The following is a 57,249-nucleotide window of genomic DNA, read 5'->3' as shown; positions in this document are numbered from 1 at the left end:
AGGGCACCCCGGAGGAGCAACGCCTGCTGCGGCATTTTTCGCTCAGCGACCGCATCCGCTATGTCTGGCCAGACCCAAGGGCCAACGCGGCTGTGACCACCCTGCTTGAAATGCTCGGTGCGGACGCAATCCCGGAGCCGCTGATCAGCCAATATCTGGGCCAGATTGCCGCCAGAGTGCGTGCAGGCCACCTTGCCGCCGACGCAAACACCCTGTTGCTGGCGAGCATTGAAACCGCCCTCGCCCCCTATATCGCCGCAACGCAGGAGCTGCAGGGCAGATGAAACGCCTTTTCATCGCCTCACACGCTCCACTCTCGTCACCTTGACCTTATTTGGCGCACATGCAGATGGCGGCAAATATGGGACACACCTTTGAAGGCCAACACGCCATATGCGGCTGGAGAAACACCGCGCAAACGGTCACTTCCATCCCCCCTCCTCGCGCACCTCACGCATGATTTCGACGATCAGGCCCCCAATCGTGCGCACCGCGCCTTTGCGCCGCTGTTCACGGCTTGTCGCGACACATTAGGGCCATGTCACCTCTGGGTCGGTGACCGGGCGCGCATCGAGTGTCCCCTGATGTTTTTCGACGATCAAAAAGCGGAATGCCCAGATCCCGTTCAAGGCCGGCGATCTGGCGGCTGAGCGGGGGGTTGGGCAATACGCAACCGGCCCGCAGCCTTGGAAAAGCTTTGTTCCTCGGTCACACAGACGAAATGGCACAAAGCGCGCTTCGTCAGAGGCCAGGAACAACGCGGCATTGGCGGTGTCGCACCCGTCGCCCATCCAGCCCATCGGGTTGCGTTTGAGGCGGCTTTCCAAAAGCTTATCGACATCCCCTGGAGGAGCCGCCGACATTGTTGACGAGGATGCCAACGGTGCCAAAACGAACGGTCCACACAGGCGGTCACCATGGCCTCAACCGCTTTTCTGTCGGTGACATCACACAGGTAAGGTTCGACCTCGCCCGCCACGGCTTTGACCCGCTCAAGGGTTTCGACCATCGTGTCGGATTTGAGATCAACGGCAAAGATTTTTGCGCCTTCCTCTGCAAACGGCACGCAAGCCGCACGACCGTTGCCCCAGCCCTGACCAACACAGCCCGCGCCGGTGATGAGTGCGATTTTTCCTACGAGACGACCAGCCATCAAATATTCTCCTTGAAACCGTAAAGTTGAGCAGGGTTGTCGACCATCAGCGTGTTCAAAAACGTATCGGTCGGCGCGATGTCCGCGAGCAGATCAAACAGATCACCATCATCTGGCGGATCTGCGAGAAAGTTCGGGTGCGGCCAATCGGTGCCCCAACCGGTGCGGTCCGGAAACCATTCAACGATGGTGCGCGCGAAGGGGATTGCATCCGCATGGGGCGGATCTTGGCGTGAGATGCGTTCAGAGCCGGAGACTTTCGATCAGATATGATCATGGTCCAACAGCCGGCAATCCCCATCTGGTCATGCAGGCGGAACAAATCTTCGGCCACCGCCTCAGCGGGTTTGAATTTGCCGGCCCGGAGTGGTCAGGACTTGACCTTCCTAAAAATTTGATCATATTTTTGCACAAGTTCTCGTCCACGCTCGGAGTTGCGCACAAACTGCCGTGCTGGCTCCTTTTATGTGTGGCGATACTGTGGCCGCATGCCACCACCGCATTCCGACCCGGCCTGAGTGTTCGGGCGTGATCATCAAAGGACATTGATCGCATGAGTGACAATCATTTGCCCACCGCAGAGCTTCAGGCGCTCGACGCCGCCCATCATATGCACCCGTTCACCGACAGCGCGGAACTGGCCAGGAAAGGGGCGCGGATCATCACCTCCGCCAAGGGCGTGTGGCTGACCGACAGCGACGGCGAAGTGATCCTTGATGCGATGGCTGGTCTTTGGTGCGTCAATATTGGATACGGGCGTCAGGAATTGGTCGACGTCGCCGCCCGCCAAATGTTGCAATTGCCGTTCTACAACACCTTTTTCCAAACCTCGACCGTGCCCGCGATCATGTTGGCCAAACGTCTGGCCGAGCTTGCGCCGGGGGATTTGAACCATGTGTTTTTCAACGGCTCTGGCTCGGATTCCAACGACACAAACCTGCGCATGGTGCGCCATTATTGGGCCGCCAAGGGCCAGCCGGAGCGGTCCATCGTCATCTCGCGTTGGAATGGCTATCATGGCTCGACCATGGGGGCGGCCTCTTTGGGCGGGATGAAGGGCATGCATGCCCAAGGCGGTTTGCCGATCCCCGGCATCGTGCATATTGACCAGCCTGATTGGTGGTCCGAAGGCGGCGATATGACACCCGAAGATTTCGGGCTGGAACGAGCCCGTCAACTGGAGACGAAAATCCTTGAGCTTGGCGCGGATAAGGTCGCAGCCTTTATCGCGGAACCGGTGCAGGGCGCAGGCGGCGTGATCGTGCCCCCCGTCACCTACTGGCCTGAAATTCAAAGGATTTGTAAGCAATATGGCATCCTGTTGATCGCCGACGAAGTGATCACCGGCTTTGGCCGCACCGGCAACTGGTTCGGCTGTCAAACCATGGGCTTCACCCCCGACATCATGACCTGCGCCAAGGGCATCACCTCGGGCTATATCCCCTTGGGCGCGTCCATTGTCTCGGACGAGATTTTCAACACACTCGATGCCGCCGACGAATTCGCCCATGGCTATACCTATGCAGGACATCCGGTCGCCTGCGCCGTGGCGCTCGAAAACCTGCGCCTGTTGGATGAGGACGGCATTGTTGAACGCGCGGGGTCTGAGATCGCGCCCTATCTGAAAGAAAAATGGGAAAGCCTGACCGATCACCCGCTGGTTGGAGAGGCCAAAATCGTCGGTCTCATGGGCTCCATCGCCCTGACGCCAAACAAAGCCACCCGCGCCAAATTCGCAAGCCCCACAGGCACTGTCGGCTATTACTGTCGCGAGCGCTGTTTTGCCAATAATCTGGTGATGCGCCATGTTGGCGACCGGATGATCATCTCGCCGCCATTGATCATCACCAAGGCGGAAATCGACATCCTGATCGACCGCGCGCGGCTCTCACTGGACGAAACTCTGGCCTATCTCAACGCGGAGGGGCTGAACGTTTCAGCATAACTTTATGGACATTCTCACCATCAACGACACGCCCGGCCAACACCCCCGCTCCTTTTACGCCGCCACAGCCGAAGCGCCCGGTCCCTATCCGATGGCCGAGGGCGCGATCAAGGCCGATGTCTGCGTCGTTGGCGGCGGCTACGGCGGGCTGTCTGCGGCGCTGCATTTGGCACGTCAGGGCTTGGATGTGGTGCTTTTGGAGGCCTCGCGGGTCGGCTCCGGCGCCTCTGGTCGCAATGGTGGTCAGGTCTCCACCGGGCAGCGGTTGGAACAGGGCGATCTTGAGACACTCGTCGGTCTCGATACGGCGCGGGTGCTTTGGGACATGGGATCTGAGGCGGTCGATCTGGTCAAGGCGCTGATCCGTGAAGAGGGCGATGGCTGTGGCTGGACCGATGGCGTCATTCACGCCAATCACCGTGCCCGCTATGGCGCCCATTCCAAGGCCCATGTCGAGCATCTCAATACCACCTATGGCTATGACAAAATCCGCTTTCTCTCGCGCGACGAGATCCGCCACGAGGTCGGCAGTCCGGGCTATCATTCCGGGTCGCTGGATATGGGATCGGGGCATTTACACCCGCTGCGCTACGCTTTTGCCTTGGCGCGTTTGGCCGAGGCGGCAGGCGTGCGAATCTATGAAACCTCACGCGTCACCAAGGTGGACACGGCGGCAAAACCACGGGTTCACACCGGGTCTGCCCTGATCGAGGCCGATCATCTGATCGTGGCGCTCAACGGCTATCACAACAACCTGTTGCCCACGGTCAGCCGTCGGGTGATGCCGATCAATAATTTTATCGCGGTGACGGAACCCCTGCCCCAGGATCTCGCCAACAGCTTGATCCCGAACCGCTATGCCGTGGCCGACTCGCGCTTTGTGATCAATTACTTCCGCCTCTCCGAGGACAATCGGATGATTTTCGGCGGTGGCGAAAGCTATGGTTATAGGTTCCCGGCCGATCTGCGTGCCAAGGTGCGCGGGCCAATGTTGGAGGTATTTCCTCAACTCAAATCGGCCAAAATCGACTATGCTTGGGGCGGCACTTTGGGCATCACCATGTCGCGCCTGCCGCATTTTGACCGGCTTGGCCCCTCTGCCCTCTCCATTGCCGGATTTTCCGGTCAGGGCGTGGCGCTTGCAACTCTCGCAGGCAAAATCGCCGCCGAGGCCATCGCCGGTCAGGCCGCGCGGTTCGATGTCATCAACCACCTGCCGACGCCGCGGTTTCCGGGCGGTCCAAAGCTGCGCACACCGCTTTTGGTTGCGGCGATGACGTGGTATGCTCTGCGTGACAAGTTTTAAGAAATTCAAACAGATATGAGGCTCACATGACGGAATTGAAAACGGATCGCTTCTATATCGGTGGGCAATGGGTTGCCCCCAAAGGCCATGAGACGCTCGATGTGATCAACCCGGCGACGGAGGAAATCTTTGCATCTGTCGCCATGGGCACCACCGCTGATGTGGACGCCGCCGTGGCCGCGGCCAAAGCCGCCTTCCCAGCCTTTTCACGCACCACGAAAGCGGAGCGTCTGGAGCTTTTGGCCGCGATCCGCAGCGCCTACCAAGCGCGGTATGACGAAATGGCCCAAGCGATTTCCGAAGAAATGGGCGCGCCGATTTCGCTCTCGGACCGGGCGCAGGCTGCGGTTGGCATTGGCCATTTGGACGGTGTGGTCAAGGCGCTTGAATCCTTTGAGTTTGACCACAAAAACGCCGTGGGCGATATGATCCTGCATGAGCCGATTGGTGTTTGTGGGTTCATCACGCCATGGAACTGGCCGATCAACCAAATCGCGCTCAAGGTTATTCCAGCCCTTGCGGCGGGTTGCACGATGGTGCTCAAACCCTCCGAGTTGACGCCGATGAGCGCGCTTTTATACGCGGAGATTTTGGCAGACGCCGGTGTGCCCGCAGGCGTGTTCAACCTTGTGAACGGTGACGGCCCGACTGTCGGGGCGGCGATTTCCAGCCACCCGGATGTGGCGATGATCTCCTTTACCGGCTCGACCCGGGCTGGCGTGGAAATTTCCAAAGCCGCCGCCGCCACGGTCAAACGTGTTACGTTGGAATTGGGCGGCAAATCCCCCAACATCCTGTTGGACGATTGTGATCTGGACGCGGCGGTCAAACGCGGCGTGCGCCATTGTTTCCAAAACACTGGCCAAAGCTGCAACGCGCCCACGCGGATGTTGGTGCCCGCAAGCCAATATGAGACCGCGATGGAGATTGCCAAAGAGGCCGCAGAGGCCACCACTGTGGGGCTGCCGTCCCTGCCCGGCTCCCACATCGGTCCGCTGGTGTCACAGATGCAATATGACCGGGTGCAAAGCCTGATTCAGGTCGGGATTGAGGACGGTGCGCGCGTGGTTGCGGGCGGCCTTGGCCGTCCCGAGGGATTTAATCGTGGCTATTTCTGCCGTCCCACCGTGTTTGGCGATGTGACCAATGACATGCGCATCGCCCAAGAAGAGGTGTTTGGTCCGGTTTTGGTGATGATCGCCTATCAGGACGACGCGGACGCCGTGCGCATCGCCAATGACACGCCTTACGGGTTGGCCGCCTATATCCAGACCGGCGACGAGTCCCGCGGGTTGGCCATGGCGCGCGACATTCGTGCGGGTATGGTGCATCTCAATGGCTCGGACATTTCTTATGGCTCGCCTTTTGGGGGCTATAAACTGTCAGGAAATGGGCGTGAAGGCGGCGTCTACGGAATCGAAGATTTCTGTGAAATCAAGGCAATATCCGTCTAAGCTCAGGTTTCGCCCAAACTGCACCTACACCAATGACGCGCCGTCCGAAAGGATGGCGCGGACGTTTTCCATCCCCTGCAACACATCAGCCCGGATTGCCTCCGCCGCTGCATCCGCGTCGCGCATCCGCAGCGCGGCAATGGCGGCCATATGCATATCCGGCAGGTTTTGTGTGCCAAACCGCGTACACATCACCCGCAGCGCCGGGGCCGAACGCAGCCACAACGCATCGACAATGGGTCCAATCACTTCGGCCTGTGCCGGGGCGTACAGGGCCATGTGAAACCGGTGATTGTGGATCATGTATCCACGGGTGTCACCCGCGCGCATCGACTCGTCAATCGCCTCATCTATCTCTTCCAAGGCTGTTATGTCCTCCGCGGAAATGCACATCGCCGCACGCCGCGCCAATTCGGGTTCCAGGCCACAACGGGCGAGGATCAACTCGTCCACTTGCGCCAGCGTCAGTACGGGCACCGTCACCCGGCGGTTGCCATGGAAAATCAAAGCGCCCTCAGAAGTCAGCCGACGAATGGCCTCACGCACGGGCGTCATGCCGGAGCCGAGTTGGTCAATCAGCCCCTGGATGGTGACAGGTTGGCCGGGCACCAGATCGCCAGAAAGGATCAGATCACGAATCCCGCGATAGGTGCGCAGGTGGGCAGGTTCCTTTACTTGGATGGCCGTCATCATCGTCTTGATCCTTCGCGGTGCATCTGTCTCTCATTTGATCCCATAAAGGGTTTCGTGAAAAACGTGAATCAAAACTTTGCCGTCACCGGCGAAGAACGGCGGGGTGTTGCCAGTCTTTGCGTCAAGTGATGCCATGCGCGGCACGTCGCCAGAGCACACGCCCCTCAAGACAAAAACACCGCCCCTTTGCTGAAGGGCGGTGTGTGTTCATTTTGCAAGAACGGGGGGCTTAGCCGAGCGCGTACCCTGCCCCACGCACGGTGCGCACCGGGTCGATGCCGCCATATTGGCACAACGCCTTGCGCAAACGGCCGATATGGACATCGACGGTGCGGGTGTCGACGTAGATGTCGCGGCCCCAGACCCGATCCAATAGCTGTTCGCGCGACCAGACACGGCCCGGTTTTTCCATGAAAGTGGACAACAGGCGGAATTCGGTCGGCCCAAGTTTCAAAGAGCTTTCGCCACGCGTCACCCGATGGGTTTCGGAATCAAGGCGGATGTCTTCGAATTCCAACACCTGCCCCGCCGCCGCCGGACGCACGCGCCGCAATTGCGTGCGCACACGTGCCATCAGTTCGATCACCGAATAGGGTTTGACGACATAGTCGTCCGCGCCGGTCTCTAACCCCCGCACCCGGTCCACTTCTTCAGAACGGGCCGACAGCATGATGACCGGAATGTCGCGGGTGTCCGCACGGGTTTTCAAACGGCGGCAAATCTCGATGCCGGACACGCCAGGGAGCATCCAATCAAGCACGATGATGTCGGGCTGATCTTCGTCGACAAACAACAGGGCATCATCGCCATTCTCGGCTTTCGAGACGACAAATCCTTCGGCTTCGAGGTTATAGGCCAAAACCTCTCTCTGGGCAGGTTCGTCTTCGACCACCAGAACGCGGGGTTGATCAGCGGCCATTATTCGCCCTCCACATCCATCATTTTCTGTGAGGTGATGTCGCCTTTCGGACGCGCATCCTCGGGCAATTCGCCGGTGGTGAGGTAGATCACCTGTTCCGCGATCGAGGTGGCATGATCGCCCATGCGTTCGATGTTTTTGGCGATGAAATGCAGGTGCATACAGGCGGTGATGTTGCGCGGATCTTCCATCATATAGGTGAGGAATTCGCGGAACAGCGCATTGTACATCTGATCGACATCGAGGTCGCGGTGACGGACTTCGTTGGCCATGCCGACATCGCGTTGGATATAGGCATCAAGCGCCAGCTTGAGCATTTCCTCGACCTCACGCGCCATGCGGCGGATCGAGGTGGCGGCCCCCGTGATCGGGTTCATATTGACCAAAACCCCGGTGCGTTTGGCGAGGTTTTTGGCGTAATCGCCACAGCGTTCAAGGTTGGTGGAGATTTTCATCACCGTCAACACCGTGCGCAAATCGCTTGCCGTCGGAGAGCGCAAGGCGATGAGGCGCGCGGCCTCCTCGTTCACTTCCTCTTCCAGCTTGTCGATGGCCTTGTCGGATTTGTGAACCTTTTCGGCCAGCTCAACATCGCGCTCTTCAAGCGCTTGAGCTGCGTCTTTGATGCTGGCTTCAACCAGTCCGCCCATTTTCATGATCAGGGCCTGAATGGCCTCCAGATCACGATCAAAAGCAGAGGCAATATGTTTGTTATCGTTATGCATTTCTATCTCCCTTAGCCGATCCGGCCGGTGATGTAGCTTTCAGTGCGCTCATCTTTCGGGTTGGTGAAAATTTGTTGGGTATCGCCGTATTCAACAAGGTTGCCGAGGTGGAAAAACGCGGTCTTTTGGCTGACGCGCGCGGCTTGTTGCATCGAGTGGGTCACAATCACCACAGAGAAGTTTTCGCGCAGCTCGTCAATCAATTCCTCGACTTGCAGCGTGGCAATCGGGTCAAGGGCGGAACAGGGTTCGTCCATCAACAGCACTTCGGGTTCGGTCGCCACGGCGCGGGCAATGCACAGACGCTGTTGTTGCCCACCCGAAAGGCCGGTGCCGGGGGCCTGAAGACGATCTTTGACCTCGTCCCAAATCGCCGCACGACGCAGGGATTTTTCAACGATCACGTCCAAATCCGCCTTTGATCCGGCCAGCCCGTGAATGCGCGGGCCATAGGCGACGTTGTCATAGATGGATTTCGGGAACGGGTTGGGCTTTTGGAACACCATGCCCACTTTCGCGCGCAATTGCACCGGATCGACGCGTTTGTCGTAAATGTCCTCTTGGTCGAGCAAAATCTTGCCCTCCACCCGACAGACATCAATCGTGTCGTTCATCCGGTTCAAACAGCGCAGGAAGGTGGACTTGCCACAGCCCGACGGACCGATAAAGGCGGTGACGGTTTTATCTTTGATCTCGACGTCCACGTCTTTGATCGCGTGGGTGTCGCCGTAAAAAACCTGTACGCCTTTGGCCGAGATTTTGGTGTCGTTCATGTCCACGTCTCTTTTCACAATTCGCATATCGTTCATGGCTCAGACCTCATTACCAGCGACGCTCAAAGCGGCGGCGCAGAATGACGGCGATGATGTTCATCGTCATCAGGAACAAAAGAAGGATGATGATGCCGCCCCATGCCCGTTCATAATAGGCGGGATCGGCACGTTTGGCCCATTCGTAAATCTGGGCCGGCATCGCGGAGTTCGGATCAAGAAAGCCGGAGGCGATCCCGTCGGGCATGTTGGAGGCGATAAAGCCCACCATCCCGATCAACAGCAAAGGTGCGGTTTCGCCCAAAGCCTGAGCCAGACCGATGATGGTCCCGGTCAAGATTCCCGGCATCGCCAAGGGCAGCACATGGTGGAACACCGATTGCATTTTCGAGGCCCCAACCCCCAAAGCGGCATCGCGGATCGAGGGCGGCACAGCTTTCAATGAGGCGCGGGTCGAAATGATGATCGTTGGCAGGGTCATCAGCGTCAACACCAAACCACCGACCAAAGGCGCGGATTGCGGCAGGTGTACGAACTGGATGAACACGGCCAGACCAAGGATACCGAAGACGATCGAAGGCACCGCCGCGAGGTTCGAGATATTGACCTCAATGAGATCGGTAAAGCGGTTTTGCGGCGCGAATTCTTCGAGGTAGATCGAGGTGGCCACACCGATGGGCAGCGACAGCAAAAGCACCACGATCATCATAAACAGAGAGCCCATCATCGAGACCCCGATCCCGGCCTGTTCCGGGCGGCTTTCGGAGGCATCGGAGCCAAAGATGAAATCAGCGTTAAAGGTGGTTGCCATCAACCCGGCCTTTGCCATCGCATCAGCGATGTCGAGATGTTCGGCATCGAGGTTTTTGTCGCGGATCAAAGCATCGCGGGTCACGCGGCCTTTGAAATAGCCATCAACCCGCGAGGAGGCCAAAAGGCGGAACTCGACCGATGTGCCGACGAGCGAGGGATCGGCCAAAACCGTATCGCGCACCTGGGCAGCCACAGAGGAGGACAGGAGTTTTTCAACATCCTTTTCCTTTTTGAACGGGATGGCGATCCCCGCGTCTTTCAATGCCGTGACCAAAGCGTTGGTCACCACCGGCTTGTAGCCAAAGGTGGAGACTTTCGACATTTCAGCGACATCGCGGTTGCCGGTTTTGTCCAAAGCAGACTCGGTCAACTCCACCGGAATGGTGATGAAGGTCTGTTTGAACGCCGGAATACCGTTGGAGAAAATCGCGACAAGCAAAGCGATAAGGAAGAACAAGCCAACCGCAATCGCGGCCACGCCATAGGCTTTGAACCGGACCTCGGATTGGTTGCGCCGTTTGGTGCGTTTGGTTTCGTCATAGAGCGAGGAGGTGCTCTTTTGCGGGGTCGGTTGCGTATTTGCGGTCATATCGGACATTAGTCATACTGCTCCCGGTATTTGCGCACGATATAGAGCGCGAAGATGTTAAGCGCGAGGGTGATCACAAACAACGTCATCCCCAAGGCAAAGGCCACGAGGGCTTCGGGCGAGGAGAAATCGGCGTCCCCCGTGAGCTGCGACACGATTTTGGCGGTCACGGTGGTCATCGCCTCAAACGGGTTGGCGGACAGGCGCGCGGCGGCCCCTGCCCCAAGCACCACGATCATGGTTTCCCCGATGGCGCGCGAGGCGGCCAAAAGGATCGCACCGACGATACCCGGCAAAGCGGCCGGCAGGATCACCTGTTTCACCGTTTCGGATTTGGTCGCACCAAGGCCTAAGGAGCCATCGCGCATCGCCTGAGGCACGGCGTTGATGATGTCATCAGACAGCGAGGAGACGAAGGGGATCAACATCACCCCCATCACCAGACCTGCGGTCATCACGGCGGTGCCGCCCTTCATCCAATCAACGCCAAGCGCGCCACCGTCACCGAACAGATTGACCAAAAGCGGCCCGACCGTCAGCAAAGCGAAGAGACCGTAAACGATGGTCGGGATGCCTGCGAGCACTTCGAGCAAAGGTTTGGCGATCGCACGCACTTTCGGACCGGCGTATTCCGACAGGTACACCGCGGCGAAAAGCCCGATCGGAACCGCCACCGCCAGCGCGATGAAGGAAATGTAGAACGTGCCCCAGAACAGCGGCAGGATACCAAGCTCGGAACCGCCGCCAAAGGAGGGCGACCATGTCAGCCCGAAAAAGAAATCCTTGGCCGGATAGAGTTTGAAAAACTCGATGGTATTGGAAAACAGCGACAGCACGATGCCAAGCGTGGTGAGGATGGCGATGGAGGCTGCGCCGATCAACAACGCCAGAACCACTCTTTCGACCGAATTGCGCGAGCGTTGCTCTTTGTTGGTGCGCAGATAGGACAGCACAAAACCCAGCACAGCCGCGCCCAAGACCAGCGCAGTCATCAACCAGAGACCGCCATTGGACAGGGTGCGATATTTCTGTGCGGCTTGCAAAACATAGGGTTCCACATTCGACCCAAGCGCCACACCGACCGCGCCCAGACGCGCACGCACATCGGTGAACTCGGAGCGAATATCGCGGGCTTGCTCATGGGTCATCGCCCCTTCGGCGACCGCCACATCAAGCCCCTCCGCCACCCGGCGCACATCCGACATCACAAGATTCAAAGAGCCAGCGTCCGTATAGGCGCGCTCAGGGATCAAAGAGGTCACCTGGCTTTGAATGACCATCGGTTGCGCGATCAACCAGATCACCATGACGGCAAAGCCGGGGATCAAAGTCGCGAACAAAACGTTGGCACCATAATAATTGGGCAAAGAATGCAACTGACGGATATCGCCATGTGCATCTTTGAGCGCACGCATGCGCCCCAGTACAAATCCGATAAGGCCAAGGGCCAGAACCAGAACGAAAAGCCACAGAATGGGCATAAGGCGCTTCCTTGCAGATTTTGCAGAACAGGTCAGAGCGGGCAAACGGACGGAGTGTAACGCCCGTTCGGATGAAAAGCGGCGCGAGGAGTCCCGCGCCGCTCCAATGTCAGATCAAAGCCACAAGGCTTAGTTCATGGTTGCTTCGTCGGATACAGCCGCTTGAACCGCAGCCAATTCCGGGTCAGACACGAGACCGTATTCGGCGAGCGGGCCGGACGGGCCAGCCATGTCGTCGGAGACGAAGAACTCAGCATATTCTTTTACGCCAGGGATCACGCCGATGTGGGCTTTCTTCACGTAGAAGTACAGCGGGCGGGACACAGGGTATTCACCGGTCGCGATGGATTCGGTGGACGGAACCACACCGGACATGGTCGCAACTTTGAGTTTGTCGGTGTTGTTTTCGTAGAATGCGAGACCGAACACGCCGATGCCATTGGTGTTGGCGTCGATGCGAGCGAGCGTTTCGGTGTAGTCACCGTCGATGTCGGTGGACACGCCATCGGTGCGCACTTTGAGGCACTCATCGCCTGCGTCCATGCCAGCAGCTTCGAGCAAAGCCGCAGCGCCAGTGGCTTCACAACCCTCGGCAAGAACTTTCTCTTCGAACACTTCACGGGTGCCGTGTTTGGTGCCCGGAATGAAGGTTGCAATTTCAACAGCCGGGAGATCGGCGTTGAATTCATTCCACATTTTGTAGGGGTTGTCGACCAGCGCGCCGTCTACGACCACTTTCGGAGCCAAAGCGTTGAACCAATCGGACGGGGTAAAGGCGGTGAAGGCCGGGCCGTTCAGCTGGGAGGCGAACACGATGCCGTCATAACCGATGCGGACTTCCATGATGTCGGTCACGCCAGCTTCAGCACAAGCAGCAATTTCTTTTTCGCGGATTTTGCGCGATGCGTTGGCAATGTCGATGGTGTTTTCGCCAACGCCTTCACAGAAGCGTTTGAGGCCAGCGGAAGAGCCGCCGGATTCAATGACCGGTGTCGGGAAATCAAAGTTTTCGCCAAAGGCTTCGGCTACGATCGAGGCGTAGGGAAGAACGGTGGAGGAACCGGCGACTTGCACCTGGTCACGAGCGGCGGCGGCAGTGGCCGAAACGGCTGCGATCGCGATCGCAGAGGCGGTCAGTTTCACAAAGGACATCATTTGCTCCTGAATTTGCTTTATGTCCGAGAGCGACATTGCTCCCTCAACGGCGGGTTTAGGGGGGTCTCGCAATGGTTTTGTGAAACTAATGTAACAGTTTGATGACAGATGCCGGGAAATTCCTAGACATCTTGGCAATTAGCCTAGGTAAAGCCGCAAAAAACCCCGCCAATGTGACAGTGCGTTAGGAATTGTGACAGCCTGTTCACCCCTGATTTGCGGGGAAAATCCATAGATTTGGCTTACTGATAGGGCAAAATGACCGAAAAACAGCTGCCCCGCCCGGTGTGGCTTTCGATCCTGAGCCGCCCGCGGTGGCGGTTTAGAATATGTTTTACAATCGCCAAACCCAGCCCGGTTCCGCCCATTTCACGCGAGCGATGCGAATCTACCCGGTAGAACCGTTCGGTCAGGCGGGGGATATGTTGCGAGGCGATGCCATCGCCTTGGTCCGACACATCCACCCGCACCGCTTGCGAACGCATCGTCGGTTCGACCGCATGTGAGGTCAAACAGATGTGCACCTCTTTGCCCGCACCGCCATATTTGATCGCGTTCTCGATCAGATTGGTGAACACTTGCGTCAATTGGTCAAAATCTCCGGGCACCTCTTCGACCCCCTCCACACCCTCAAGCGTCAAGGTCACATTGCGTGCCCGCGCCACAGGGTGCAAGGTCAGGACCACAGAGCGCAACAGTGCCGAAATATCCACCCGATCCGTCGGACGCACACGGCGTTCGGCCTCAACCCGGCTCAGCGACAACAGATCGCCGACAATCCGGTTCATCCGCTTGGCCTCGCGGTCCATGATCTCCAAAAACCGGGTGCGCGCGGCAGTGTCATCGGCGGCCGGACCCAGCAGGGTTTCGATAAACCCGAGCACCGCTGTCAATGGCGTGCGCAGTTCGTGGCTGACATTGGCCACAAAATCGCGGCGCATGTGGCCAGCCTCCTGAACCTCGGTCTTGTCCTCAAAGGCGACCGTCACACAGGCAAAATCGCCGACAATCACCGGGCGCACAAACACGTCATAGACCAAATCGCGCTGACTTTCCGTCACGCGATACACCGCCTCGGCGGGTTCTGAGAGGCGCAAGACGTTTTCAATCGCGTCCAACAACATGGGTTGACGCAACACCGTGATGTAATGCCGCCCGACCATGGCGTCGGAAAACAGGGTGGCAGCGAGGGCATTGGCGGCCAAAACCCGTTCGTCGCGTCCAATCACCACCACAGGCAGGGGCATCGCGCGCGCCATTTCGGTCACCACATCTTCCCCAAAGGCCATTTCTTTTATCACGCTGCGCATGGGATCACTTTCTTTGTCTGCGTGGGCCTACCCACATCATGTAACCTGTCTGTGACAACGGGGGCTGTCAAACTGGTGCTTGCTCAAATTCCGTCTCTCAAATTCCCATTTTGCGAATTATTTCGGTTTTGATAAAAAGATTGTTGCAATTTCGATACTTTACCCGTTTGCTCGAAGAGGACATGAGAGCGTAAACATACAGGACCCCTGCCATATGGGTACCGTTCGACAGAACATTTTTGGCGACATTATCGCTCTGAACCGGGACACGCACCTGAACTCTTCAGGCATGGTCTTGATGGTGGGCGAGCCACTGCTGATGCAAACCCTCAAAAAGCATTTCCCTGAACGGTCCGGCGTCTTCTTTATCGAATTTGCTGATCTGTCTCGTGAAATCTTAACTGCAATCAACCCGGATAGCGTCGTGGCCCCGGCCATTTCGGCGCATTTTGATTGTCTGGAATTGGCGGCGTTCCTCAGTTCCGTCGATTACAAAGGCCTGTTGCGCGTCATTGCCAAAGACCTGCCGAGGCCGGAGATTGTGCGCAACGAAGTGCGGCAGCATTACCCGCATTTGGACTTTGACATCATCATCCCGGTGCGCCCCGTGCCGCGCAATGCCAAGGTGATGCACTAACAGGGTGATGCGTCAAAAGACCCTATGAAAGGGCGGAAAAGCCAAACCACCCAGACGAATCTGGATCACGGGCTCAGCCAATCGCGACCAATCCGTCCCGAAACCGGCGGGCATTTTGTTGATAATGCAGCGCAGAGGCGCGCAGACCGGCGATCTGTGCCTCTGTCAGCATCCGCACAACCTTGCCCGGCGCGCCCATGACCAGCGATCCATCCGGGATCTCTTTGCCCTCGGTGATCAAGGCCCCTGCCCCGATCAAACAGTTTTTGCCAATCCGAGCCCCGTTCAACACGGTGGCCCCCATCCCGATCAGGGAATTTTCGCCGATCACACAGCCATGCAACATCGCCTTATGGCCAATGGTACAGCCCGCGCCGATCACAAGCGGATAGCCCATGTCGGTGTGCAACACGCAGTTCTCCTGGATGTTGCTGCCCGCGCCGACCTCAATCGCCTCATTGTCGCCGCGCAAAGTGGCGCCGAACCAAATATTGGCACCCTCTGCCAAAATCACCTTACCGATGACATTGGCGTCGGGCGCGACCCAGTAGTCGCCATTTTCCGGCAACACCGGCGCGTGATCCTCAAGTGTATAGAGTGTCATCCTTCGACCTCCTGAAATTCGGACTGAAGATGGCGAACGAAATTCATCAGCCCCGGTTGTTGTGCTCGACGCAGCCGTTCGGCGGTGATGATGGTTTTCAGACGCTCAAACGTGGTCGTCAGATCGTCATTGACCAACACATAATCATAGCCATCCCAATGGCTGATCTCATCCCAGCTTTTTTCCATCCGTTTGGCAATCACCTCGTCGCTGTCCTGGCCACGGGTTTCGAGGCGGCGACGCAATTCGCGGATGGAGGGCGGCAGCACGAAGATCGACAGCACATGATCGCGTAAAACGGAATTGGCGATCTGTTGCGCGCCTTGCCAATCGACATCGAACAACACATCGCGGCCGGTCTCGATCGCGGCGCGGACGGGGGCCGACGGGGAACCGTAGAAATTGCCGAACACATGGGCGTGTTCCAACATCTCGCCGTCGTTGACCATGTCTTTGAACGTGGCCTCATCGACGAAATGGTAATCGACCCCGTCCACCTCTCCTGGTCGCGGCGCGCGCGTTGTGGCGGAGATGGAAAATCGCAACGAGTTGTCCCACTCCATCAAGGCCCGCGCGAGCGTGGATTTTCCCGCCCCTGAGGGAGAGGATAAGATGATGAGAAGACCGCGCCGCTCCGCTTCCATGAAATGCTCCTTTTGTCGTCGCTCTTCCTATATCGGGCGGAGCGCGGCTTGGCTACTGCTTGGCGATTGTGACGCAATCATGTCGGAATGCGCCAAACTGAGTCTCAAATGCTGCAACTGCACGCCATAATCTTGCCCATATTCCCGATCTTGCGCCCCGCGATCTGTCAGCTTTAGCAATAAATTGTGGCAGGGCCGTTGTGCTAAACTGGCGATACATACAATTTTACAGAAGTGATTGGCGCGCGGATCGAACTCTGGACGCCCCAAAGTTATACTTTTCAACAGTATGTTTTTGAACGATTTTTCATAATTTTATCCATAGAATCCACATGCAGACGTTAAACTTTTGGTCACCATGCCCGCGTTCTCTTCTGCGGATGTTAACCATTGGTTAGCTTTTTACACCAAATCGGGCAAACTCGTGGCATATTCAGGTCAAGCCAGCGGTGAAACACTGCAGGCAATGAAATCAGGCGGGACGGTGCCAGAAGAGACCGAACGGCAAGGCACGGCCCGCAGTGGAACGTACAATCGGTGGCGCGATCTGAGCGCTCGCGAGAATAGGTGATGAGATGAAAATCGAATATGTCAGCGGCTCCAATGTTGTATCTCTTATGCCGCGTCGTAACGACATGCATTTCCCGGCCCTCAAAACGGTCGAAGCCTATTGGGACGGCCTGCGCAATGGCCGCCCCGTCCCCGCCCGTTCCGAAATTGATCCGCGCGGCATGCAATCGGCGCTCGAATACGCCTTTATCCTGGAGCGGATCGCTCTGGGCGTGGCGCGGTTCCGCTTGGCCGGGATGCATCTGACCGATCTGATGGGCATGGAAGTGCGCGGGATGCCGTTGACGGCAATGTTTGTCCCCGAAAGCCGGGCCAAGATTTCCGAAGCTTTGGAAGCGGTGTTTGAAACCCCGCAAATCACCGTTATCACGCTGAAAGCCGAACGTGGCATTGGTCGCGGCGCGATGGATGCACAGCTTTTGCTCTGCCCGCTCAAATCCGATCTTGGCGATGTGAACCGCGTTTTGGGCTGTATCCAGTCCAAAGGCGAGATTGGCCGCCAACCGCGCCGCTTTGAAGTGGTCGATGTGCAAAGCCGTCCCCTGCTCTCGGACAACCCGACCGAGCAAAGCTTTGCCACCACCCCGGCAGGCACCCCGGTGCCCGCAGGTTTTGCCGAGGCGAAAAAGGCCTATGACGATCATACCGCGAAAGGCACGGATAAAAAAACCGACCATCCCCAAGCGTCGATCCCGCAGCGCCCGAAAGGCAAACCGGTTTTGCGCCTGATCAAGGCCGAAGAGTAAAAAAATCCAGTCATCGTGGGGGTGATCGGCGCGGCACATCGGTGTCGCGCCTTTTTATTTGCGTGGCGCTGTGTTTGGGTGGGGCATCTGCCTTGGAGTGCCGCATGACCCACATCACCTATGCCATCGAGCCCGACCTGTCCTCAGAGGATTTTCTCGCCGTGCTGTACGGCTCAACCTTGGCCGAGCGGCGTCCAGTCGATGACCCGGCGCGGATTGCCGGGATGTTGGCCGGGGCGGATCTGATTGTCACCGCGCGCGACGAGTCTGGGCGCTTGGTCGGTGTGGCGCGTTCGATCACCGATTGGCACTTTTGCCTCTATTGTTCCGATCTGGCCGTGCTCACCGACATGCAGGGCCATGGCATTGGCAAGGCGCTTTTGGCGGAAACGGTCAAAGCCGCGCCCAAGGTCAAAACCCACCTGTTGCTTTCGGCGCCGAAAGCGATGAGCTTTTATCAAGCGGCGGGCTATGAGGCGATTGAAAACGGCTTTGTGTTTCATCGCGGCTGAGGCATTTTAGGCGGTTCAAAAAGCAAACAAAAGCAAAAAGCCGGACATGAAGCCCGGCTTTCAACATCTTGATCTTAAAAGAGTTACGCGGAAACCGCGATCTCTTCCGGCGCTTGACCTTTTTGCAGCTCTTCGGCCACAAGGAACGCCAATTCCAGCGCTTGCGAGGCGTTCAGACGCGGGTCACAGGCGGTGTGGTAACGATCGGCGAGATTCTCGTCGGTCACAGCGCGCAAACCGCCGGTGCATTCGGTCACGTCCTTGCCGGTCATCTCGAAATGCACACCACCGGGAATGGTGCCATGATCACGGTGCACGGCAAAGAACTCCTGCACCTCGGCCAGAACCATGTCAAACGGGCGGGTTTTATATCCGCTGTCCGATTTGATCGTGTTGCCATGCATCGGGTCACAGGACCACACCACCTTGGCACCTTCGGCTTTGACCGTCTCGATGAGACGCGGCAGATGGTCCGCGACTTTTCCCGCACCAAACCGCGCGATCAGGGTCAAACGGCCCGCCTCGTTTTCCGGGTTCAGTTTAGACATCAAGACCTTAAGGTCTTCGGCGGTGGTCGTGGGGCCGCATTTCAACCCGATCGGGTTTTGCACACCGCGGCAGAATTCCACATGCGCACCGTCCGGCTGACGGGTCCGATCACCGATCCAGATCATGTGACCCGAGCCCGCAATCGTTGCCCCCGTGGTGCTGTCCACACGGGTCAGCGCCTCTTCATATTCCAACAAAAGCGCCTCATGCGAGGTGTAGAAATCCACCGTATGCAGGTCGTGATTGTTCTCGGATGTGATCCCCGCCGCCTTCATGAAATCCAGGGAATCTTGGATGCGATTGGCCATATCGCGGTATTTCTCGGCTTCGTCGGCCTCCGTGAAGCCCAGAGTCCAAGCATGCACCCGGTGAATATCGGCAAACCCGCCTTTGGAAAAGGCGCGCAGCAGGTTCAGCGAAGCGGCGGCTTGGGTGTAGGCCTGCAACATCCGGTTCGGATCGGGGATGCGCGCTTCGGGTGTGAAGTCAAAACCGTTGATAATGTCACCGCGGTAGCTCGGCAATTCGACGCCATTGGACGTTTCTGTCGCGGCCGAGCGCGGCTTGGCAAATTGCCCCGCCATGCGACCGACCTTGATCACCGGCACTTTCGCGCCAAAGGTCAGCACCATCGCCATTTGCAACATGACTTTGAACGTGTCGCGAATCTGATCGCCGCCAAATTCGGCAAAGCTTTCGGCGCAATCGCCGCCCTGCAACAAAAACGCCTCGCCGCGAGAGGCTTTCGCCAGATCGCGTTTGAGTGTGCGCGCCTCCCCCGCAAAAACGAGCGGCGGATATTTGGCAAGCTGAGCCTCAACAGCATTCAGCGCGGCCTCGTCCGTATAGTCGGGCATTTGCACACGCGGTTTGTTGCGCCATGCGGTTTTCACCCAATCCGTCATCGTTTTTACTCCAGGTGGTGCCTGCGCGACTTTGCGCAGGGGCAATTTCATCCTCCAACGCGCGCGGGCCCTGTTAGCGCCCACAGCGTTTGAGCTTTATAAACTTTCTGGCCTGTGGATGGAAACCAAAAACGACAGGATTTTATGCGTCATTCTGCGGCTGTTGGTCAAAAAACAGGCAACGTACCCCAGCAGGGCTACGGCATTTGGGGTGACAACAGCGCAATGAGTCGCCTTATCTCCCGCCTTTCCCCTAAATCCTTGCCAAAAGCGGACGATTTTTTCGCGACATCACGTCTTTTTGGGCATTGGCTTGATTTCTGATCCTCAAACCCAACGGCATATCTTTCCAATTGGTAAAAGCCGTTCTAGTCTTCGCCCCAGACTACGAAAAAACAGGGAGTATACCATATGAAGAAGCTGCTTTTGGCGTCCACCGCCGCAACCCTTTTCTCCGCTGCGGCCTTCGCAGAAGAGGTCAAGGTCGGCGTGATCCTTGGCTACACGGGCCCGATTGAATCGCTGACCCCCGACATGGCCGCAAGTGCGGAATTGGCCTTTAAAGAAATCAGCGACAGCGGGATGTTTCTGGACGGTTCGACCATCACCCCCGTGCGCGCCGACAGCACCTGTGTGGACGCCGCCGCGGCTTCTGCGGCTGCCGAGCGTTTGATCACCTCTGACGGTATCGTGGCCATCATGGGTGCGGATTGTTCCGGCGTGACCGGCGCGGTCTTGTCCAACGTGGCTGTGCCGAATGGCGTGGTGATGATCTCTCCCTCTGCCACCTCGCCGGGTCTGACCACGGTCGAAGACAATGACCTGTTCTTCCGCACCTCGCCGTCTGACGCGCGCCAAGGCGCTGTTTTGGCAGATGTTTTGGAAGAAAAAGGCATCACATCGGTGGCGGTGACCTACACCAACTCCGATTACGGCAAAGGCCTCTCCGATGCGTTCGCGGCCTCTTATGATGGCGAAATCACCATCAACACCTCGCATGAAGACGGCAAAGCCGACTATTCCGCCGAAATCGCCGCACTGGCCTCTGCTGGTGGCGAAATGCTTGTCGTGTTGGGCTATGTCGACCAAGGCGGCAAAGGCATCATCCAAGCCTCCGCTGACACCGGCGCGTTTGACATGTTCCTTTTGGGCGACGGCATGTACGGCGACAGCCTGATCGCGGATCTGGGTGACGTGGTCGAAGGCTCCATCGGGATCGTGCCATGGGCCGAAGGTGCGGGCACCGACGCATTCAACGCTTTGGGTGAAGCGGCGGGCATCAACGTCTCCTCCGCTTACACCCGCGAATCCTATGACGCGGGCGCTTTGATCGCTTTGGCCATGGCCAAAGGCGGTGCGGCAACCAAAGAAGCCGTGGCGGCCAACGTCTTGGACGTGGCCAACGCACCGGGCGAGCCGATCTTGCCGGGCGAATTGGACAAGGCGCTCAAAATCCTCTCCGAGGGTGGCGACATCAACTATGTCGGCGCAACCAATGTGGAATTGATCGGACCGGGCGAGGCCGCTGGCTCCTACCGCTATTACACGATCAAAGACGGCGGGTTTGAAACCGTTTCGATCCGCTAAACGCAACATCTGATATGGCCCGGAGATCTGTCACTTGACGCTCCGGGCCATATTTCTTATCCGGTCCCATTCGCTTAACAGCCGGATCAAAAACGGGGATACACCATATGATCGAAGTGCGTGATCTGCACATGCATTTCGGCGGTTTTCGTGCAGTGGACGGGGCTTCGCTTACGCTTGAGCAAGGCACGATCACCGGGCTCATCGGGCCCAATGGCGCGGGAAAAACGTCGCTTTTCAATTGCATCGCCGGGGTTTTGACCCCCACCTCTGGACAGGTTTTGTTTGACGGTGAGGACATCACCGGGCTCAAACCGCACCACCTTTTTGCCAAGGGCATTTTGCGCACGTTCCAGATCGCGCATGAGTTCTCAAGCATGACGGTGCGCGAGAACCTGATGATGGTGCCTGCGGGGCAAACCGGCGAGACGCTGGTCAATGCGTGGTTTAAGCGCAAACAGATCGCCGCCGAGGAACGCGCCCTGCGCGAAAAGGCCGATGAAGTCCTTGAGTTTCTGACCATTTCCCATATCGCGGATTTGAAAGCGGGCGAGATTTCCGGCGGTCAGAAAAAGCTTTTGGAGCTGGGCCGCACGATGATGGTTGATGCCAAAATGGTGTTTCTCGATGAGGTCGGCGCGGGCGTCAACCGTACGCTGTTGTACACCATTGGCGATGCGATCAAACGGCTCAACGTGGAGCGCGGTTATACATTTTGCATGATTGAGCACGACATGGAGTTCATCAAACAGCTTTGCGATCCTGTCATTGTGATGGCCGAGGGTAAAGTGATGGCGACGGGCACGGCAAGCGAGATCATGAGCGATGAGGCGGTGATCGAGGCCTATTTGGGCACCGGCGTGAAAAACAAGAAACCGGAGGGCGCGCAATGACATTCCTCCACGCAAGCGAGATGCGCGGCGGCTATGGCTCCGGCGCGGATATTCTGCACGGCTGTACCCTGACCGTGCAAAAAGGCGAGATTGCCGTCATCGTTGGCCCTAATGGCGCGGGCAAATCCACCGCAATGAAGGCGGTGTTTGGCATGTTGAACCTGCGCGAGGGCCATGTGCATCTGGGCGGCGAAGACATCACCCAATTGTCCCCCCAAGAGCGCGTCTACAAAGGCATGGGCTTTGTGCCACAGACCCACAATATTTTCCCGACCATGACGGTACGCGAGAATTTGGAAATGGGCGCGTTCATTCGCAATGATGACATCGAAGAGACGATTGAACAGGTCTATGAGCTGTTTCCGGCGGTGAAAGACAAGCGCAACCAGAACGCAGGCGAACTCTCTGGTGGTCAACGCCAACAGGTCGCTGTCGGTCGTGCGCTGATGACCCAACCGAAATTGTTGATGCTCGATGAACCGACCGCAGGCGTGTCCCCCATCGTGATGGACGAGCTGTTTGATCGGATCATCGAGGTCGCCCGCACCGGGATTTCCATCCTCATGGTCGAACAAAACGCCCGCCAAGCGCTTGAAATCGCGGATAAAGGCTATGTCCTTGTCCAAGGCGCCAATGCTTATACCGACACGGGGGCCGCCCTTTTGGCCAACCCCGAAGTCCGCCGCACATTCTTGGGGGGCTAACAGATGGATATCCTCAACGCCCTCGTGGCCTTCGCCAATTTTGTCCTTATCCCTGCCACAGCTTACGGCGCGCAGCTTGCGCTGGGGGCTTTGGGCGTGACGCTGATCTACGGCGTGCTGCGGTTCTCAAACTTTGCCCATGGCGAAACCATGTCCTTTGGCGCGATGGTGGTTGTGCTGGTCACGGCGCTGTTCCAAAGCTGGGGCATTTCTCTTGGGCCGCTGCCAACCGCCCTTCTCGCCCTGCCCTTTGGCATAGCGGTCACGGCGCTGTTGCTTTTGACCACCGACCGCGTGGTCTACAAGTTCTACCGTAAAGTCAAAGCCGCCCCGGTCATGTTGGTGATCGTCTCCACCGGGGTGATGTTTGTCATGAACGGCGTCGTGCGCATGGTCGTGGGCACAGAAGACCGCCGCTTTGCCGATGGCGCACGCTTCTTGGTAAATGCCCGCGATTTCAAGGCCTGGTCGGGCTTGGACGAAGGTCTTGCGATCAAAACCACCCAAGTGATCACCGTCGTCGTCGCCCTGATCACTGTGGCCGCGTTGTTTTGGTTTTTGAACAAAACCCGCACCGGGAAATCCATGCGCGCCTTCTCGGATAACGAAGATTTGGCGCTTTTGTCGGGCATCAACCCGGAGCGCGTGGTGACGATCACATGGCTCTTGGTCGCAGCTCTCGCCACCATCGCGGGTGCGCTTTACGGTTTGGACAAATCGTTCAAACCCTTTATTTATCAACAGCTTCTCTTGCCGGTCTTCGCCGCCGCCATCGTCGGTGGCATCGGCAATCCACTGGGCGCGATTGCGGGCGGGTTTGTCATTGCCTTTTCCGAGGTGACCCTGACCTACGCCTTCAAAAAGGTGATCACCTATCTCAGCCCGGACAGTTGGAGCCCAGACGGTTTGGTGCAGCTTCTGTCGACAGATTACAAATTCGCCGTCTCCTTCGCCATCCTGATCATCGTGCTGTTGTTCAAACCCACGGGTCTCTTTAAGGGGCAATCGATATGACAAAACCCGACATGAAAAAATCGAGAGCACCCCAGTATTTCTTGGCGATGGCGCTGCTGATCTCGGCGGTTGGCCTGTTGCAATCGTGGAACTCCGCGCTGTCCATCCTCAACATGGGGCTGATCTCGGCGATCATGGCCTTGGGGGTGAACCTGCAATGGGGCTATGCGGGGCTGTTTAACGTCGGCGTCATGGGCTTTGTCGCCTTGGGTGGCTTGGCCGTTGTGCTGACCTCGATGCCCCCGGTCCCGGCCGCGTGGTCTGCGGGCGGCGGACGCATCGTCGCCGCGCTTGTGGTCGGTGTCGCGATCATCGCGGGTGCTGCCGTGTTGTGGAAAAAGATGCCAAAGGGCCGGACGCGCGGTTTGGTTTTGACCGCCTTTTTGGTGGCTGGTTTCTTCCTGTTCCGCTTCCTGTTGGACCCGGCGGTTGCCGCGATTGAAGCGGTTGATCCGGCGGTCTCCGGCTATCTTGGCGGGCTGGGCTTGCCTGTCATGCTGGCCTGGCCTGTGGGCGGGATCTTGGCGGCGGGCGCGGCTTGGCTTGTGGCCAAAACCGCACTGGGACTGCGCTCTGATTATCTGGCCATCGCCACATTGGGCATCGCCGAGATTATCCTTGCGGTGATGAAAAACGAAGATTGGCTGTCGCGCGGCGTCAAAAACGTCAACGGGTTGCCCCGTCCTGTCCCGAATGAAATCGACCTGCAAAACGCGCAATGGTTTTTGGACATGATGACCCGGTTCGGCATGGACCCAACCACAGGCTCGTCGATTTTCGTCAAACTTCTCTATGCCTTGCTGTTTCTGGCCGTGATCATTCTGATCGTCACGGCAATGGAATTGGCGCTCAAAAGCCCCTGGGGGCGGATGATGCGCGCGATCCGTGACAACGAGGTCGCCGCCGAAGCCATGGGCAAAAACGTCACCGGGAGGCACTTGCAAATCTTCGTGCTGGGGGCCGCGATCATCGGCGTTGCGGGCGCGATGATGACCACGCTCGACGGTCAGCTCACCCCCACCACCTACCAACCGCTGCGCTACACCTTCCTCGTTTGGGTCATGGTGATTGTCGGCGGATCGGGCAACAATTGGGGCGCGGTTTTGGGCGGCATGTTGATTTGGTTCCTGTGGATCGAGGTCGAGCCAATTGGTGCATGGATCGTTAATGTGATCACCTCGGGTATGGACGATGGCTCGGCGTTTAAGGCTGGATTGATCGAACGCGTGGCCTATATGCGCTATTTGACCATGGGCGTGATCCTTTTGGTCGTGCTGCGGTTTTCACCGCGCGGGTTGTTGCCAGAAAAATAGGTCGGCCAAAATAGGGGCTCAAAATGCGCTTGCTTGCGGGACTTTGTGCGGCTGGGAATTCATCTCGGATGGGGTTTGACAAGCTGTCGACCCCGCCGTCCCTACATGCCCCCGACACGCTTTTGCGCCGGGCCATCACGGCGGCGAAGGGTCATGATATTTTGGTCGCTTTGCCGCCCGACTCCCATCCGTATTTTAACGCGCGCCGGGCGATCTTGCGCCCGAGCGATGATTTTATCTGTGTGGAACAGGCCAATGAGGGCCTGTCCGCCACGCTCAAATCTCTGGCCCAAGCGGCGATTTCGGGTGGCTATAACGGGTTGATAGTGATGCTGGCCGATCTGCCCTTTATCACCGCTGCGCATTTGGAAACCTTGGTTGTGCTCTTTGAAACCTTTGAGGGTACGCAGATTGTGCGCGCGATGAGCCAAAGCGGGCGCGATGGTCATCCGGTGATCTTTCCGACGTCCCTTTTGCCCAAATTTGAGGCCCTCACGGGCGATCATGGCGCGCAGGATTTGATTGCAAAATACGGTGCCAAACGGGTGGAAATGCCGTCCGAGGCGGCGACTTGGGACATGAATACGCTGGAAGATTGGCGTCAGATGTGAGGTCTGGCGCAGTTTTTTTAAATCAATTTGGCCCCCCAATGACCTTTCGCCCGCTCCATCGCTTTATCCTCGCCAGTGGCCTGACCAATTTGGCCGATGGCATTGCGACGGTGGCTTGGGCTTGGCTCGCGTCACTGTTGACCCGTGATCCGGTCTGGATCGCCTTGGTGCCCGTGGCCCTGCGCTTGCCTTGGGCGCTCTGTGCCATTCCGGCGGGGATCATCACCGATCGCGCCGATCGGCGGGTGTTGATTTTACAGATGGACGCACTGCGCGCGCTGGCATTTTTGGCGGTGGGCGTGGCGATTGTCTTCGCCCTCCCCCTTGCGCCCGCACCCGTCAACGGCATCTCCAACCTTTGGCTGTTCTGTGCGCTTCTGTGCGGGGCCAGCGTGGTCGGTGTCGCCGAAGTGTTTCGCGACAATGCGGCCCAAACCATGTTGCCGACGCTCGTGCCACATGCCGAACTTGAAACCGCAAACGGCCGACTTTGGAGTGTGGAACTGATTGGCAATGCGTTGATTGGGCCAGCTTTGGGCGCGATGTTGATTGGCTTTGCCCTGCCCGCGCCGTTTCTTTTGAATGCGATCAGCTATTTTGCCGCCATTTTTCTTATGTTGAGGATCAAGGGAGCGTTTCGCGCGGCGGGCACGCGCGCCCGCGATTGGCGCGCGGAGTTCAAAGAAGGCGTGGCCTTTTTGCGCGCCGCCCCGCTGTTGCGCACGCTTGCGTGGATCACCGGGTTTTGGAATTTGCTGTTTCATATGATGATGATTGCGCTGGTGCTGCATGTTCAGGACAACCTGGGCTTAAACGCACAGGTTTACGGGCTGATTTTGGCCTCGGGGGCCGTGGGCGGCATCTTGGGCGGGTGGCTTGGAGGTCCGATCATCCGCCTGTTTGGGCCAAGCCGGTCGGCACAATTGGCGTTGTTGGCCTCTGCCCCGATCTTTCTCGCCATCGCATACGTGCCCGGTCCGGTGAGTTTGGGTCTGACATTGGCACTCTTTGAATTTTTCGGACTGATTTGGAACACGGTCTCCGTGTCCTATCGACAGCGCGCCATCCCCGACGTGCTTTTGGGTCGGGTCAACAGCCTTTATCGGCTTTTTGCTTGGGGCATGATGCCGATTGGCCTTGTATTGTCGGGACTGATTGCGCGTGGCGCGCAGAGCGTTGTCGCCCGTGACACGGCTGTCATGATGCCGATTTTGGTCGCCGCTCTGGGCGCGTTTGTTCTTGCTTTTATCGGATGGAAAGCGCTCGGGCGCGGTTTTGGTGCGGAGTGAGGCCGTGAAACCGGCAAGGCGTTGATGTGATTAGAAAAAACGCAGATCGGCCAAGGCTACAGATAATCCTCTGGTGGCCCAGCCCCCTGTGGCCACCGAGGTTCCCGGCGCAGGTGAACGTGTCACCAACGCCGGGAGAGCGTTTTTTTAAGCGTTGCGCCTTTCCCCTACCTCAGGTTAAAGGCGTGACGCTTTAAATTTGGTTCAGGAGACCAAAAGTTCGGCTTCGTGTTTGCGAAGAATGCGACGGGCGGCGGTAAATCCACCGCGGGCCGACACGTCTTGCAATTCCGGGAAGAGTGCAAAGATTTCCTGACGGGCCTCTTCGCCAATTCCGGCAAGGGTGTAATCGCCCGGCTGGAAGCTTTCCGACCATGTCCCGTCCGAGAGGACCACTTCGTGGCGCTCGAACATGACGTGGATATAGGTCACCTCAGCCGCGTCGATCACCTCGACACCGTCCAAGCGGGTCAGGTGTTTGGCCGCCACGAGAACTTCGTGCTCGTCAAACAAAAGCGCGGCTTTTTCATTGGAAACCAACATGCGGTGGTTTGGAGACACCATCATGTCGCGCTCCGGCAGACCGGCACCAAGTGCGCCCTGACGGATCATCACTGGCATCAACGCGCGACGGGCCGCCAGATCGGCAGAGGACAGGGATTTCTTGCCAATCCACTGAATCGCCTGAAGACCGTTGTCGCGGGTGATGACTTTGTCGCCCACTTTGAGGGTTTCCACCGCGACTTCGCCTTTGGGTGTCGCAAGCAGCGTCCCCGGCGTGAAGCAAGGGATGATTTCCTCGATGTTGGTGTAGTTGATGTTGGCGTAGGAGTCCGTACCGGCATTGTAGAGTTGGATCTGGCCGTCAAAGCCGTTGCCATCGGAGTCCGGGTTTTGCACGTCGTGGGTGACCACCCATCCATCGGACAACAAGGCAGACAGATCAAGCGTATCCCAATCGACACCGCCATCGCCACCATGCACCGTGGTGTTGTAAACGCCAGATGTGACATCATCAAAGGTGACATAGATCGTATCTTCGTCATCGCCGCCGGAGAGGACGTCATTGTCGCCACCGCCGTAGATCGTATCCTGATCTGCGCCACCATCGACAATGTCATGGCCCGCGCCAGCATGAATGGTGTCGTCGTCAATGCCGCCATAGATGGTGTCGTCACCTGCATCGCCATAGATCAGATCATCGTCGTCTTGACCGTAGATCGTGTCGTTGCCCGCACCGCCATGGATCACGTCCTGACCGTTGTCGGTGACAAGATCGCCCGCGTCATCGGGGATGTTCAGGCTGTCCGGGAAGCCCGGTGCAAGACCACCATAGATGATGTCATTGCCCTCGCCGCCGTCGATCGTATCGGAGCCTTCGCCACCGACGATAAAGTCGTCACCGGAGCCACCCAAAATGGTGTCATCGTCAAAGCCGCCGTCGATGGTGTCATTGTCGGCACCGCCGTCAATGTAATCATTGTCATCGCCACCCGAAATCGTGTCATTGCCCGCGCCGCCCAGCAGCGTGTCCATGTCATTGGTGGTGTCAGAATCGCCCGGGAAAACGCCCGGGTAGCCGCGATCCGGGCTGCCGATGTCGCCGCCGACGATGATGTCGTCGCCGTCGCCGCCTTCGATATGATCAACGCCGTCGCCCCCATCGAGGTAGTCGTCGCCGCCACCGCCGGAGATGGTATCATCGCCACCCATGCCCCAGAATTCATTGGTATATGTGTCGGACGGATCGGTGCCCTGATGATCAAAGCCGGTCAGGGTGTCGTCATAGTCAGAGCCGATCACGCCGTCGATACCGCTGGAAACGGTGTCGTTTTCAGCGTCACCACCAGAGAGCGTCGAGGTCGACAGGTCGACATTCACCGCCGCGTCTGAACCGGAATAATCAATGTTGTCCTGACCTGCACCGCCGGTGAACGTGTCCGCACCGGCGCCACCGATAAAGGTGTCGTCGCCTGCGCCGCCGTCCAGCGTGTTGGTGCCTTCGTCGCCTTGCAACGTGTCATTGCCACCTTGGCCAAAGATCACGTCATCGCCTGCGCCGCCAATCAAGGTGTCGTCGCCTGCCCCTTCGGTCAGCTCGGTGCCGGAAACGGCATCAAAGGTCACGTCAGAAATATGAATGCCCGACACGCCCGTGCCCGGATTGGTGTGGATGATCTGAAGCGAGGCCACCGGGCCCGCGATGCTCACCGTAACGGTGTTGCTGTCGGCGGAAGGTGACACGTTGTCGGTGTCCTCGGCGGTGACCGTATTGCCCGAGAGGATCAGGTCAGAGCCGATGTCAAACGTGACCGGGATTTCATTGCCGTCCGCGTCATAGGCGATCACGGTCACCTGACCGAGATTGGCGTCGATGTCGGAGATGTTGAAGGTGACGTTTTGCACATCGTCAGAGAAGGACATGTCATAGGTGCCGACTTCTCCCGCCGCCGCGTTGGACGCGAGGGAGGAGTGAGCGTCTGCGCCATCGACCCCATCGACGTTGACCGTGTTGGTGGAGAAATTCGAATCCACGCCAATGTTGCTGGCGTGCCATGTGTCATAGGTGTCCGGGGTGGTGACCGTCACTGTGACATTGCCGGTGTTTTGGGTCAGCGTCAGACCTTCGAGGTCATCGCCATTGTCGACGGTGCCAAGGCCACACCAATCCTGATCTTTGATGTCAGCCCAAGAGAATGTTTCGGTGGATGTGGTGGTTGTTACGCCTGTGTCACCATAGATGGTGTCATTGCCTTCGCCACCCAGCACGGTGTCATCACCGCCGCCCGCATAGACAATATCATTCAGGCCATCTGCCCCATCAATAACATCGCCTTCAGGATCTCCAGTGTAAGCGACGTCGATATAATCGTCACCTGCGGTCCCATCAACAGTCCCTGCAATCGGGGCCGGCGTTGTCGGAGTTGGATCTTTTGGATCGCAATCATCATGCGTATATGTCATCTTCTCATTCCTTCACCACCGCTCGACAAGAACGGAAAAATAACGCGACCGGTTGCCCGGATGAGTCCCATAAACACAAGACCAAAGCGTCTGCATTAATGCTGTAAAGGTCGAGAAGACATAGCCATCACTTCGATGGCAAAACTCGCAATCGTCACACGCAGCAGCAGATCAAATAAACGATCCATGTACCACATCGGACACGCAAGCCGACGTCCTTCCCGGACTTCGAAACTTAACGCAGCCGCCCCCGTGGCCTTATGTTGCCCCCCAGTTGGGCCTCTTATGGATATGTCAAAAAGGTGGCTGTGCAAACGGGGAAAATGGGCGAAAAATTGTCCTGTCTTGGAAAAGTGCCGCAAATCACGCGGTGAAATTGGCCTATTCTCACGCGAATTGGGCATGGATTTAGCTGCGGTTTTTGCGCGAAATTGATTTTTTTATTATTTATATTCAATGTTCTAAATTCGTTATTGCCCTACAAGATATAGCCCGTCTGACGCTGATTAACCTTAAGTCAACGTCCCCAACGGACACCGCCTTTATCCTGCCTCAATTTTAACCCATTCCTAGATCGCCAGTCTCGAAATGGAACCAATGGTCGCGATTGCTTTGAAATAGGGCAAAAGTGAAAACAATAACATTGGACCTCTTCGAATCACTGTGACGAAAGCTTGGCGGCAACAGCGGCTTAACATCTTGGTAAATGCTACAAATCTCCGACTCGCCTGGAGCAGAAGGCATTTAGATCACGATTTCGGACGGTTCGATGATGGCCTCCATCGCCACATGGGTTGAGGTCGAATTGACAAAGGGCAGCGCCGAAATTTTATCTCCCATCACTTGACGATAATGGTTTATATCATGGGCACGCACTTTGACGAGATAATCAAACCCGCCCGCGATCATGTAGCATTCCTCGATTTCGGGCACGAGTTTGACCGCCTCATTGAATTTCTTGAGCGCAGATTCACGGGTGTCGGACATGCGCACCTCGACAAAGGTGACATGGCTCAACCCGAGTTTGAGTGGCGAGACAACGGCGCGGTAGGCCGAGATCAGCCCCGCCTCTTCCATATTCTTGATCCGCGCGGCCACGGGTGTTTTCGAAAGCCCAACCCGTTTGGCCAATTCTGTCACTGGAATCCGGGCGTTGTGTTGCAATTCGCGCAGGATTTTGCGGTCAGCGTCGTCAATAATCATTATTCGTCCTTTTTGTGGGGTGTTTTTGTCCGATTTACCTGCATCAATACCCTCTTTTGGACGCAACGACCAGAGGAACGCAGATATTCAGGGTGAAACAAATTCCGGAGTGGACCATGTTCGATCATAAATTCGACACGTTTTCAGGGCACGCCAAAATTGCTCCTGAACAGGATGTTTTGAAAGACCTCATGCAACAGGGTGCCCTGACGGAGCCGGAACGCGTGGCGATTTCGAACCGGGCGGCAGGTTACATTCGCCGCATTCGGACCGAGGCCAACCCCGGCTTGATGGAAAAATTCCTCGCGGAATATGGCCTCTCAACCCAGGAGGGCGTGGCGTTGATGTGTCTGGCCGAAGCGATGTTGCGCGTGCCGGATGCCATAACCATCGACGCGCTGATCGAGGATAAAATTGCCCCCTCCGATTGGTCGAAACACATTGGCGAGGCCTCCTCTCCGCTGGTCAATGCCTCGACATGGGCTTTGATGCTCACCGGCCGGGTGTTGGACGAACGCGATCCGGGCGTGGCGCGTGTGTTGCGCGCGGCGATCAAACGTGTGGGCGAGCCGGTGATCCGCGTGGCCGTGGGTCAGGCGATGAAACAGATGGGCCGCCAGTTCGTTTTGGGTCAGACCATCGACAAGGCGCTGGAGCGCGCCCGCGAGCGTGAAAAACAGGGCTACACCTATAGCTACGACATGTTGGGCGAGGCCGCGATGACGAAAGCCGACGCCACGCGCTATGCCAAATCCTACAGCGATGCGATCAAAAGCATTGCCAAGGCCGCCACCCACGGCTCGGTCGAAACCAATCCCGGCATCTCGATCAAACTCTCCGCCTTGCACCCGCGCTATCAGGTCGCCCAAGAGCCGCGCGTGATGGCCGAGCTGGTGCCGATCGTGCATGATCTCTCGGTGCAGGCGAAACAGGCCGGGATCGGCCTGAACATCGACGCCGAAGAACAGGACCGTTTGGTCCTCTCGCTCAAAGTGATCGAAGCGGTGCTGATGAGCGACGATCTCGCGGGCTGGAATGGGTTTGGCGTGGTGGTGCAGGCCTATGGCAAACGCGCCGGTCAGACGATTGACTGGCTCAACGCGCTGGCCACGCATCTGGATCGCAAAATCATGGTCCGTCTGGTCAAAGGCGCCTATTGGGACACCGAAATGAAACGGGCGCAGGTCGAAGGTCTCGACGATTTCCCGCTGTTCACCAACAAGACCGCGACCGATGTCAGCTACATCGCCAATGCACGCAAATTGTTTGGCTATTCGGATCGCATCTATCCGCAATTCGCCACCCATAACGCCCATTCCGTCGCGGCGATTTTGGACATGGCCGAGGGACGTCCGTTTGAGTTTCAGCGGCTGCATGGTATGGGCGAGCAGCTACATGATGTTGTCATCAAGGACGAAAAAACCCGCTGCCGGATCTACGCCCCGGTTGGCGCGCATCGCGATTTGTTGGCCTATCTGGTCCGCCGCCTGCTTGAAAACGGCGCGAACTCGTCCTTTGTGAACCAATTGGTGGACGAAGACGTCAGCCCGGAAGAGATCGCCGCCGATCCGTTCACCGCGCTGGCCACCGCCACCGCCCCGTCCGGTCTGCGCGCTCCGAGGGACTTGTTTGCGACCGAAGGCCGAACCAATTCCAAGGGGTTTGATCTCTCGGATGAGGCCACTCTGGCGGAGATTGACGCCGCCCGTAATGTGCCCCTGCCCGAGGCCGGGCCGATCACCCTGCGCCCGGCCACAGGCACGACTTGCGATGTTGTGAATCCGGCCACGGGTGAGGTTGTGAGTACGGTTTTGGAGGCCGACGAGGCCACCGCCCTGTGCGCCATCGAGGATGCGACGACCTGGGACGCGCCCGTATCTGAGCGTGCGCAGGTGCTGCGCCGCGCCGCCGATCTCTATGAGGCCAATGCCGGTTTGATCTTTGCCACTTTGGCGCGTGAGGCGGGCAAAACCTTGGCCGATTGCGTTGGCGAACTGCGCGAAGCGGTTGATTTCCTGCGCTATTACGCCGGTCAGGCCGAAATGCGCGGCGACAGGATGGATGCACGCGGGATTTTCACCGCGATCAGCCCGTGGAACTTCCCTCTGGCGATTTTCTCCGGTCAAATTGGTGCGGCTTTGGCGGTTGGCAATGGCGTCATCGCCAAACCCGCCGAAGCCACACCCGTGATTGCCAGCATCGCCGTGTCATTGCTGCATGAGGCGGGCGTGCCGAAAGCCGCTCTGCAACTGATCACCGGGCTGGGCTCCACCGTGGGGCGCACGCTGACCTCGGATGCGCGCGTGGGCGGGGTGGTGTTCACCGGCTCGACCGCCACCGCCCAATCCATCCGCCGCGCCATGGCGACCCATATGGACCCGGGCGCACCGTTGATCGCGGAAACCGGCGGGTTGAATGCCATGCTGGTCGACTCGACCGCCCTGCCGGAACAAGCCGTGCGCGACATCGTGGCCTCGGCGTTCCAATCGGCGGGCCAACGCTGTTCGGCGTTGCGCTGTCTCTATGTCCAAGAGGACATCGCCCCGCATTTCATCGACATGCTCAAAGGCGCGATGGACGAGCTTTGCATCGGCAATCCCTGGGCATTGACCACCGATGTTGGCCCCGTCATCAACCAAGCTGCCTATGACAGCATCAATGCCTATATTGCCGCAAACGAGGCCAAGGGCGCACTGCTCCATCGCGTCGATGCGCCGACCTCTGGGCTGTTCGTTGCCCCGACCCTGTTGAAGGTCAGCGGCATTGCCGATCTGGAGCGGGAGATTTTTGGGCCCGTGCTGCATGTCGCCACCTTTAAGGCGCATGAGTTGAACAAGGTGATTGCGGATGTAAACGCGCGCGGTTTTGGTCTGACCTTTGGTCTGCACACGCGGATCGACACGCGGGTGCAAGAGATTGCGGATGGCATTCATGTCGGCAATCTTTATGTGAACCGCAACCAAATCGGTGCCATCGTTGGCAGCCAACCCTTTGGCGGCGAAGGGCTTTCGGGCACCGGACCGAAAGCGGGCGGGCCGAGCTACCTGACCCGATTTATCAAACCACAGGCCGCGCCCGAGGCGGGTGTTTGGGAAACGCCCTGTGATCTGGAGGCGCTTAAAGCGGCGCTGGCCAAGACTTCACTTGCCAAAACTCATGGCGGCGCGCTCTTGTCGGCCACCGAGATGCCGGGGCCGACCGGCGAGGCCAACACCCTGCGCACCTATGCGCGCGCACCGATCCTGTGCATGGGACCGGGACAGGCGGCCGTTGACGCACAAATCGCCGCCGTTGAGGCCTTGGGCGGGGTTGCCGTTGCGGTCAAGGGCACGATAGACCCCGCCGCTTTGACCACAGTTTCGGGCTTTGACGGCGCGATCTATTGGGGCGACGATCCCCGCGCCTATGCCGAGGCGCTGTCTCTGCGCGACGGGGCAATTTTGCCGCTGATCACCGCCCTGCCCGACGCGGCCCATGTCGTCCATGAACGGCACATGTGCGTCGACACCACGGCGGCGGGCGGCAACGCCGCCCTTTTGGCCGGATAAGAACCGCAGCACTCCGCCGCAGCACCAAACACGTTTCCCCCGCGCCCGAACCACGGTGCGGGGTTATATTTAGTTACATCTCACGCACGAAAAAACCGCCGCTCCTGTGTAAGGAACGGCGGTTTTTTGGCTGTGCGATCTGAGGCGATTAGCCGATGGTCGAGAGGAACCGTTGCAGATCGGGGTCTTGGGGATTGTTCATCACATCTTCCGGCGCACCGATTTCGGCCAAAACGCCTTTCTTGAAAAAAGCAACGCGATCAGAAACATCTCGGGCAAAGCTCATCTCATGGGTCACAACAATCATCGTCATCCCCTCAGAGGCCAGCATCCGCATGATGTCGAGCACCTCGCCCACCAACTCCGGGTCAAGCGCCGAGGTGGCCTCGTCAAACAACATGTAGGTCGGTTCCATCGCCAGCGCACGGGCAATCGCCAAACGCTGTTGCTGACCGCCCGAAAGCTGCGACGGGTAGTGGTTGAGCTTGTCGCCGAGACCAACATGGGTGAGTTGCTTGGCGGCGATCTCCTGCGCGTCTTTACGGCTGAATTTCGACACCACACGCGGCGCGAGGGCGACGTTTTCAAGTGCGGTCAGATGCGGGAACGAGTTCCATTGCTGAAACACCGTGCCCAATTTCTGGCGCAGCTTGTTGATGTCGGTGCCTTTGGCATGCACATCCACCCCATCGACGGTGACCTTGCCGCCATCAATGGTTTCAAGCGCGTTGATGCAATAAAGCAGCGTGGACTTGCCCGATCCAGACGCGCCGATCAGTGAAACGACCTCGCCCTTGTCCACGGTCAGGTTGATGCCTTTGAGAACTTCCAGAGGGCCAAAGGATTTGTGCAGGTTTTCCAGTACGATCATGATTTTTGCCTCTGTTCGTAACGTGCGCCCAATCGCGACAGCGGGTAGGAGATGATAAAGTAGATCAGGCCGACCAGCAGCATGATTTTGACCGACTCTTGGGTGCGGGTGTTGAGGATTTGCGAGGCGCGCAGCAATTCGACATAGCCGATGGCCGAGACCAGAGCGGAGTCTTTGATGGTCGCCAGTGCCACTCCAAGCCAGGACGGAAACGCCGTGCGCAGGCCCACGGGCGTGGTCACATGGCGCATTTCCTGCCAATAACTCATCCCCAAACACCGCGCGGCGGCGCGCAGACCCGGAGGCACGGCGTCGATGCCCGAGTGTACAACCACAGCCACAAGCGAGGCGGTGTAGATGATCAACACGATCGTACCCGACCAAAATGCCGGCAACGGAAAGCCCGCGATCGCCACGAAACTGTCAAACAGGATCAATTGGATCAGCAAAGGCACCGAGCGGAACACGTCCAGCACGGCCATGACCGCGAAGGTGATCAACTTGTTGTTCAGCGACATCAGCCAGCCGAAGACCATACCCAACAGGGTGCCCAAAAGGATGGAGACGACAGAAATTTGGATGGTTTTCCAAGCCCCTTCCAGCAGGAAGATCAGATCGCTCCATTGCAGCGTGGTAAAGACATCGGTCATGACTTTGCCCTTTCCGCTTTGAACAAGGGCCGTCCAAGAAGGGCCATCAACAGAAGCGCCATTTTGGCGATCAGATAGTAGATCACGGCGGTGGCGGCGAAGAATTCAAAGGTGCGGAAGGTGCGTGAGTTGAAATATTGCGTCTCGCCCGACAATTCGCGCAGACCCGCCAGCATCCCCAAAGAGGAGGCCAGAATGACCCAAGTGAACTGGTTGGTCATCGGCCCGTAAATCGCACGCAACACCTGCGGCAACACCACATAGCGCATGGATTGAAACCGGGTCATCCCCAACGTGCGCGCGGCTTTGTCTTGACCGGGGTTCACGGCATTAAAGCCGCCGCGATAGGTCTCGGCCATATAGCCCGCACAGTTGAAGGTCAGCGCGGCAACCACCGCCGTATAGGAGCTGAGAAAAATACCGAATTCGCCAAGGCCCCAATAAAACACGAAAATCTGGAACAGAGAGGGCGTGTTGCGCGCAATTTCGACCCAGGTGGAGCCAAACCCGCGCAGAACGCGCAGTTGGCTGGCCCGAAAGAAATAGAGCACAAGGCCGATCATCAGGCCAAGTGCCATCGCGATAAGAGAGACCTGAAGTGTGACCAGAGAGGCTTTCAGAAGATCGGGAAGAGCCTGAATAACTGGTCGCCAGTGGAATTGATAATCCATCCAAATGACCCATAAGTTGGACGGCGACAGGGGGTGCCTGCCGCCGCCAAGGTTAAACGTACTTCAGGGTTTAATAATAAACGCCAACGGTCGTCAGGTCAGGCATTTCGCCGCCGATATGTGTCTCATAGAGATCACCGAGCGTGCCGTCGCGGTACGCATGGTTGATGTAGAGGTTCAGGTAGTTGATCCAGCCAAATTCGTTACGCTCGGTCATAAAGCCAACGATATCCGCGCCAAAGGGGGCCACGGGACCGGCTTTGAGGTTGGAAAAGCTGTCCGATTGCAGAATGTTGGCGATGGCGGTGTCTGTGGCAATGCCCGCTTCGACGCGGCCTTGGGACACGGCGAGATAGGTGTCGTTTTCGGCTTGGAAGGTGGTGATCTTGCCTTTGCCATCCGGCCAGTTGGCGGCGCTGTAATCGGTCAGTTCGGATTCATAGGTTGTGCCAACCGCGACACCGACATTGGCGTCTTTCAACTGGTCCCATTCGGTGATCTCGGAATCTGCGGGCAGCAGGGATTGGAACTGGAACACCATGTAGGGGATGGTGAAACCCACGGTCTGGGCGCGCTCAAGCGAGTCCGAAGAGGAGGCAATCGCCACATCGGTGCGGCCAGAGATCAGCGACGGAATACGTTCGGCCCAGGTGACGCCCACGACTTCGGCATCAACGCCCATGCGGCTTGCGAGATCTTTACAGATGTCCACATCCATGCCGGCCGGTTCGTTGTTGGCGTCACGGTAGCCCATGGGCGGGAAGTCGAGCACAACGGCGCAGCGCAGCTTGCCCGAGCCCAAAACGTCATCGAGTTTATCGGCGGCGGCTGGCGTGGCCAAAGTGGCGCCCAAAAGGGCCAAAGCGCCAAATGCGCCGAGAACTGTGGTGTTTTTCATGAGAGATCCCTGAAGTTTTGTTTGGTTATAAAGCCAGAATACAGGAGTGATTGCAGTCATATTGCCCTAAAGGCGCGACCTTGTGGTCAATATGGCTGAATTGAAGGTCAAATCTGGGCAATAGTATCATCCCAACCCCCAAAGTCTCGATTCGCAGCTCACTGAACTCAGCCTAACGCCCGTGGCTCGGTTTGGGAACCTTTGGCCTGTTTTGGGCACTGTTTGCGGGTTTGGCAGGAATCAGAATCGGCACCGGGGCGCGTTTCCAGTGATGAAAGGGCACCGCCCGCCTCCAATCCGGACGCAAACAGAATGCGGTTTGTCCTGCTACACGCAAAGGCGTGTCATCCCGGAGCGATACACAAAATGACATTTGTGGCTTGGGAGCGGGGAGAGGGATTAAACTGGTTTGATCACTGTCTGCTAAAAGAGGACTTGGTAGTCACCTCTTTTAATAATGGTACCCGTGGGCGGACTCGAACCGCCAAGCCTGTTACAGCGGGGGATTTTGAATCCCCTGTGTCTACCAATTCCACCACACGGGCAAAAGTTCCGCGCACATCGTCGCGGTAAAGGGCATTTATCGAAGCGCGCGGGCGACGACAAGAGGGATTTGTCAGATTTATAACCGATCGGCAGAAAAAGTGTCACAAGAGGCCAAATCCCCGGTTTTATAACCGGTCGCAAACCAGTTTTGGCGCTGCTCGGAGGTGCCATGGGTGAAAGTATGCGGCTGTGGCACCCGGCCGGCATTCTTTTGCAACGTGTCGTCACCGATTTGTTTGGCCGCATTCAACGCCTCGCGAATGTCGCCATGCTCAATCGACCCAAAGGCCTCATCGGCCTTCTTCGCCCAAATCCCTGAATAACAATCGGCCTGAAGTTCGATCATCACCGAGACGGCGTTGCTTTTGTCCTCCGAGACTTGCGCACGGTAGGCATTGGCCTGTCCCAAAATGCCCAATTCGTTCTGGACATGATGCGCCACTTCATGCGCGACCACGTAAGCGGCGGCAAAATCGCCCTTCGCGCCCAGTGTGCGGCTCATCGTGGTGAAGAAATCTGTGTCGAGGTAGACTTTTTGATCCGAGGGGCAATAAAACGGCCCGGTCGCCCCAGAGGCAGAGCCACAGGGGCTTTGGGTCACGCCTTTATAGAGCACCAGAATCGGCGGCTCATAGCGCGCGTTCAATTGATCGGCAAAGACTCCGGTCCAAATCTCTTCGGTGTCGGCCAAGGTGACGGAGACGAATTGCGCCGCCTCTTCATCGGCGGCGGTGATTTGGGTGCTCTGGGTTTGGGGACTGATGCCCCCTGCCCCTTCGAGCAGCGGCGTGACGTCGATGCCGAGGAAATAGCCGATCACCACAACCGCGATCAGGCCCAAGCCGCCGATCCCGCCCACGGCCTTGCCGCCACTCATGGACCGCCGATCCTCAATGTTGCGCGACCCGCGCCGTCCTTGCCATTTCATCACTCACCCTCGGCCAAAATCAAAACTGTGCTCACAATAACGTCACCCGTCCGTCCGACAAGCCGAAAGCACCCGGCATATGCTTGACCCTTGGGGCAGAATGAGGCCTATAGACCGAGAACAAGCGGGGATTTTCGGCGCATGCTAAAGCGGTTGTACAATTGGACGATGTCTTTGGCGGAAAGCCCGCATGCGCTTTGGGCTTTGGCCGTCGTTGCCTTTGTCGAGAGCTCGGTCTTTCCAATCCCACCAGATATTTTGATGATTCCGCTGATCGTGGCGCGCCCAAAAGATGCGTTCAAAATCGCCGGGATCGCCACTTTGGCCTCGGTTTTGGGTGGGATGTTGGGCTATTGGATCGGCTTTGGCGCCTTTGAAACCATTGGTCGCCCGGTGTTGGAATTCTATGGCAAAGACGCCTATTTCGACGAATTCGCCGTCAAATACAATGAATGGGGCGCATGGGCCGTGTTGATCGCGGGCGTCACCCCCTTCCCCTATAAGGTGATCACCATCTTGTCGGGCACCACCCAACTGTCCTTGCCGGTGTTTATCGTCGCCTCGATTGTCGCACGTTCATTCCGGTTTTTCGTCGTCGCCGCCCTGTTGTGGAAATTTGGCGATCCGATCCGCGACTTTATCGAGCGGCGATTGGGAGCGGTGTTCACCGTGCTCATCCTCCTGCTTGTGGGCGGTTTTTACGCGGTGAAATTCCTATGATAGCTTTGATTTCCCGCCTCACCCGCCTGCATTTGGCCCTTTTGGCCGCGCTGGGATCGCTGTCGATCCTTTTGGGGGCGTTTGTGTTTCAGGCCATGGGCTATGCGCCCTGCGCGATGTGCCTGTGGCAACGCTGGCCCCATGCCATTGTCATTGTCATCGGCGCGCTGTTTCTGGCGACCCGCCTGCGGCTTTTGCTGGTTTTGGGCGCGCTGGTGATGGTGGTCTCCTCAGGCCTTGGCCTGTTTCACGCCGGTGTCGAACAGGGCTGGTGGCCCGGTCCAAGCTCCTGCACCTCGTCTGGCCCAGGCCTGTCTGGCCTCTCCGGTATGGATCTTTTGCCCTCTGCGGGGGCGGCGAAACTTGTGCTTTGTGACGAGATCGTTTGGGACACATGGGGGCTTGGCATCACCATGGCGGGCTGGAATTTCTTGTTCTCGCTGGTGTTTATGGCGCTTTGGATCATGGCGTGGACAAAGCCGCGCTGAGTGGTGGTCTGGCGCGGCGGCAGGTTAAACCCGGCTTTCACACGGATGCAGTTTTAACCGTCCCGCCATTTTTTGCCGAAACAGCGCTCACAAATGCGTTTTCAGGATTGAAATCGCCGCGCTTTGTGCAAATCTTGGGATCATGAAACAGACAAAGCCCCTTCGTCCCTCTGTGGTCCCCTTTCCCACCGCGCGCCGCAGTCGCAAGCGGGTGGGTGGGCCTTTGGCCGATCTGCGCGCCGAGGCGCTGCGGGATCGGTTTCGTCAGGTGTCGGAGGCCTCCTACACAGGCGATGCGACCACACCGCTTAAAAAGCTGTTGAAACGGTTTTGAGCCACGGCGGATCGTGCCCCGCCGCGCGCGTTTCTTTCATGGTCTTCAATGAATGGTAAATTCGCCGACGCAATTGCGCCATTCGCCCGGTGAGATCAATTTGCGATGGGTGAAACGCACATGGTGCAACGGGCCCTCGATGGTCTCATGCCAAAACGCGATGAATTTGAACAATTTCGGGTAATCCGGCGCAAGATCGTAGAGCTGCCACGAAAACGTATTCAGCACGCTTTGGTGATCCGGCATTCGGTAAGTGAATTCCGCCAAAGTCAGGCCATATCCCGTGAGCATCATCTCGGTGTCACTCATCTGGTTTTGCTGCGCTGTTGCCATCAAGGTCTCTCCTGTTGCTTGGGTGTTTCCTGTCAATTTGCCTCCCTGAGACTCAGCTTGTCACAAATTGGTTAATTGTCTATAAAAACAATATGTTGTCACTCCTTTCATCTGGCTGCCAAGGACGCGGCCTCAGATGGGCCTCTACGGGCGAAATCCTCGCCGGTTCCCCCATTGCACCCCACATCCCGTATGATGTAAGATAGGTAACAACATTATATAGATCGCACCAAACAACAGGCGGACACCGTGAGCGACACTCCAGAAACCCCTGAAAACGAAGAAGAAACCCCACGCGTGCCGATGGCATGGGACGGGCCGAAGATTTCCATCACCCAGGAGATGAAAAGCTCCTACCTCGATTACGCGATGAGCGTGATCGTCAGTCGCGCGATCCCGGATTTGCGCGACGGGTTGAAGCCCGTTCACCGCCGCATCCTGTTTGCGATGCATGAGGCGGGCAACACCCACGACAAATCTTATCGTAAATCGGCGCGGTCTGTCGGCGATACGATGGGGAAATATCACCCGCATGGTGATAGCGCGATCTATGACGCCCTTGTGCGGATGGCACAGCCGTTTTCGATGTCCCTGCCCTTGCTCGATGGTCAGGGGAACTTTGGCTCGATGGATGGCGATGCCGCCGCGGCGATGCGCTACACCGAAGTGCGGATGGACAAACCGGCCGCCTATCTTTTGGCCGATATTGACAAAGACACCGTCGATTTCACCCTGAACTATGACGGCAAAGACCGCGAACCGACCGTGCTTCCAGCGCGGTTCCCGAACATGCTGGTCAATGGTGCGGGCGGGATCGCCGTCGGCATGGCCACCAACATCCCGCCGCACAACCTGGGCGAAGTGATCGACGCCACCTTGGCCTTGATCGAAAACCCTGACGTGTCCTCCGAGCGGTTGATGGAAATCGTGCCTGCGCCCGATTTCCCGACGGGCGCGATGATTTTGGGCCGCTCTGGCGCGCGCAAAGCCTATCTTGAGGGCCGTGGCTCCGTAGTGATCCGCGCCAAGACCCGCGTCGAAGAGATCCGCAAAGACCGCTACGCCATCATCGTCGATGAGATCCCCTATCAGGTCAACAAGGCGACGATGATCGAAAAAATCGCCGAGCTGGTGCGGGACAAGCGCGTCGAAGGCATCGCCCATGTCCAAGACGAATCCGACCGTGTCGGTGTGCGGGTTGTGGTCGAGCTGAAACGCGATGCGACGCCGGAGGTGGTGCTGAACCAATTGTTCCGCTTTACCCCGCTGCAAACCTCGTTTGGCTGTAACATGCTGGCGCTCAATGGTGGCCGCCCGGAACAAATGACCCTGCGCCAGTTCTTGGAGCATTTCATCACCTTCCGCGAAGAAGTGGTGGCGCGCCGCACCGCGTTTGAACTGCGCAAAGCCCGCGACCGCGCCCATATCCTCTGTGGTTTGGCCGTGGCTGTGACCAATGTCGACGAAGTCGTCGCCACCATCCGATCCTCTGCAGATGCGGCTGAGGCGCGGGCGAAATTGATGGAACGTCGCTGGCCCGCGATGGACATCGCTGATTACATCCGCTTGATCGACGATCCGAGCCATAAGATGAACGACGATGGCACCTATAACCTGTCCGAGACCCAGGCCCGCGCGATCCTCGATCTGCGGCTGCAACGCCTGACCCAGATCGGTGTCAAAGAGGTCACCGACGAGTTGCAAGAGCTCGCCGGCAAGATCAAAGATTTCCTCGCCATCCTCGCCTCGCGTGAGCGGATCATGGAGATCATTTCCAACGAGTTGATTGAGGTGAAAACCCTATTCGCCGTGCCGCGCCGCACCGAGATTGTCGATTGGTCGGGCGATATGGAAGACGAAGACCTGATCGAAAAAGAGGATATGGTGGTCACCATCACCGCCTCCGGTTGGGCCAAACGCACGCCTCTGGCCGATTACCGCGCGCAAAAACGCGGTGGCAAGGGCCTGTCTGGCATGGCGACCAAGGACGAAGACGTGATCACCACGCTGTTTGTCGCCAACACCCACACCCAGTTGCTGTTCTTCACCGATGACGGCATGGCCTATAAGTTGAAAACTTGGCGCTTGCCGCTGGGTGGCCGGACGGCCAAGGGCAAACCGATCGTCAACATCCTGCCGATCCCGACGGGTGTGGGCATTGCGGCAATCATGCCGGTGGACCGCGACGAGTTGGATTGGGATGGGCTTCAGATCGTCTTTGCCACCTCGAAAGGATCAGTGCGTCGCAACCGCCTGTCGGACTTCACCAATGTGAAATCCAACGGCAAGATCGCGATGAAATTCGAAGGCGAAGACGAGGGCACCCGCCTGATCAACGCCCGGATTTGCGATGAAAATGATGACGTGATGCTGGTGACCTCCTCCGGCCGTGCGATCCGGTTCCCGGTCACGGATGTGCGGGTGTTCAACTCGCGCGCCTCGACCGGTGTGCGCGGGATCAAGCTGGGCACGGACGATGAGGTCGTCTCGATGTCGGTGATCAAACACTTTGATGCCGAGGCCTCTGAACGGGCCGCTTACCTCAAAATGCGTCGCCAAATGGCCGGTGCCGATGAGGTAGAGGCGACCGACGATGAGGAAGAGGCTGAAGAAGGCTCGATCTCCATGGAACGGTTCGAGGAAATGAAGGCGGCCGAGGAGCTGCTTGTGACCATCACGCAAAATGGCACGGGCAAACTCAGCTCTTCGCATGGGTATCCGGTTCGCGGACGCGGCGGCATGGGGGTGACAGCGATGGACAAAGCCATGCGCGGCGGGGCACTTGTGGCCTCCTTCCCGGTCGGCATCGAAGACCAAATCATGCTCGCCACCTCGAAAGGCCAATCCATCCGCTGCCCGGTCGAAGGTATCTCCTTCCGCTCGCGCTCGGCGGGTGGTGTGAAAGTGTTCAACACCGGCAAAGGCGAAGAGGTCGTGTCGGTGGCCTGGATCGCCGAAAGTGATGACGAAGAGGACGGTGCTGCGGAGGAATAAAGCGCAAGAGCCCCTCACATAAATGTGAGGACATCTCCCTATCCCACTCATAAAATAGGCAAAAAGCCGCTTGAACTGACGGTTCTTGCGGCTTTTTCTATGCGATTTTTGTCGAGTAACATGTGCGATTTTGTGGTATATGTAGCCAAATACACACATATTTTCACACAGATTATAAAAGTGAACGCCCCCTCTAAAATTCACCTGATGAGAGGGCTAAATGCAGCTCATAATTTTCCATGAGGTTGAAAATGAGCAACGTACAAAAACTTTCACTCGCCTTGGCATTGGTTTCGACAGCAGGCGCAGCCGCCGCTGACGGCCTGACCTACAGCAATGTAGAGGCGGTCTACGGCAATATCGAAGAGCTGGACGTCACCCGCCTGAACGGCGAAGCTGACTACATCATGGGTCAGTACTCCTTCACCGGCTCTGCGGGCCTTGTGTCTGCTGAAGGTGATGACGCCTCCATCCTGCGCGGCACTGCGGGCTACGCGATCATCCCCGGCCTGAACGTCTACGGCCTTCTCAGCTATAGCCAGGCCGAAGGCGGCAACGACGAAACCTCCTATGGTTTGGGCGCAGAATTCCAAAACAACGACTATGGCGTTGCACTGGAATACGAAAAATTTGACGACGCTGATGTCGACAGCGTAACCCTTGCTGGTTTCTATGGCTTTGGCGCATCCACCGTCTACGGCATTGCCAATGAGACGGACAATTTCGGCTCCTATGGTCTCGGCTATAAATATGACGCCGCAGCTTTCGAAGCCAACATCGCCAGCCTTTGGGATGAAGACGGGTTTGACGCAGGGGCAACCGCATTCAGCGGTGCATATGACGTCAATGCGAAATTCACCGTTTTGGCCTCTGTCCTCACCACCAATGACAATTTCCTCGACAACGGCATCTACACCGTTGGCGGCAGCTACAACCTGACGGATACAACATCCGTGGAAGCCAACTATGGTCAGTCCTTCGGCAGCGATATCGTTGACGGCGACGGCTTCACCCTCGCCCTCTCTTTCGAAACCGGCGCTCGTCGTGTTCGCGTGACCGATCAGGTGACCAACTACGTCACAGATACAACGCCGCTCTACGATCTTCTCGACTTCTAAATCCTACTCAGGATCAAGATGATCAAACCTGCCCCACACGTCAGTCTGATGTGTGGGGTTTTTCATGGGCGAGCCGCTTTAAAGCTCTGACATAGGCGCGCGCCCTCTCTTTTCTTTCTCCCAGCTTTGAACTACATCCCGAGCCATGACAGATAAAACACTCCACATCGTCGGCGGCGGCATGGCCGGGTCCGAAGCGGCATGGCAGGCGGCTCATATGGGCCTCAAAGTTGTGCTTCATGAAATGCGTCCCGAAGTGGGCACATTCGCCCATCACACCGGGAATTTTGGCGAGATGGTCTGTTCCAACTCGTTCCGCTCGGATGATGACGAACAAAACGCCGTCGGCCTGTTGCATTGGGAAATGCGCGCGGCCAATGGCTTGATCATGGCGATGGCGCACAAGCATCGCCTGCCCGCAGGCGGCGCCTTGGCCGTGGACCGCGATCCCTTTTCTGAGAGCGTCACAGCCGCGCTCAAAGCCCTGCCCAACGTCTCGGTCGAATATGGTGAAATCACCGAATTGCCCACCGAGGGTACATGGATTTTTGCCACAGGCCCGCTGACCTCACCCGCGCTTGGCGAGGCGATTGCGCGCGAGACCGGCACGGATCGTTTGGCGTTTTTCGACGCCATCGCCCCCATCGTCTATGCCGAGAGCATCAATATGGATGTGGCCTGGATGCAGTCGCGCTATGACAAGGGCGAGACCGAGGAAGAGCAAAAAGCCTATCTCAATTGCCCGATGACCAAGGACCAATACGAGGCCTTTATCGACGCGCTTTTGGCGGCGGAAAAGACCGAGTTTCATGAAAATGAAACGGCCGGGTATTTCGACGGCTGTCTGCCGATCGAGGTCATGGCCGAACGCGGTCGCGAGACGCTTCGGTTTGGGCCGATGAAGCCGATTGGCCTGACCAATGCGCATCAGCCGGATGTGAAACCCTACGCGGTGGTGCAGCTGCGCCGCGACAACAAACTCGGCACGCTTTTGAATATCGTCGGCTTTCAAACCAAGATGAAATACGGCGCGCAAACCGCTGTTTTAAAAATGATTCCCGGCTTGGAAGATGCCAGATTTGCCCGTTTGGGTGGTATTCACCGCAACACGTTTTTGAACTCTCCGACGCTATTGGATGATCAAATGCGGCTCAAATCCCGGCCCAATATCCGCTTTGCCGGACAGGTCACGGGCGTGGAGGGCTATGTGGAATCCGCTGCCATGGGATTGCTCGCTGGCCGTTTGGCCGCAGCCGAACTTTTGGGCCATGAGATGGGTCCGCCGCCCGGCACCACCGCCATGGGTGCGCTCATTCATCACATCACCGGCGGGGCTGAAGCCAAGAGCTTTCAGCCGATGAATGTGAACTTTGGCCTGTTCCCGCCACTTGACGGGATGCGTGGTGGTCGCAAAGGCCGCAAAGAGCGCTATAAAGGCTATACAGACCGCGCCAAAGACGCGTTCACAGCCTGGTTGGGCGCGGCGGAGAGTTAGGAGGCGTGCCTTGAATTACATCCTCGCGATTTTCTTACCGCCCCTGTCGATCCTGCTGACGGGGCGGCCCTTTGTGGCGATTTTCACCTTTTTGATCTGGGTGCCTGCGCTGATTTTTTCCGGTGGATTGACCCATCCGATGTTTATCCTCTTGGCTTGGCTTCTGATCTTTCAAGCGCGCGAGGATCGGCGTGACCGCGGGCGTCGCCCGTGAAGCCTCCTGCGCGTCGCTATGTCACCCGGTTTGCTCCAAGCCCCACAGGGCCTTTGCATCTGGGCCACGCCTATTCGGCGCTGACCGCCTATCACCGTGCGCGGGCGCATGACGGGCTGTTCCTGTTGCGGATCGAAGATGGTGACATCACCCGTTGCCGCCCGGAATGGGAGGCGTTGATCTATGCCGATCTGCGTTGGCTCGGCCTGTCTTGGCCTGAACCGGTTTTGCATGTCACCGCACGCGAAGACATCTACGCAAGTGCTTTGAATCGTCTCGAAGAATTAGGCCTGATCTACCCCTGTTCCTGCACCCGCCGTGACGTGATGAACGCACTCTCCGCCCCGCAAGAAGGCGCACCAATGGGACCGGATGGCGTGATCTATCCTGGCACCTGCCGGTCCCGCGCGATGGCATCCTTTCGTCCCGGCGAGGCGGTGCGTTTGAATATGCAAAAAACCGTGGAATATCTTGGGGATGTGACACGTTTCTCATGGGTTGAAACTGGCCCGGACGCCCCCGGAACTCATCGTTTAAGTGCCCGTCAATTGATCCATCACGTCGGTGACATCGTTCTGGCCCGCAAAGACATTGGCACCGCCGCTTATCACCTCTCGGTGGTCTTGGATGATGCGCATCAAGGTGTGACCGAGGCCGTGCGTGGCGCGGATTTGAGGGAGGCGACCCAGATCCACCGGCTGTTGCAAGCCCTGTTGGATCTGCCGGACATCGCCTATCACCACCACGCTTTGATCCGCGACGCCGAAGGCATACGGCTCGCCAAACGTGCCGATGCCAAGGCAATTTCGAAGTTTCGCGAAGAGGGATTATCGCCTGAAGACGTCAAGATGATGATCGGTTTAATTTAAATATTTCATATATTTAAGAGGTGAAACTCACACCATAGGTGACATCAACTCAACCACATCACCATCCCGCACCGCGCGATAAAAACACGACCGGCGGTTGGTGTGGCAGGCCGGGCCAGTCTGGGTCACCGTCACAAGAATGCAATCGCTGTCGCAATCATAACGAAAATCGACCAGCTCTTGCACATGGCCCGAGGTCTCGCCTTTGATCCAAAACGCCTGACGCGAGCGCGACCAATAGGTCACCCGCCCCGTTTCCAGCGTCTTTTGCACCGCCGCCGCATTCATCCATGCCATCATCAAAACATCACCACTCTCGGCGTCTTGGGCGATGGCCGGGATCAGCCCTTTGTCATCATATTTAAGCGAAGCCGGATCAAAGCGCATGACGGGTCCTTTCCATAGGCGGGTCTGTGACCTATCTAAGAGAGCAGTTGATGAAAGGCAAACCATGTCCGCTCAAACTCCCGCGCATACGTCAGCGCAAAGCACCGTCGATTTGGCCAAGCTCTACTCTGGCAAACTTTTGGCTTTGGCCGCCGATATTCCACTGACCGGGCGGCTTGAGATGCCACAGGCCAGCGTGCGCGAACGGGCGCCGCTGTGTGGATCGACCGTGACCGTGGACTTGGATGTGGAGGATGGGAAAGTCGTGCGGTTTGCCCAGGACGTCAAAGCCTGTGCTCTGGGTCAGGCGGCGGCCTCCGTATTAGGCGCGCATGTCATCGGGCGAACCGGCGCGGAATTGGCGCAGGCGCGTGATGAACTTGAGGCGTTTTTGAAACAGAACGGCCCGGTGCCCTCAGCGCCCTTTGAAGGCTATGAGGCGCTTTTGCCCGCGCGCGACTATAAAAATCGCCATGCTTCGATCCTTTTGGCCCTCACAGCGGCCAAAAATGCCTTTGAATTGGCCGAGAAGGCTCAGAATTTAACGAACTCGTAAGAGGCGTGGTCCATTGTCCTCCTGCAATTGGAGGCCTCAATGATTCCGAATCCTGACTTTGAAAACGCAACATCTGCGGATCACAGAATGAGCTTGTTGGCCAAATATGCCGGCCGACTTGGCTTTGAAGTTGTGGACATCGCGGGATTTCTGGACAGCGTCGATGAACAATCCAAAAGTCAGATCACGGTTCTGGCGGATGTGCAATCCTCCGCCGCAGACGTGATGACCGCCAATGGTGCGGTGCGTGACGCTTTGACGACGGTGACCAGCATCACCGATCAAACCCTCAATCGCGTTGAGGGGTCGGTGGGATTTGTGCGCGAAAGCGGCCAAAAATCTCAACATGTGGCCTCATGGGTGAAAGATCTGTCGGAGCGTATGGAACGGGTCGCAAGTTCACTGAGTGCCGTTGAAGCGGACAACACCAATATCGCCGACATTGCCCGTCAGGTGAATATTCTCGCCATCAATGCCAAAATCGAGGCGGCGCGCGCCGGTGACAGCGGGCGTGGCTTTGGCGTGGTGGCCGAAGCCATCAACGAATTGTCGCGCAAAACCGCCCGCGCCGCCGCCGGGATCGAAGAGAACATTGCCACCCTGTCCGAATGGGTCGGACGGCTGCGCGAGGAGGCGACAGGTGTCTCCACTGACGCGGGCCATGTGATTTCCTCGGCCTCGGAAACGGATCTGGCGCTCACAGAAATCGCCCAAGGTGTACGTCAAACCCACGACGCCACCCGGATCATGGTCACAGAGGCCGACAAGGTTCGAGACGCTGTCGCGCGGTTCCAACCCGCCTTTGACCAAATCGGCAAAGCCGCCAATGCCACCGCTGAGGGCATCCATGTTGCGCATGAGCGCGTCGATAAGTTGATCGACACCTCTGAAACCATTTTCCAAACCACCGTTGCTCTGGGCGGTGCCAGCGAAGATTTGGTCTTTATCAACAAGGTGCAAGAGGCCGCCTCTCGGATTTCAGAACTTTTTGCTGATGGCATGAGTTCGGGACGCATCAGTCACTCAGACCTTTTTGACCGAAGCTACGTTGAACTCGCCAACACCGATCCGCAACAATATGTGGCGCGGTTCACGGCCTTTACGGATGAGGTCTTGCCCGCGGTTCAAGAGCCTATGCTTGAGTTTAACCCCAAGGTCGTCTTTTGTGCGGCGCTTGATCCAAACGGCTATTTGCCAACCCACAATGTTAAATTCTCCGCACCGCAAGGTCATGATCCGGCCTGGAACGCCGCCAATTCCCGCAATCGGCGCATTTTTAGCGATCGGGTGGGCCTGAAAGCCGGGCGAAACACCGAACCCTTCCTGCTCCAAGTCTATCGTCGCGATATGGGTGCGGGCACATTCATGATGATGAAAGATCTCTCGGCCCCGATTTTCGTGGATGGCAAACACTGGGGCGGCTTGCGTTTGGGATATACGTTCTGACGCATCCCCCCAACCTTAGCGCGCTAAAAAAATCCGCCGCACTTCAAAAGAAGGCGGCGGGAAGTACGATCTGAGACCCGCGGGGTTGATGGGATGAGGGACCATCACTGACGGGAACAGGTAAATGTCAGACCCAAGATTGGGCTGCGGGTTGGAGATCAGATCTGAGGCAAACGAAGATGGGCGTTACACCAAGGCCGGTAGGCTCAACCCACCCAAGAGGATGACCAAAAGTGCGATCGCACCGATCATGTCTTGTACCAGTGTTCCTTGCGACCGGGTGGCAACGGATTTGAGGTCCTTGATCATGTGAGCATCCTTTGAGACAGGTTGGTTAATGATGTGTTGCCACTTTGTTCTCATTTTCAAAGATCCATGTAAAGAACTTTTTAAGAACATTCGCGAACAAAATGAAATCCACCTGCGTTAAAATCTACTAACCCACTGAAATCAAACGGATTGCCTCATCCTTCCCCATCAACCAAAGAAGAACACGCACGGCCTGCCCGCGGTCGCTTGAAAGCGTCGGATCATCATGCATCAGCTTGCGCGCATCACTTTGCGCCAAAGCCATCAGCGCCGATTGCCGCTCCAAATCCGCCACCCGAAAGCGTGGTAGCCCGGATTGAGCCGTGCCCAACACGTCGCCCGCGCCGCGCATTGCCAAATCTTCCTCGGCAATGCGAAACCCATCTTCGGTCTCGCGCAAAATCTCCAACCTGCGCCGACCGGTCTCGGTCAGAGGCGGCTGATAGAGCAGCAAACAGGTCGAGGCGACATCGCCGCGCCCAACCCGTCCGCGTAATTGGTGCAACTGTGCCAGGCCAAAATGCTCCGCCCGCTCAATCACCATGATCGACGCATTGGGCACATTGACCCCCACTTCGATCACCGTTGTGGCCACCAAAACCGCAATCTCGCCCGCCGCGAACTGTGCCATGGTCCGGTCTTTGTCCTCAGGTGGCATTTGTCCATGCACAAGCCCAACATGCCCCTCGCCCAAAACCGCGCGCAGATGTTTGAACCGTTCCTCGGCGGCCATCATATCGACCAGCTCGCTTTCCTCGACCAGCGGACAAACCCAATAGGCCTGCCGTCCCTTCTCAATCGCACCCCGTAAATGTGCCACAACCTCGTCGATCCGATCCGTCGCACTTAGGGCCGTTTTGATCGGCGTGCGCCCAGGGGGCTTTTCGTCCAAAATCGACAGGTCCATATCGCCGTAATGGGCCAGGGAGAGCGAGCGAGGGATCGGCGTCGCCGTCATCACCAAAACATCCACCGCCTGCCCCTTTTGCGCCAAAGCCAAACGTTGCGTGACCCCAAACCGGTGCTGCTCGTCAATGATCGAGAGGCGTAAATCGTGAAATACCACCTCGTCTTGGAACACCGCATGGGTGCCGACAAGGATGTGAATGTCACCACGGGCAAGCGCATCGAGTTTGGCTTTGCGCTCTCGCCCTTTGTCGCGCCCGGTCAAAAGCTCAATCACAACACCCGCCGCCTCAGCCATGGGTTTGAGCCCCTCAAGATGTTGACGCGCAAGGATTTCTGTCGGCGCCATCATCACGCCCTGCCCGCCCGCCTCGACCGCGACCAAAAGTGCATCCAAGGCCACAAGCGTTTTCCCAGAGCCGACATCGCCCATCAAAAGCCGGTTCATCCGCGCAGGTTGCGCCATGTCTTCGGCGATTTCCGCCATCGCCCGCGCCTGTGCTCCGGTGGGCCTAAACGGCAAAGCGGCCAACATTTTTGCACGCAAATGACCATCGCCCACATTGATCCGGCCCTTGCCGCGACGCACCCGGGCGCGAGCCAAAGCCAAGGTCACTTGATGGGCAAAAAGTTCGTCGTAGGCCAATCGTTGCCGTGCGGGGGCGGTCGCCGCCACCTCATGAAGCGACAAAGGTCGGTGCGCCTGGGCCAAAGCGGAGTGAAACTCCGGCCAGCCTTCGCGCGCCCGCAAGGCCGGATCAATCCACTCCGCCATCTCCGGCACGCGCTCCAAAGCGCTTGCACTGGCCTTGGCCATGGTTTTTTGCGTCACCCCGGCGGTCAGCGGATAGACGGGTTCAAACTGCCCTAACTCCCCCGCCTCATCCGGCTCCAAAATGTGATCGGGATGCGGCATTTGATATTGATTGTCGTATAGCTCAACCTTGCCGGACAAAAGCCTGCGTTCGCCAATCGGCAATTGCGCCTCGATCCATTTCGGCGCGCCGCGAAAGAACACCACTTGAAAGGCGATCTCTGCATCTTCAACGATCACCCGATACGGCAGGCCTTTGCGCGTGGGCGGTTGATGGCGCAGCACCGTCACCTCGACCGTGGCGATCTCACCGGGCGCAATCTCGCGCAAACTGTCGCGCCGCCGCCGATCCACCACCGTATGGGGCAGCGTGAACAACAGATCACGCGGTCGCTCGATACCCATCGCCGGCAGCGCTTTTGCTGTCTTCGGCCCAACCCCCGCGAGGGTTTCAAGCCCGGCAAACAGCGGAAACAGGATATCCGGCCGCCCCGCGCTCATGCGGTGCCGATCAGGGCCAGCCAGCCGTCCTCGTCAAGCGTTTCGATGCCCAACTCGCGGGCTTTTTTCTCTTTTGACCCGGCACCCGGCCCCGCGACCAACAGGTCGGTTTTGGCGGAAACTGATCCTGAAACTTTCGCGCCCAAAGATTCGGCGCGGGCCTTGGCCTCGGCCCGGGTCATTTTTTCGAGCGTGCCGGTGAAAACCACGGTTTTGCCGCTCACCGGACTGTCATTTTTGGGTTTTGCCGCCTCAACGACGGTCAAATGCGCGACCAATCGGTCGATCGAGGCACGTTCTGCCTCTTGGTGGAAGGCAGTGATCACCGAGGTGGCCATGACCGCACCAACACCATCGACGGCCAAAAGATCCTCCCATTGCGTGCCAACACCGATCTGCGCCTCGGTCATCGCCGCCTCAAATGCGTCCCATGTACCGTAGGTTGTGGCCAAAAGGCTGGCGGAACTGTCGCCGACATGGCGGATACCGAGGGCAAAGATGAGTTTGGCCAAGGGGATGGTTTTGCGCACATCAATCGCGTCAAACAGGCTGTTGGCGGATTTTTCCCCCCAGCCTTCACGGTTTTTGAGCTGTTGCAGGCCCGTAGAGAATCGATCTCGCAGGGTGAAAATATCGGCAGGCTCTTTGATCCAGCCGTCTTTATAGAATTGTTCGACCTGTTTCGCCCCGAGCCCGTCTATGTCAAACGCGCCACGAGAGACAAAATGTTTCAATTTCTCAACGGCTTGCGCGGGGCAAATGAGACCGCCTGAGCAACGGCGCACCGCGTCGCCCTCTTCGCGGATCGCCTCGGAGCCGCATTCGGGACAGACGGTGGGATAGAGGAAAGGCACAGCATCATCAGGGCGTTTGCTCAGATCAACGTCGGCAATTTTGGGGATCACGTCTCCGGCGCGATAGACCTCAACCCAGTCGCCAACACGGATGTCTTTGCCGCCGCGAATTTCGCCACCTTTGCTGTCGCGTCCCGCGATGTAATCTTCGTTGTGCAGGGTCGCGTTGGAGACGACGACCCCACCCACAGTGACAGGAGTCAGGCGAGCAACGGGAGACAAAGCGCCGGTGCGGCCGACCTGAATGTCGATGGCTTCCAACCTGGTCCAAGCCAGTTCGGCGGGGAATTTATGGGCGATGGCCCATCGCGGCGTGGTGGAGCGAAAGCCAAGGCGGCGTTGCAGCGCGAGGTCATCAACCTTATAGACGACGCCATCAATGTCATAGCCTAACGTCGCCCGCTGGGCCTCGATGTTGTGATAATGCGCAATGAGATCGGTGATCTCTGTGAAGCGCCGGGTCAGCGGATTGATTTGAAAGCCAAGGGCCTGCAGGCGTCGGGTCGCGGCGGTTTGGGTATCGGCCAAGGGCGCGGACAACTCGCCCCAGGAGTAGGCGAAAAATTTCAGCGGCCTCGCATGGGTGATTTCGGGGTCGAGTTGGCGCAAGGACCCTGCGGCGGCGTTGCGCGGATTGGCGAATGTTTTGCCACCGCGTTCGGCGTGGCGGGCATTGAGCGCCGCAAAATCGGCATGGCTCATATAGACTTCACCGCGCACCTCAAGCACATCGGGGGCACCGTCCAGCGTTTGGGGAATATCCGCGATGGTTAGGGCATTGGCGGTGACATTTTCGCCAATCTCGCCATCACCACGCGTTGCGGCATGGATGATCTGGCCCATCTCGTAGCGGATGGACAGCGACAATCCGTCGATTTTGGGCTCCGCCGTATAGGCAATTTCGCCCGGCGCACCGAGATATTTGCGCACGGATTGGTCGAATTCCACCACGTCCTCATCGTCAAACGCATTGGACAGCGACATCATCCGCACGGCATGAGTGATTTTGCCAAAGCCCTCAGAGGGGGCTGCGCCGACCTGTTCACTGGGGCTGTCACTGCGTTTGAGATGTGGAAATCGCATCTCGATTTCGGCGTTTCGGCGTTTGAGCGCATCATATTCTGCGTCATCAAAGACCGGAGCGTCTTCGCGATGATAGGCGGCATTGGCCTGGGCCAAGAGATCGGCCAAACGCGCCAATTCGGCGCGCGCCTGCGCCTCATCAAGCTGATCTATGGCGATGTCTGCCGACATAAAAAAACCTCCCCGGAATGCGCCTGCCCTATGGTTTAGGAGAGGTGCGCGGGGAGGTCCAGTCTGATAGATCCACGAAGAGAGAGAAAACGCCAAAGCCACTCATCACATTCAGGCAGCACCCACCATCACACAGAGGCCTGAGCTGAGAACTGGTCGGGGGTTATGCGCCCATGGCCAGTTGTTCATCCATACCGCCTGCAGAGGGTTCCGGGTCGCGCAGAACATAGCCACGGCCCCAAACGGTTTCGATGTAATTGTCGCCATCGGTGGCATTGGCCAGTTTTTTGCGCAATTTACAGATAAAGACGTCGATGATTTTGAGTTCCGGCTCATCCATACCGCCGTAAAGGTGGTTGAGAAACATTTCCTTGGTGAGCGTAGTGCCTTTGCGCAACGACAGCAATTCGAGCATTTGATACTCTTTGCCGGTCAGATGCACGGGTTTACCGCCGACAGACACGGTTTTCGCATCGAGATTGACCTCGATTTTACCGGTGCGGATGATGGATTGCGAATGGCCTTTGGAGCGGCGGATGATCGCATGGATACGGGCGACCAATTCTTCGCGGTGGAACGGTTTGGTGAGGTAATCGTCGGCCCCAAATCCGAATCCCTTGATCTTATTTTCGGTGTCATCGGCACCAGAGAGGATCAAGATCGGCGTATCAACACGGGCCAAGCGCAATTGACGTAGCACGTCGTGACCGTTCATATCCGGCAGGCCGAGATCCAAAAGGATCAAATCGTAATCATAAAGTTTGGCGAGATCGATGCCCTCTTCACCCAAATCGGTCGTGTAGACGTTTAGATTCGCATGCGACAACATCAGTTCGATGCTTTTCGAGGTGGTGGGGTCGTCTTCAACCAGCAAAATACGCATACCCTAAATCTCCGTTGCTATCTTCTCATAAGCGTTCTTGTTGCGTTCGCTCCTTAGGAAGATGGTCAAAAATGGTTAACTACACGTTACCAATTTTAACCTTTTCGCATTTTCAACTCAGGGTTGTCTATATTTTTGTACCGCAGTGGCCTTTAGCGCCGCTTCCCCATACTCAGAAATGGCATTTTTCCAGGAATTGAACTCTTCTTCGGACAATCCATAGAGTTTCAGCGCCTCGGTTTGGGGAATCAACCCAAACACAACACCTTTGACAACCGAAGCCTTGCGCGACGCCACCCAGCGGCGCGTTTCTGCCGGAGGCAGGTCAGCACGGGTCATAATCGACCCATCCGGCAGGGTCACCGCGCGCGGTCCATCGACTTTTTTCAGATACATGGGCTCACCCTTCGTTAAATTGCACCCCTCTTTTGCAACAACTCCCTTAATGGGGGGTGAAACCGCCTCTTGAGAATAGGTCGTATTTTCCTATATTATGCTCCTATTCCCGAAAGGATTTGTTCATGTCTCATGACGGCGCTCTCCCGCTGAACTCTTTAGGCTTTGCCAAAGCCCCCCAAGACACCCGCGTCGTTGTGGCGATGTCGGGCGGTGTCGATAGCTCTGTGGTGGCCGCGCAGCTGGCCGAAGAGGGCTATGATGTCATCGGTGTCACGCTTCAGCTTTATGATCATGGCGCCGCTTTGGCCAAGAAAGGCGCGTGTTGCGCGGGGCGCGACATTCATGACGCGCGGCGTGTGGCCGAAGAAATGGGCTTTCCCCACTATGTGCTCGACTATGAAAACGTGTTCAAAGACGCGGTGATTGACGAGTTTGCCGACAGCTATCTGGCCGGGGCCACGCCTGTGCCCTGCATCCGCTGCAACGAGCGGGTGAAGTTCAAGGACCTGTTGGAAACCGCCAAGGATCTGGATGCCGATTGCATGGCAACGGGTCATTATATCCAACGCGTGATGGGGGCAAACGGACCAGAGCTGCATTCGGCGGCGGATGCGAACCGCGATCAGAGCTATTTCCTGTTCTCGACCAAGCCCGAACAGCTCGACTATTTGCGCTTCCCGCTGGGCCATTTGCCCTCAAAGGATGCGACCCGCGCCTTGGCGGCGAAATACGGGTTGAGCGTGGCGGACAAGCCCGACAGCCAAGACATTTGTTTTGTGCCAAACGGCAATTACGCGCAGGTGATCGAAAAACTGCGCCCCGGTGCCGCCGATCCCGGCGACATTGTCGATCCCGAGGGCAATGTGTTGGGCAGCCATAATGGGGTGATTCATTACACCATCGGGCAACGCCGCGGGCTGGGCATCGGCGGCTTGGCCGATCCGCTCTATGTGGTCAAACTCGATGTCGACAAAAAACAGGTCGTCGTTGGGCCAAAAGACATGCTCGCCACCCGCAAAATTCCGGTGCGCGAAATCAATTGGCTGGGTGATGAGCCCTTTACCTCACGCGCCGAATGGCATGTGGCGGTGCGCGTGCGCTCGACCCGGCCACCGCGTGATGCAATCATCCGGCCGATCTCGGACACCGAAGCCGAGGTCGAATTGTTTGTCGCCGAAGAAGGCGTCTCGCCCGGTCAGGCCTGC

At 57.6% G+C, this 57,249-nt stretch carries 53 protein-coding genes, 1 tRNA gene and 1 pseudogene (2 of these 55 cut by a window edge); 26 read left to right on the top strand and 29 right to left on the bottom strand.

Features of this window, described 5'->3' with window-relative positions:
* Positions 1-284: the 3' portion of a D-tagatose-bisphosphate aldolase, class II, non-catalytic subunit gene (locus tag B30_RS10045; protein ID WP_009571940.1), read on the top strand. Its footprint begins 1,009 nt before the window's first position; only the last 284 of its 1,293 coding nucleotides appear in the window; the start codon falls outside the window, past its left edge; its stop codon occupies positions 282-284.
* A gap of 226 nt (positions 285-510) precedes the next feature.
* On the opposite strand, the gene B30_RS22745 is transcribed toward B30_RS10045, so the two are convergent.
* The 3 genes and pseudogenes from B30_RS22745 to B30_RS21730 form a co-directional block, all read right to left on the bottom strand.
* The gene (locus tag B30_RS22745; protein ID WP_353617586.1) at positions 511-666 is read right to left on the bottom strand and encodes a helix-turn-helix domain-containing protein; all 156 of its coding nucleotides are present in this window, start codon (positions 664-666) and stop codon (positions 511-513) included.
* Positions 626-1,153 (bottom strand): SDR family NAD(P)-dependent oxidoreductase, encoded by a 528-nt coding sequence (locus tag B30_RS10035; RefSeq protein ID WP_009571939.1) that lies wholly within the window; start codon positions 1,151-1,153, stop codon positions 626-628. The genes B30_RS22745 and B30_RS10035 overlap by 41 nt, the downstream gene beginning before the upstream one ends.
* Positions 1,153-1,401: pseudogene (locus tag B30_RS21730) on the bottom strand (amidohydrolase family protein); the annotation flags it as partial. The gene B30_RS10035 and the pseudogene B30_RS21730, both read right to left, overlap by 1 nt.
* Before the next feature lie 305 nt (positions 1,402-1,706).
* Here B30_RS21730 and B30_RS10025 point away from each other — a divergent pair.
* Genes B30_RS10025 through B30_RS10015 form a run of 3 tightly spaced genes read left to right on the top strand, consistent with a single transcriptional unit; the run spans position 1,707 to position 5,858 of the window.
* Positions 1,707-3,098, top strand: a complete 1,392-nt coding sequence (locus B30_RS10025; RefSeq protein ID WP_009571937.1) for an aspartate aminotransferase family protein — start codon at positions 1,707-1,709, stop codon at positions 3,096-3,098.
* A 4-nt stretch (positions 3,099-3,102) separates the two neighbouring features.
* Positions 3,103-4,404: an NAD(P)/FAD-dependent oxidoreductase gene (locus B30_RS10020; protein ID WP_009571936.1), complete on the top strand. Its 1,302-nt coding sequence runs from the start codon at positions 3,103-3,105 to the stop codon at positions 4,402-4,404.
* A 26-nt stretch (positions 4,405-4,430) separates the two neighbouring features.
* A complete protein-coding gene (locus B30_RS10015; RefSeq protein ID WP_009571935.1) occupies positions 4,431-5,858 on the top strand; it encodes an aldehyde dehydrogenase family protein in 1,428 nt (475 codons plus the stop codon).
* 24 nt (positions 5,859-5,882) lie between these two features.
* Here B30_RS10015 and B30_RS10010 read toward each other — a convergent pair whose 3' ends face one another.
* The 8 genes from B30_RS10010 to B30_RS09975 form a co-directional block, all read right to left on the bottom strand.
* The gene (locus tag B30_RS10010; RefSeq protein ID WP_009571934.1) at positions 5,883-6,551 is read right to left on the bottom strand and encodes a GntR family transcriptional regulator; all 669 of its coding nucleotides are present in this window, start codon (positions 6,549-6,551) and stop codon (positions 5,883-5,885) included.
* Positions 6,552-6,780: 229 nt separating this feature from the next.
* Positions 6,781-7,470 carry a phosphate regulon transcriptional regulator PhoB gene (phoB, locus tag B30_RS10005; protein WP_009571933.1) on the bottom strand — a complete coding sequence of 230 codons (690 nt, stop codon included), beginning with the start codon at positions 7,468-7,470 and terminating at the stop codon, positions 6,781-6,783.
* Positions 7,470-8,195, bottom strand: coding sequence for a phosphate signaling complex protein PhoU (phoU, locus tag B30_RS10000; RefSeq protein WP_009571932.1), 726 nt, complete (start codon positions 8,193-8,195; stop codon positions 7,470-7,472). The genes phoB and phoU overlap by 1 nt, the downstream gene beginning before the upstream one ends.
* An 11-nt stretch (positions 8,196-8,206) precedes the next feature.
* Complete coding sequence (gene pstB / locus B30_RS09995; RefSeq protein WP_040402121.1) at positions 8,207-9,004, bottom strand: phosphate ABC transporter ATP-binding protein PstB; 798 nt, start codon at positions 9,002-9,004, stop codon at positions 8,207-8,209.
* 13 nt (positions 9,005-9,017) lie between these two features.
* A complete protein-coding gene (gene pstA / locus B30_RS09990; protein WP_009571930.1) occupies positions 9,018-10,376 on the bottom strand; it encodes a phosphate ABC transporter permease PstA in 1,359 nt (452 codons plus the stop codon).
* Positions 10,376-11,848: a phosphate ABC transporter permease subunit PstC gene (gene pstC / locus B30_RS09985; protein ID WP_009571929.1), complete on the bottom strand. Its 1,473-nt coding sequence runs from the start codon at positions 11,846-11,848 to the stop codon at positions 10,376-10,378. Before pstC ends, pstA begins: the two co-directional genes overlap by 1 nt.
* A 129-nt stretch (positions 11,849-11,977) precedes the next feature.
* Positions 11,978-13,000, bottom strand: a complete 1,023-nt coding sequence (locus B30_RS09980; protein WP_040402120.1) for a substrate-binding domain-containing protein — start codon at positions 12,998-13,000, stop codon at positions 11,978-11,980.
* A 245-nt stretch (positions 13,001-13,245) separates the two neighbouring features.
* Positions 13,246-14,313, bottom strand: a complete 1,068-nt coding sequence (locus B30_RS09975) for a sensor histidine kinase (RefSeq protein ID WP_009571927.1) — start codon at positions 14,311-14,313, stop codon at positions 13,246-13,248.
* Positions 14,314-14,527: 214 nt separating this feature from the next.
* Here B30_RS09975 and B30_RS09970 point away from each other — a divergent pair, with 214 nt between their 5' ends.
* Positions 14,528-14,950, top strand: coding sequence for a hypothetical protein (locus tag B30_RS09970; RefSeq protein WP_009571926.1), 423 nt, complete (start codon positions 14,528-14,530; stop codon positions 14,948-14,950).
* Between the two features lie 73 nt (positions 14,951-15,023).
* Here the strand turns inward: B30_RS09970 and B30_RS09965 are convergent, their stop codons facing one another.
* Together B30_RS09965 and gmk are read right to left on the bottom strand one after the other, a co-directional pair.
* On the bottom strand, positions 15,024-15,554 hold the full coding sequence (locus tag B30_RS09965; RefSeq protein ID WP_009571925.1) for a gamma carbonic anhydrase family protein: 531 nt from the start codon (positions 15,552-15,554) through the stop codon (positions 15,024-15,026).
* Positions 15,551-16,198 (bottom strand): guanylate kinase, encoded by a 648-nt coding sequence (gmk, locus tag B30_RS09960; RefSeq protein ID WP_009571924.1) that lies wholly within the window; start codon positions 16,196-16,198, stop codon positions 15,551-15,553. The genes B30_RS09965 and gmk overlap by 4 nt, the downstream gene beginning before the upstream one ends.
* Before the next feature lie 575 nt (positions 16,199-16,773).
* Between gmk and B30_RS09955 the strand changes: the two genes are divergently transcribed.
* Both B30_RS09955 and B30_RS09950 read left to right on the top strand, forming a co-directional pair.
* Positions 16,774-17,514 carry a PAS domain-containing protein gene (locus B30_RS09955; protein ID WP_009571923.1) on the top strand — a complete coding sequence of 247 codons (741 nt, stop codon included), beginning with the start codon at positions 16,774-16,776 and terminating at the stop codon, positions 17,512-17,514.
* Positions 17,515-17,618: 104 nt separating this feature from the next.
* Positions 17,619-18,026, top strand: a complete 408-nt coding sequence (locus B30_RS09950) for a GNAT family N-acetyltransferase (protein WP_009571922.1) — start codon at positions 17,619-17,621, stop codon at positions 18,024-18,026.
* A gap of 83 nt (positions 18,027-18,109) precedes the next feature.
* Here B30_RS09950 and B30_RS09945 read toward each other — a convergent pair whose 3' ends face one another.
* On the bottom strand, positions 18,110-19,480 hold the full coding sequence (locus tag B30_RS09945) for a class II 3-deoxy-7-phosphoheptulonate synthase (protein WP_040402234.1): 1,371 nt from the start codon (positions 19,478-19,480) through the stop codon (positions 18,110-18,112).
* A 411-nt stretch (positions 19,481-19,891) separates the two neighbouring features.
* Between B30_RS09945 and B30_RS09935 the strand changes: the two genes are divergently transcribed.
* The 7 genes from B30_RS09935 (at position 19,892) to B30_RS09905 (ending at position 26,891) form a co-directional block, all read left to right on the top strand.
* Positions 19,892-21,067: an ABC transporter substrate-binding protein gene (locus B30_RS09935; RefSeq protein WP_009571920.1), complete on the top strand. Its 1,176-nt coding sequence runs from the start codon at positions 19,892-19,894 to the stop codon at positions 21,065-21,067.
* Between the two features lie 107 nt (positions 21,068-21,174).
* Positions 21,175-21,960 (top strand): ABC transporter ATP-binding protein, encoded by a 786-nt coding sequence (locus tag B30_RS09930; RefSeq protein WP_009571919.1) that lies wholly within the window; start codon positions 21,175-21,177, stop codon positions 21,958-21,960.
* Positions 21,957-22,664: an ABC transporter ATP-binding protein gene (locus tag B30_RS09925; protein ID WP_009571918.1), complete on the top strand. Its 708-nt coding sequence runs from the start codon at positions 21,957-21,959 to the stop codon at positions 22,662-22,664. Before B30_RS09930 ends, B30_RS09925 begins: the two co-directional genes overlap by 4 nt.
* Before the next feature lie 3 nt (positions 22,665-22,667).
* A complete protein-coding gene (locus tag B30_RS09920; protein WP_009571917.1) occupies positions 22,668-23,678 on the top strand; it encodes a branched-chain amino acid ABC transporter permease in 1,011 nt (336 codons plus the stop codon).
* On the top strand, positions 23,675-24,991 hold the full coding sequence (locus B30_RS09915) for a branched-chain amino acid ABC transporter permease (RefSeq protein WP_009571916.1): 1,317 nt from the start codon (positions 23,675-23,677) through the stop codon (positions 24,989-24,991). Before B30_RS09920 ends, B30_RS09915 begins: the two co-directional genes overlap by 4 nt.
* A 23-nt stretch (positions 24,992-25,014) precedes the next feature.
* Positions 25,015-25,602 carry a nucleotidyltransferase family protein gene (locus B30_RS09910; protein ID WP_040402118.1) on the top strand — a complete coding sequence of 196 codons (588 nt, stop codon included), beginning with the start codon at positions 25,015-25,017 and terminating at the stop codon, positions 25,600-25,602.
* 38 nt (positions 25,603-25,640) lie between these two features.
* A complete protein-coding gene (locus B30_RS09905; RefSeq protein WP_009571914.1) occupies positions 25,641-26,891 on the top strand; it encodes an MFS transporter in 1,251 nt (416 codons plus the stop codon).
* Between the two features lie 204 nt (positions 26,892-27,095).
* Here B30_RS09905 and B30_RS09900 read toward each other — a convergent pair whose 3' ends face one another.
* Together B30_RS09900 and B30_RS09895 are read right to left on the bottom strand one after the other, a co-directional pair.
* Positions 27,096-29,855, bottom strand: coding sequence for a Hint domain-containing protein (locus B30_RS09900; protein WP_009571913.1), 2,760 nt, complete (start codon positions 29,853-29,855; stop codon positions 27,096-27,098).
* Positions 29,856-30,599: 744 nt separating this feature from the next.
* Positions 30,600-31,058 (bottom strand): Lrp/AsnC family transcriptional regulator, encoded by a 459-nt coding sequence (locus B30_RS09895; RefSeq protein ID WP_009571912.1) that lies wholly within the window; start codon positions 31,056-31,058, stop codon positions 30,600-30,602.
* 116 nt (positions 31,059-31,174) lie between these two features.
* Between B30_RS09895 and putA the strand changes: the two genes are divergently transcribed.
* Positions 31,175-34,606 carry a bifunctional proline dehydrogenase/L-glutamate gamma-semialdehyde dehydrogenase PutA gene (gene putA / locus B30_RS09890; RefSeq protein ID WP_040402229.1) on the top strand — a complete coding sequence of 1,144 codons (3,432 nt, stop codon included), beginning with the start codon at positions 31,175-31,177 and terminating at the stop codon, positions 34,604-34,606.
* A gap of 148 nt (positions 34,607-34,754) precedes the next feature.
* Here the strand turns inward: putA and B30_RS09885 are convergent, their stop codons facing one another.
* From B30_RS09885 to ypfJ, 6 genes are all read right to left on the bottom strand, one after another.
* Entirely contained in the window at positions 34,755-35,477 is a 723-nt protein-coding gene (locus tag B30_RS09885; RefSeq protein WP_009571910.1) for an amino acid ABC transporter ATP-binding protein, read from the bottom strand.
* On the bottom strand, positions 35,474-36,127 hold the full coding sequence (locus B30_RS09880; RefSeq protein WP_009571909.1) for an amino acid ABC transporter permease: 654 nt from the start codon (positions 36,125-36,127) through the stop codon (positions 35,474-35,476). Before B30_RS09880 ends, B30_RS09885 begins: the two co-directional genes overlap by 4 nt.
* The gene (locus B30_RS09875) at positions 36,124-36,798 is read right to left on the bottom strand and encodes an amino acid ABC transporter permease (RefSeq protein ID WP_009571908.1); all 675 of its coding nucleotides are present in this window, start codon (positions 36,796-36,798) and stop codon (positions 36,124-36,126) included. Before B30_RS09875 ends, B30_RS09880 begins: the two co-directional genes overlap by 4 nt.
* A 70-nt stretch (positions 36,799-36,868) precedes the next feature.
* Complete coding sequence (locus B30_RS09870; protein WP_009571907.1) at positions 36,869-37,696, bottom strand: transporter substrate-binding domain-containing protein; 828 nt, start codon at positions 37,694-37,696, stop codon at positions 36,869-36,871.
* A gap of 458 nt (positions 37,697-38,154) precedes the next feature.
* Positions 38,155-38,241, bottom strand: a tRNA-Leu gene (locus B30_RS09865).
* A 77-nt stretch (positions 38,242-38,318) separates the two neighbouring features.
* Entirely contained in the window at positions 38,319-39,170 is an 852-nt protein-coding gene (gene ypfJ / locus B30_RS09860) for a KPN_02809 family neutral zinc metallopeptidase (RefSeq protein WP_009571906.1), read from the bottom strand.
* 141 nt (positions 39,171-39,311) lie between these two features.
* Between ypfJ and B30_RS09855 the strand changes: the two genes are divergently transcribed.
* The 3 genes from B30_RS09855 (at position 39,312) to B30_RS09845 (ending at position 40,712) form a co-directional block, all read left to right on the top strand.
* Complete coding sequence (locus tag B30_RS09855) at positions 39,312-39,890, top strand: YqaA family protein (protein ID WP_009571905.1); 579 nt, start codon at positions 39,312-39,314, stop codon at positions 39,888-39,890.
* A complete protein-coding gene (locus B30_RS09850) occupies positions 39,887-40,378 on the top strand; it encodes a disulfide bond formation protein B (protein ID WP_009571904.1) in 492 nt (163 codons plus the stop codon). The genes B30_RS09855 and B30_RS09850 overlap by 4 nt, the downstream gene beginning before the upstream one ends.
* Before the next feature lie 142 nt (positions 40,379-40,520).
* A complete protein-coding gene (locus tag B30_RS09845; RefSeq protein ID WP_009571903.1) occupies positions 40,521-40,712 on the top strand; it encodes a hypothetical protein in 192 nt (63 codons plus the stop codon).
* Positions 40,713-40,757: 45 nt separating this feature from the next.
* On the opposite strand, the gene B30_RS09840 is transcribed toward B30_RS09845, so the two are convergent.
* Positions 40,758-41,045, bottom strand: a complete 288-nt coding sequence (locus B30_RS09840) for an usg protein (protein WP_009571902.1) — start codon at positions 41,043-41,045, stop codon at positions 40,758-40,760.
* A gap of 249 nt (positions 41,046-41,294) precedes the next feature.
* On the opposite strand from B30_RS09840, the gene gyrA reads away from it, so the two are divergent.
* The 5 genes from gyrA to gluQRS all read left to right on the top strand — a co-directional run bounded on the left by gyrA (position 41,295) and on the right by gluQRS (position 47,735).
* Positions 41,295-44,039: a DNA gyrase subunit A gene (gene gyrA, locus B30_RS09835; protein ID WP_009571901.1), complete on the top strand. Its 2,745-nt coding sequence runs from the start codon at positions 41,295-41,297 to the stop codon at positions 44,037-44,039.
* Positions 44,040-44,290: 251 nt separating this feature from the next.
* Positions 44,291-45,157, top strand: a complete 867-nt coding sequence (locus tag B30_RS09830; protein ID WP_009571900.1) for a hypothetical protein — start codon at positions 44,291-44,293, stop codon at positions 45,155-45,157.
* 145 nt (positions 45,158-45,302) lie between these two features.
* Positions 45,303-46,652 carry a methylenetetrahydrofolate--tRNA-(uracil(54)-C(5))-methyltransferase (FADH(2)-oxidizing) TrmFO gene (gene trmFO, locus B30_RS09825; RefSeq protein WP_009571899.1) on the top strand — a complete coding sequence of 450 codons (1,350 nt, stop codon included), beginning with the start codon at positions 45,303-45,305 and terminating at the stop codon, positions 46,650-46,652.
* Between the two features lie 10 nt (positions 46,653-46,662).
* Complete coding sequence (locus B30_RS09820; RefSeq protein WP_009571898.1) at positions 46,663-46,866, top strand: hypothetical protein; 204 nt, start codon at positions 46,663-46,665, stop codon at positions 46,864-46,866.
* On the top strand, positions 46,863-47,735 hold the full coding sequence (gluQRS, locus tag B30_RS09815; RefSeq protein WP_040402117.1) for a tRNA glutamyl-Q(34) synthetase GluQRS: 873 nt from the start codon (positions 46,863-46,865) through the stop codon (positions 47,733-47,735). The genes B30_RS09820 and gluQRS overlap by 4 nt, the downstream gene beginning before the upstream one ends.
* A 27-nt stretch (positions 47,736-47,762) precedes the next feature.
* Here the strand turns inward: gluQRS and hisI are convergent, their stop codons facing one another.
* A complete protein-coding gene (gene hisI, locus B30_RS09810) occupies positions 47,763-48,122 on the bottom strand; it encodes a phosphoribosyl-AMP cyclohydrolase (RefSeq protein WP_009571896.1) in 360 nt (119 codons plus the stop codon).
* Between the two features lie 64 nt (positions 48,123-48,186).
* Between hisI and B30_RS09805 the strand changes: the two genes are divergently transcribed.
* Positions 48,187-48,678, top strand: coding sequence for an iron-sulfur cluster assembly scaffold protein (locus B30_RS09805; protein WP_009571895.1), 492 nt, complete (start codon positions 48,187-48,189; stop codon positions 48,676-48,678).
* Positions 48,679-48,765: 87 nt separating this feature from the next.
* A complete protein-coding gene (locus B30_RS09800) occupies positions 48,766-50,124 on the top strand; it encodes a methyl-accepting chemotaxis protein (RefSeq protein ID WP_100220075.1) in 1,359 nt (452 codons plus the stop codon).
* A 186-nt stretch (positions 50,125-50,310) separates the two neighbouring features.
* On the opposite strand, the gene B30_RS22655 is transcribed toward B30_RS09800, so the two are convergent.
* The 5 genes from B30_RS22655 to sciP all read right to left on the bottom strand — a co-directional run bounded on the left by B30_RS22655 (position 50,311) and on the right by sciP (position 56,041).
* Positions 50,311-50,433, bottom strand: a complete 123-nt coding sequence (locus tag B30_RS22655; RefSeq protein WP_269771043.1) for a hypothetical protein — start codon at positions 50,431-50,433, stop codon at positions 50,311-50,313.
* Between the two features lie 127 nt (positions 50,434-50,560).
* Positions 50,561-52,654, bottom strand: coding sequence for an ATP-dependent DNA helicase RecG (gene recG / locus B30_RS09795; protein WP_009571893.1), 2,094 nt, complete (start codon positions 52,652-52,654; stop codon positions 50,561-50,563).
* Positions 52,651-54,762 (bottom strand): NAD-dependent DNA ligase LigA, encoded by a 2,112-nt coding sequence (ligA, locus tag B30_RS09790; RefSeq protein WP_009571892.1) that lies wholly within the window; start codon positions 54,760-54,762, stop codon positions 52,651-52,653. Before ligA ends, recG begins: the two co-directional genes overlap by 4 nt.
* Positions 54,763-54,925: 163 nt before the next feature.
* Entirely contained in the window at positions 54,926-55,645 is a 720-nt protein-coding gene (gene ctrA / locus B30_RS09785; protein ID WP_009571891.1) for a response regulator transcription factor CtrA, read from the bottom strand.
* Positions 55,646-55,762: 117 nt separating this feature from the next.
* Positions 55,763-56,041 (bottom strand): CtrA inhibitor SciP, encoded by a 279-nt coding sequence (gene sciP / locus B30_RS09780; RefSeq protein ID WP_009571890.1) that lies wholly within the window; start codon positions 56,039-56,041, stop codon positions 55,763-55,765.
* A gap of 125 nt (positions 56,042-56,166) precedes the next feature.
* Between sciP and mnmA the strand changes: the two genes are divergently transcribed.
* Positions 56,167-57,249, top strand: the 5' portion of a protein-coding gene (mnmA, locus tag B30_RS09775) for a tRNA 2-thiouridine(34) synthase MnmA (protein WP_009571889.1). Its footprint extends 63 nt past the window's final position; the window shows 1,083 of its 1,146 coding nt (coding positions 1-1,083); its start codon is at positions 56,167-56,169; its stop codon lies beyond the right edge, outside the window.

Source organism: Celeribacter baekdonensis B30, from assembly GCF_000299875.1.
Classification (GTDB): Bacteria; Pseudomonadota; Alphaproteobacteria; order Rhodobacterales; family Rhodobacteraceae; genus Celeribacter; species Celeribacter baekdonensis_A.
This window is presented reverse-complemented; position numbering and strand designations above follow the sequence as displayed.

Excerpts from the sequence above, each read along its gene's own strand:
- B30_RS10035 (WP_009571939.1), bottom strand. The coding sequence starts at position 1,153 with ATGGCTGGTCGTCTCGTAGGAAAAATCGCACTCATCACCGGCGCGGGC.
- B30_RS10025 (WP_009571937.1), top strand. The coding sequence starts at position 1,707 with ATGAGTGACAATCATTTGCCCACCGCAGAGCTTCAGGCGCTCGACGCC.
- B30_RS10020 (WP_009571936.1), top strand. The coding sequence starts at position 3,103 with ATGGACATTCTCACCATCAACGACACGCCCGGCCAACACCCCCGCTCC.
- B30_RS10015 (WP_009571935.1), top strand. The coding sequence starts at position 4,431 with ATGACGGAATTGAAAACGGATCGCTTCTATATCGGTGGGCAATGGGTT.
- B30_RS10010 (WP_009571934.1), bottom strand. The coding sequence starts at position 6,551 with ATGATGACGGCCATCCAAGTAAAGGAACCTGCCCACCTGCGCACCTAT.
- phoB (WP_009571933.1), bottom strand. The coding sequence starts at position 7,470 with ATGGCCGCTGATCAACCCCGCGTTCTGGTGGTCGAAGACGAACCTGCC.
- phoU (WP_009571932.1), bottom strand. The coding sequence starts at position 8,195 with ATGCATAACGATAACAAACATATTGCCTCTGCTTTTGATCGTGATCTG.
- pstB (WP_040402121.1), bottom strand. The coding sequence starts at position 9,004 with ATGAACGATATGCGAATTGTGAAAAGAGACGTGGACATGAACGACACC.
- pstA (WP_009571930.1), bottom strand. The coding sequence starts at position 10,376 with ATGTCCGATATGACCGCAAATACGCAACCGACCCCGCAAAAGAGCACC.
- pstC (WP_009571929.1), bottom strand. The coding sequence starts at position 11,848 with ATGCCCATTCTGTGGCTTTTCGTTCTGGTTCTGGCCCTTGGCCTTATC.
- B30_RS09980 (WP_040402120.1), bottom strand. The coding sequence starts at position 13,000 with ATGTCCTTTGTGAAACTGACCGCCTCTGCGATCGCGATCGCAGCCGTT.
- B30_RS09975 (WP_009571927.1), bottom strand. The coding sequence starts at position 14,313 with ATGCGCAGCGTGATAAAAGAAATGGCCTTTGGGGAAGATGTGGTGACC.
- B30_RS09970 (WP_009571926.1), top strand. The coding sequence starts at position 14,528 with ATGGGTACCGTTCGACAGAACATTTTTGGCGACATTATCGCTCTGAAC.
- B30_RS09965 (WP_009571925.1), bottom strand. The coding sequence starts at position 15,554 with ATGACACTCTATACACTTGAGGATCACGCGCCGGTGTTGCCGGAAAAT.
- gmk (WP_009571924.1), bottom strand. The coding sequence starts at position 16,198 with ATGGAAGCGGAGCGGCGCGGTCTTCTCATCATCTTATCCTCTCCCTCA.
- B30_RS09955 (WP_009571923.1), top strand. The coding sequence starts at position 16,774 with ATGAAAATCGAATATGTCAGCGGCTCCAATGTTGTATCTCTTATGCCG.
- B30_RS09950 (WP_009571922.1), top strand. The coding sequence starts at position 17,619 with ATGACCCACATCACCTATGCCATCGAGCCCGACCTGTCCTCAGAGGAT.
- B30_RS09945 (WP_040402234.1), bottom strand. The coding sequence starts at position 19,480 with ATGACGGATTGGGTGAAAACCGCATGGCGCAACAAACCGCGTGTGCAA.
- B30_RS09935 (WP_009571920.1), top strand. The coding sequence starts at position 19,892 with ATGAAGAAGCTGCTTTTGGCGTCCACCGCCGCAACCCTTTTCTCCGCT.
- B30_RS09930 (WP_009571919.1), top strand. The coding sequence starts at position 21,175 with ATGATCGAAGTGCGTGATCTGCACATGCATTTCGGCGGTTTTCGTGCA.
- B30_RS09925 (WP_009571918.1), top strand. The coding sequence starts at position 21,957 with ATGACATTCCTCCACGCAAGCGAGATGCGCGGCGGCTATGGCTCCGGC.
- B30_RS09920 (WP_009571917.1), top strand. The coding sequence starts at position 22,668 with ATGGATATCCTCAACGCCCTCGTGGCCTTCGCCAATTTTGTCCTTATC.
- B30_RS09915 (WP_009571916.1), top strand. The coding sequence starts at position 23,675 with ATGACAAAACCCGACATGAAAAAATCGAGAGCACCCCAGTATTTCTTG.
- B30_RS09910 (WP_040402118.1), top strand. The coding sequence starts at position 25,015 with ATGCGCTTGCTTGCGGGACTTTGTGCGGCTGGGAATTCATCTCGGATG.
- B30_RS09905 (WP_009571914.1), top strand. The coding sequence starts at position 25,641 with ATGACCTTTCGCCCGCTCCATCGCTTTATCCTCGCCAGTGGCCTGACC.
- B30_RS09900 (WP_009571913.1), bottom strand. The coding sequence starts at position 29,855 with ATGACATATACGCATGATGATTGCGATCCAAAAGATCCAACTCCGACA.
- B30_RS09895 (WP_009571912.1), bottom strand. The coding sequence starts at position 31,058 with ATGATTATTGACGACGCTGACCGCAAAATCCTGCGCGAATTGCAACAC.
- putA (WP_040402229.1), top strand. The coding sequence starts at position 31,175 with ATGTTCGATCATAAATTCGACACGTTTTCAGGGCACGCCAAAATTGCT.
- B30_RS09885 (WP_009571910.1), bottom strand. The coding sequence starts at position 35,477 with ATGATCGTACTGGAAAACCTGCACAAATCCTTTGGCCCTCTGGAAGTT.
- B30_RS09880 (WP_009571909.1), bottom strand. The coding sequence starts at position 36,127 with ATGACCGATGTCTTTACCACGCTGCAATGGAGCGATCTGATCTTCCTG.
- B30_RS09875 (WP_009571908.1), bottom strand. The coding sequence starts at position 36,798 with ATGGATTATCAATTCCACTGGCGACCAGTTATTCAGGCTCTTCCCGAT.
- B30_RS09870 (WP_009571907.1), bottom strand. The coding sequence starts at position 37,696 with ATGAAAAACACCACAGTTCTCGGCGCATTTGGCGCTTTGGCCCTTTTG.
- ypfJ (WP_009571906.1), bottom strand. The coding sequence starts at position 39,170 with ATGAAATGGCAAGGACGGCGCGGGTCGCGCAACATTGAGGATCGGCGG.
- B30_RS09855 (WP_009571905.1), top strand. The coding sequence starts at position 39,312 with ATGCTAAAGCGGTTGTACAATTGGACGATGTCTTTGGCGGAAAGCCCG.
- B30_RS09850 (WP_009571904.1), top strand. The coding sequence starts at position 39,887 with ATGATAGCTTTGATTTCCCGCCTCACCCGCCTGCATTTGGCCCTTTTG.
- B30_RS09845 (WP_009571903.1), top strand. The coding sequence starts at position 40,521 with ATGAAACAGACAAAGCCCCTTCGTCCCTCTGTGGTCCCCTTTCCCACC.
- B30_RS09840 (WP_009571902.1), bottom strand. The coding sequence starts at position 41,045 with ATGGCAACAGCGCAGCAAAACCAGATGAGTGACACCGAGATGATGCTC.
- B30_RS09830 (WP_009571900.1), top strand. The coding sequence starts at position 44,291 with ATGAGCAACGTACAAAAACTTTCACTCGCCTTGGCATTGGTTTCGACA.
- trmFO (WP_009571899.1), top strand. The coding sequence starts at position 45,303 with ATGACAGATAAAACACTCCACATCGTCGGCGGCGGCATGGCCGGGTCC.
- hisI (WP_009571896.1), bottom strand. The coding sequence starts at position 48,122 with ATGCGCTTTGATCCGGCTTCGCTTAAATATGATGACAAAGGGCTGATC.
- B30_RS09805 (WP_009571895.1), top strand. The coding sequence starts at position 48,187 with ATGTCCGCTCAAACTCCCGCGCATACGTCAGCGCAAAGCACCGTCGAT.
- B30_RS09800 (WP_100220075.1), top strand. The coding sequence starts at position 48,766 with ATGAGCTTGTTGGCCAAATATGCCGGCCGACTTGGCTTTGAAGTTGTG.
- B30_RS22655 (WP_269771043.1), bottom strand. The coding sequence starts at position 50,433 with ATGATCAAGGACCTCAAATCCGTTGCCACCCGGTCGCAAGGAACACTG.
- recG (WP_009571893.1), bottom strand. The coding sequence starts at position 52,654 with ATGAGCGCGGGGCGGCCGGATATCCTGTTTCCGCTGTTTGCCGGGCTT.
- ligA (WP_009571892.1), bottom strand. The coding sequence starts at position 54,762 with ATGTCGGCAGACATCGCCATAGATCAGCTTGATGAGGCGCAGGCGCGC.
- ctrA (WP_009571891.1), bottom strand. The coding sequence starts at position 55,645 with ATGCGTATTTTGCTGGTTGAAGACGACCCCACCACCTCGAAAAGCATC.
- sciP (WP_009571890.1), bottom strand. The coding sequence starts at position 56,041 with ATGTATCTGAAAAAAGTCGATGGACCGCGCGCGGTGACCCTGCCGGAT.